The 54,923-nt window shown below is 69.8% G+C and carries 54 protein-coding genes and 5 pseudogenes (2 of these 59 only partly in view); 20 read left to right on the top strand and 39 right to left on the bottom strand.

Annotated features, from left to right (window positions below; translation table 11 throughout):
* The 4 genes and pseudogenes from ACHMXE_RS34100 to ACHMXE_RS34115 all read right to left on the bottom strand — a co-directional run.
* Positions 1-877 (bottom strand): annotated as a pseudogene (locus ACHMXE_RS34100) (aromatic ring-hydroxylating dioxygenase subunit alpha) (it extends 441 nt beyond the left edge of the window).
* A gap of 17 nt (positions 878-894) precedes the next feature.
* Positions 895-1,881, bottom strand: a complete 987-nt coding sequence (locus tag ACHMXE_RS34105) for a PDR/VanB family oxidoreductase (RefSeq protein WP_395348419.1) — start codon at positions 1,879-1,881, stop codon at positions 895-897.
* Positions 1,882-1,904: 23 nt separating this feature from the next.
* A complete protein-coding gene (locus tag ACHMXE_RS34110) occupies positions 1,905-3,398 on the bottom strand; it encodes an indolepyruvate oxidoreductase subunit beta family protein (protein WP_395348420.1) in 1,494 nt (497 codons plus the stop codon).
* Positions 3,399-3,406: 8 nt separating this feature from the next.
* The gene (locus ACHMXE_RS34115; RefSeq protein WP_395348421.1) at positions 3,407-5,578 is read right to left on the bottom strand and encodes a thiamine pyrophosphate-dependent enzyme; all 2,172 of its coding nucleotides are present in this window, start codon (positions 5,576-5,578) and stop codon (positions 3,407-3,409) included.
* Positions 5,579-5,776: 198 nt separating this feature from the next.
* Here ACHMXE_RS34115 and ACHMXE_RS34120 point away from each other — a divergent pair, with 198 nt between their 5' ends.
* Positions 5,777-6,262 (top strand): MarR family winged helix-turn-helix transcriptional regulator, encoded by a 486-nt coding sequence (locus ACHMXE_RS34120; RefSeq protein ID WP_203204941.1) that lies wholly within the window; start codon positions 5,777-5,779, stop codon positions 6,260-6,262.
* 9 nt (positions 6,263-6,271) lie between these two features.
* Here ACHMXE_RS34120 and ACHMXE_RS34125 read toward each other — a convergent pair whose 3' ends face one another.
* The 6 genes and pseudogenes from ACHMXE_RS34125 to orn all read right to left on the bottom strand — a co-directional run bounded on the left by ACHMXE_RS34125 (position 6,272) and on the right by orn (position 13,135).
* Complete coding sequence (locus ACHMXE_RS34125; protein WP_395348422.1) at positions 6,272-7,207, bottom strand: zinc-binding alcohol dehydrogenase family protein; 936 nt, start codon at positions 7,205-7,207, stop codon at positions 6,272-6,274.
* Positions 7,204-8,019 carry an alpha/beta fold hydrolase gene (locus tag ACHMXE_RS34130; RefSeq protein WP_395348423.1) on the bottom strand — a complete coding sequence of 272 codons (816 nt, stop codon included), beginning with the start codon at positions 8,017-8,019 and terminating at the stop codon, positions 7,204-7,206. The genes ACHMXE_RS34125 and ACHMXE_RS34130 overlap by 4 nt, the downstream gene beginning before the upstream one ends.
* Positions 8,016-9,014 (bottom strand): 3-hydroxybutyryl-CoA dehydrogenase, encoded by a 999-nt coding sequence (locus tag ACHMXE_RS34135; RefSeq protein ID WP_395348424.1) that lies wholly within the window; start codon positions 9,012-9,014, stop codon positions 8,016-8,018. Before ACHMXE_RS34135 ends, ACHMXE_RS34130 begins: the two co-directional genes overlap by 4 nt.
* A pseudogene (locus ACHMXE_RS34140) lies at positions 9,004-10,078 on the bottom strand (NAD/NADP octopine/nopaline dehydrogenase family protein). Before ACHMXE_RS34140 ends, ACHMXE_RS34135 begins: the two are co-directional and overlap by 11 nt.
* 202 nt (positions 10,079-10,280) lie before the next feature.
* Positions 10,281-12,209 carry a DEAD/DEAH box helicase gene (locus tag ACHMXE_RS34145; RefSeq protein WP_209541240.1) on the bottom strand — a complete coding sequence of 643 codons (1,929 nt, stop codon included), beginning with the start codon at positions 12,207-12,209 and terminating at the stop codon, positions 10,281-10,283.
* 329 nt (positions 12,210-12,538) lie between these two features.
* On the bottom strand, positions 12,539-13,135 hold the full coding sequence (gene orn, locus ACHMXE_RS34150; RefSeq protein ID WP_395348425.1) for an oligoribonuclease: 597 nt from the start codon (positions 13,133-13,135) through the stop codon (positions 12,539-12,541).
* Positions 13,136-13,194: 59 nt separating this feature from the next.
* Between orn and ACHMXE_RS34155 the strand changes: the two genes are divergently transcribed.
* Genes ACHMXE_RS34155 through rsgA form a run of 3 tightly spaced genes read left to right on the top strand, consistent with a single transcriptional unit; the run spans position 13,195 to position 15,836 of the window.
* Positions 13,195-14,463, top strand: a complete 1,269-nt coding sequence (locus ACHMXE_RS34155) for a M48 family metallopeptidase (RefSeq protein WP_203204934.1) — start codon at positions 13,195-13,197, stop codon at positions 14,461-14,463.
* A gap of 47 nt (positions 14,464-14,510) precedes the next feature.
* The gene (locus ACHMXE_RS34160) at positions 14,511-14,867 is read left to right on the top strand and encodes a 4a-hydroxytetrahydrobiopterin dehydratase (RefSeq protein ID WP_261208585.1); all 357 of its coding nucleotides are present in this window, start codon (positions 14,511-14,513) and stop codon (positions 14,865-14,867) included.
* A 15-nt stretch (positions 14,868-14,882) separates the two neighbouring features.
* Positions 14,883-15,836, top strand: coding sequence for a ribosome small subunit-dependent GTPase A (gene rsgA / locus ACHMXE_RS34165; RefSeq protein WP_296781577.1), 954 nt, complete (start codon positions 14,883-14,885; stop codon positions 15,834-15,836).
* On the opposite strand, the gene hisC is transcribed toward rsgA, so the two are convergent.
* From hisC to rpsP, 7 genes and pseudogenes are all read right to left on the bottom strand, one after another.
* The gene (gene hisC / locus ACHMXE_RS34170) at positions 15,830-16,939 is read right to left on the bottom strand and encodes a histidinol-phosphate transaminase (RefSeq protein WP_395348426.1); all 1,110 of its coding nucleotides are present in this window, start codon (positions 16,937-16,939) and stop codon (positions 15,830-15,832) included. The two genes, rsgA and hisC, sit on opposite strands and share 7 nt — an antisense overlap.
* A gap of 4 nt (positions 16,940-16,943) precedes the next feature.
* Entirely contained in the window at positions 16,944-17,945 is a 1,002-nt protein-coding gene (locus ACHMXE_RS34175) for a CobD/CbiB family protein (protein ID WP_203204931.1), read from the bottom strand.
* 83 nt (positions 17,946-18,028) lie between these two features.
* Positions 18,029-18,754: a CoA pyrophosphatase gene (locus ACHMXE_RS34180; RefSeq protein WP_395348427.1), complete on the bottom strand. Its 726-nt coding sequence runs from the start codon at positions 18,752-18,754 to the stop codon at positions 18,029-18,031.
* A 136-nt stretch (positions 18,755-18,890) separates the two neighbouring features.
* The gene (rplS, locus tag ACHMXE_RS34185; protein WP_203204929.1) at positions 18,891-19,271 is read right to left on the bottom strand and encodes a 50S ribosomal protein L19; all 381 of its coding nucleotides are present in this window, start codon (positions 19,269-19,271) and stop codon (positions 18,891-18,893) included.
* A 110-nt stretch (positions 19,272-19,381) separates the two neighbouring features.
* Positions 19,382-20,129: pseudogene (gene trmD, locus ACHMXE_RS34190) on the bottom strand (tRNA (guanosine(37)-N1)-methyltransferase TrmD).
* Between the two features lie 29 nt (positions 20,130-20,158).
* Entirely contained in the window at positions 20,159-20,713 is a 555-nt protein-coding gene (rimM, locus tag ACHMXE_RS34195; protein ID WP_203204927.1) for a ribosome maturation factor RimM, read from the bottom strand.
* A gap of 18 nt (positions 20,714-20,731) precedes the next feature.
* Entirely contained in the window at positions 20,732-20,995 is a 264-nt protein-coding gene (gene rpsP, locus ACHMXE_RS34200) for a 30S ribosomal protein S16 (RefSeq protein ID WP_057590647.1), read from the bottom strand.
* Here rpsP and ACHMXE_RS34205 point away from each other — a divergent pair.
* From ACHMXE_RS34205 to ACHMXE_RS34215, 3 genes are all read left to right on the top strand, one after another.
* A complete protein-coding gene (locus ACHMXE_RS34205; RefSeq protein WP_395348428.1) occupies positions 20,985-21,125 on the top strand; it encodes a hypothetical protein in 141 nt (46 codons plus the stop codon). The two genes, rpsP and ACHMXE_RS34205, sit on opposite strands and share 11 nt — an antisense overlap.
* A 76-nt stretch (positions 21,126-21,201) precedes the next feature.
* Positions 21,202-21,723, top strand: a complete 522-nt coding sequence (locus ACHMXE_RS34210; RefSeq protein ID WP_209541246.1) for a GNAT family N-acetyltransferase — start codon at positions 21,202-21,204, stop codon at positions 21,721-21,723.
* A 31-nt stretch (positions 21,724-21,754) separates the two neighbouring features.
* On the top strand, positions 21,755-22,201 hold the full coding sequence (locus ACHMXE_RS34215) for a TM2 domain-containing protein (RefSeq protein ID WP_203204925.1): 447 nt from the start codon (positions 21,755-21,757) through the stop codon (positions 22,199-22,201).
* 100 nt (positions 22,202-22,301) lie between these two features.
* On the opposite strand, the gene ACHMXE_RS34220 is transcribed toward ACHMXE_RS34215, so the two are convergent.
* The 6 genes from ACHMXE_RS34220 to hda all read right to left on the bottom strand — a co-directional run bounded on the left by ACHMXE_RS34220 (position 22,302) and on the right by hda (position 29,065).
* Positions 22,302-23,594, bottom strand: coding sequence for a porin (locus ACHMXE_RS34220; protein WP_203204924.1), 1,293 nt, complete (start codon positions 23,592-23,594; stop codon positions 22,302-22,304).
* A gap of 421 nt (positions 23,595-24,015) precedes the next feature.
* Positions 24,016-25,026, bottom strand: coding sequence for an inorganic phosphate transporter (locus tag ACHMXE_RS34225; protein ID WP_057590651.1), 1,011 nt, complete (start codon positions 25,024-25,026; stop codon positions 24,016-24,018).
* Positions 25,027-25,039: 13 nt separating this feature from the next.
* Positions 25,040-25,684, bottom strand: a complete 645-nt coding sequence (locus ACHMXE_RS34230; protein WP_057590652.1) for a DUF47 domain-containing protein — start codon at positions 25,682-25,684, stop codon at positions 25,040-25,042.
* 312 nt (positions 25,685-25,996) lie between these two features.
* Positions 25,997-26,752, bottom strand: coding sequence for a 2-amino-4-hydroxy-6-hydroxymethyldihydropteridine diphosphokinase (gene folK / locus ACHMXE_RS34235; protein WP_395348430.1), 756 nt, complete (start codon positions 26,750-26,752; stop codon positions 25,997-25,999).
* Positions 26,749-28,359, bottom strand: a complete 1,611-nt coding sequence (gene pcnB, locus ACHMXE_RS34240) for a polynucleotide adenylyltransferase PcnB (protein WP_395348431.1) — start codon at positions 28,357-28,359, stop codon at positions 26,749-26,751. The genes folK and pcnB overlap by 4 nt, the downstream gene beginning before the upstream one ends.
* Positions 28,360-28,378: 19 nt before the next feature.
* A complete protein-coding gene (hda, locus tag ACHMXE_RS34245) occupies positions 28,379-29,065 on the bottom strand; it encodes a DnaA regulatory inactivator Hda (protein WP_395352916.1) in 687 nt (228 codons plus the stop codon).
* A 143-nt stretch (positions 29,066-29,208) separates the two neighbouring features.
* On the opposite strand from hda, the gene purM reads away from it, so the two are divergent.
* From purM to ACHMXE_RS34270, 5 genes are all read left to right on the top strand, one after another.
* On the top strand, positions 29,209-30,249 hold the full coding sequence (gene purM / locus ACHMXE_RS34250; protein ID WP_395348432.1) for a phosphoribosylformylglycinamidine cyclo-ligase: 1,041 nt from the start codon (positions 29,209-29,211) through the stop codon (positions 30,247-30,249).
* A gap of 35 nt (positions 30,250-30,284) precedes the next feature.
* On the top strand, positions 30,285-31,355 hold the full coding sequence (locus tag ACHMXE_RS34255; RefSeq protein WP_203204922.1) for an AI-2E family transporter: 1,071 nt from the start codon (positions 30,285-30,287) through the stop codon (positions 31,353-31,355).
* Between the two features lie 128 nt (positions 31,356-31,483).
* The gene (locus ACHMXE_RS34260) at positions 31,484-32,041 is read left to right on the top strand and encodes an isochorismatase family protein (protein ID WP_395348433.1); all 558 of its coding nucleotides are present in this window, start codon (positions 31,484-31,486) and stop codon (positions 32,039-32,041) included.
* The gene (locus ACHMXE_RS34265) at positions 32,038-32,670 is read left to right on the top strand and encodes a DJ-1/PfpI family protein (RefSeq protein WP_395348434.1); all 633 of its coding nucleotides are present in this window, start codon (positions 32,038-32,040) and stop codon (positions 32,668-32,670) included. The genes ACHMXE_RS34260 and ACHMXE_RS34265 overlap by 4 nt, the downstream gene beginning before the upstream one ends.
* Complete coding sequence (locus ACHMXE_RS34270) at positions 32,649-33,659, top strand: GlxA family transcriptional regulator (RefSeq protein WP_395352918.1); 1,011 nt, start codon at positions 32,649-32,651, stop codon at positions 33,657-33,659. Before ACHMXE_RS34265 ends, ACHMXE_RS34270 begins: the two co-directional genes overlap by 22 nt.
* A 15-nt stretch (positions 33,660-33,674) precedes the next feature.
* On the opposite strand, the pseudogene ACHMXE_RS34275 reads toward ACHMXE_RS34270, so the two are convergent.
* From ACHMXE_RS34275 to murJ, 6 genes and pseudogenes are all read right to left on the bottom strand, one after another.
* Positions 33,675-34,892 (bottom strand): annotated as a pseudogene (locus tag ACHMXE_RS34275) (RNA polymerase sigma factor); the annotation flags it as partial.
* Between the two features lie 61 nt (positions 34,893-34,953).
* Positions 34,954-35,382, bottom strand: coding sequence for a YciI family protein (locus ACHMXE_RS34280; protein ID WP_395348435.1), 429 nt, complete (start codon positions 35,380-35,382; stop codon positions 34,954-34,956).
* 31 nt (positions 35,383-35,413) lie between these two features.
* Positions 35,414-35,845, bottom strand: a complete 432-nt coding sequence (locus ACHMXE_RS34285; RefSeq protein WP_203204916.1) for a YciI family protein — start codon at positions 35,843-35,845, stop codon at positions 35,414-35,416.
* A gap of 156 nt (positions 35,846-36,001) precedes the next feature.
* Entirely contained in the window at positions 36,002-36,427 is a 426-nt protein-coding gene (locus tag ACHMXE_RS34290; protein ID WP_395348436.1) for a bleomycin resistance protein, read from the bottom strand.
* The gene (locus ACHMXE_RS34295; RefSeq protein ID WP_203204914.1) at positions 36,427-37,281 is read right to left on the bottom strand and encodes a SirB1 family protein; all 855 of its coding nucleotides are present in this window, start codon (positions 37,279-37,281) and stop codon (positions 36,427-36,429) included. The genes ACHMXE_RS34290 and ACHMXE_RS34295 overlap by 1 nt, the downstream gene beginning before the upstream one ends.
* 88 nt (positions 37,282-37,369) lie before the next feature.
* Positions 37,370-38,923: a murein biosynthesis integral membrane protein MurJ gene (gene murJ / locus ACHMXE_RS34300; RefSeq protein WP_395348437.1), complete on the bottom strand. Its 1,554-nt coding sequence runs from the start codon at positions 38,921-38,923 to the stop codon at positions 37,370-37,372.
* 116 nt (positions 38,924-39,039) lie between these two features.
* Between murJ and rpsT the strand changes: the two genes are divergently transcribed.
* Positions 39,040-39,354: a 30S ribosomal protein S20 gene (gene rpsT, locus ACHMXE_RS34305; protein ID WP_057590666.1), complete on the top strand. Its 315-nt coding sequence runs from the start codon at positions 39,040-39,042 to the stop codon at positions 39,352-39,354.
* Positions 39,355-39,493: 139 nt separating this feature from the next.
* Here rpsT and ACHMXE_RS34310 read toward each other — a convergent pair whose 3' ends face one another.
* Complete coding sequence (locus ACHMXE_RS34310) at positions 39,494-39,859, bottom strand: DUF3579 domain-containing protein (RefSeq protein WP_057590667.1); 366 nt, start codon at positions 39,857-39,859, stop codon at positions 39,494-39,496.
* Between the two features lie 170 nt (positions 39,860-40,029).
* Between ACHMXE_RS34310 and ACHMXE_RS34315 the strand changes: the two genes are divergently transcribed.
* The 3 genes from ACHMXE_RS34315 to ACHMXE_RS34325 are packed head-to-tail and all read left to right on the top strand — an operon-like array spanning position 40,030 to position 42,532.
* Complete coding sequence (locus tag ACHMXE_RS34315; protein ID WP_395348438.1) at positions 40,030-41,238, top strand: aspartate aminotransferase family protein; 1,209 nt, start codon at positions 40,030-40,032, stop codon at positions 41,236-41,238.
* Positions 41,235-42,170 (top strand): ornithine carbamoyltransferase, encoded by a 936-nt coding sequence (argF, locus tag ACHMXE_RS34320; protein ID WP_395348439.1) that lies wholly within the window; start codon positions 41,235-41,237, stop codon positions 42,168-42,170. The genes ACHMXE_RS34315 and argF overlap by 4 nt, the downstream gene beginning before the upstream one ends.
* Before the next feature lie 44 nt (positions 42,171-42,214).
* The gene (locus ACHMXE_RS34325) at positions 42,215-42,532 is read left to right on the top strand and encodes a YkgJ family cysteine cluster protein (protein ID WP_203204912.1); all 318 of its coding nucleotides are present in this window, start codon (positions 42,215-42,217) and stop codon (positions 42,530-42,532) included.
* 3 nt (positions 42,533-42,535) lie between these two features.
* Here the strand turns inward: ACHMXE_RS34325 and ACHMXE_RS34330 are convergent, their stop codons facing one another.
* The gene (locus ACHMXE_RS34330; protein WP_093348845.1) at positions 42,536-43,012 is read right to left on the bottom strand and encodes an Lrp/AsnC family transcriptional regulator; all 477 of its coding nucleotides are present in this window, start codon (positions 43,010-43,012) and stop codon (positions 42,536-42,538) included.
* Positions 43,013-43,236: 224 nt separating this feature from the next.
* Between ACHMXE_RS34330 and kynB the strand changes: the two genes are divergently transcribed.
* From kynB to ACHMXE_RS34350, 4 genes are all read left to right on the top strand, one after another.
* Positions 43,237-43,875, top strand: coding sequence for an arylformamidase (gene kynB, locus ACHMXE_RS34335; protein WP_209541258.1), 639 nt, complete (start codon positions 43,237-43,239; stop codon positions 43,873-43,875).
* A gap of 13 nt (positions 43,876-43,888) precedes the next feature.
* Positions 43,889-45,169 (top strand): kynureninase, encoded by a 1,281-nt coding sequence (kynU, locus tag ACHMXE_RS34340; RefSeq protein ID WP_395348440.1) that lies wholly within the window; start codon positions 43,889-43,891, stop codon positions 45,167-45,169.
* A complete protein-coding gene (gene kynA / locus ACHMXE_RS34345) occupies positions 45,166-46,014 on the top strand; it encodes a tryptophan 2,3-dioxygenase (protein ID WP_203204909.1) in 849 nt (282 codons plus the stop codon). Before kynU ends, kynA begins: the two co-directional genes overlap by 4 nt.
* Positions 46,015-46,096: 82 nt before the next feature.
* Entirely contained in the window at positions 46,097-47,347 is a 1,251-nt protein-coding gene (locus ACHMXE_RS34350; RefSeq protein WP_395348441.1) for an SMI1/KNR4 family protein, read from the top strand.
* A gap of 15 nt (positions 47,348-47,362) precedes the next feature.
* Here ACHMXE_RS34350 and ACHMXE_RS34355 read toward each other — a convergent pair.
* From ACHMXE_RS34355 to efeU, 8 genes and pseudogenes are all read right to left on the bottom strand, one after another.
* Positions 47,363-48,547 (bottom strand): annotated as a pseudogene (locus ACHMXE_RS34355) (FAD-dependent monooxygenase).
* Positions 48,548-48,552: 5 nt separating this feature from the next.
* Positions 48,553-48,828, bottom strand: a complete 276-nt coding sequence (locus ACHMXE_RS34360; protein WP_395348442.1) for a DUF6587 family protein — start codon at positions 48,826-48,828, stop codon at positions 48,553-48,555.
* Positions 48,829-48,853: 25 nt separating this feature from the next.
* Entirely contained in the window at positions 48,854-50,749 is a 1,896-nt protein-coding gene (locus tag ACHMXE_RS34365; RefSeq protein ID WP_093349278.1) for a ferrous iron transporter B, read from the bottom strand.
* Positions 50,742-51,068: a FeoA family protein gene (locus tag ACHMXE_RS34370; RefSeq protein WP_203204905.1), complete on the bottom strand. Its 327-nt coding sequence runs from the start codon at positions 51,066-51,068 to the stop codon at positions 50,742-50,744. The genes ACHMXE_RS34365 and ACHMXE_RS34370 overlap by 8 nt, the downstream gene beginning before the upstream one ends.
* A gap of 149 nt (positions 51,069-51,217) precedes the next feature.
* Entirely contained in the window at positions 51,218-52,054 is an 837-nt protein-coding gene (gene efeO / locus ACHMXE_RS34375) for an iron uptake system protein EfeO (protein ID WP_395348444.1), read from the bottom strand.
* 53 nt (positions 52,055-52,107) lie between these two features.
* On the bottom strand, positions 52,108-53,115 hold the full coding sequence (locus ACHMXE_RS34380) for a Dyp-type peroxidase (protein WP_395352921.1): 1,008 nt from the start codon (positions 53,113-53,115) through the stop codon (positions 52,108-52,110).
* Between the two features lie 330 nt (positions 53,116-53,445).
* Complete coding sequence (gene efeO, locus ACHMXE_RS34385) at positions 53,446-54,636, bottom strand: iron uptake system protein EfeO (protein ID WP_395348445.1); 1,191 nt, start codon at positions 54,634-54,636, stop codon at positions 53,446-53,448.
* A 9-nt stretch (positions 54,637-54,645) separates the two neighbouring features.
* Positions 54,646-54,923 carry the final stretch of an iron uptake transporter permease EfeU gene (efeU, locus tag ACHMXE_RS34390; protein ID WP_395348446.1) on the bottom strand. Its footprint extends 556 nt past the window's final position, so 278 of the gene's 834 nt are visible here — the last part of the coding sequence; its start codon lies beyond the right edge, outside the window — the gene reads right to left on this strand; its stop codon occupies positions 54,646-54,648.

Here is a 54,923-nt window from a genome sequence, read left to right on the forward strand (position 1 = left end):
TCGCGTCGTCGTACGCGGGGATTGCCTTGTACTTGCTGTGGATGCTGAAGTTGACACCCGTGAAGCTGTGGCCGTTGTCGTAGGTGCGAACGCCCATGTCCTCGAAGAACTTGTAGTCCGACATGAAGGGCACGAACTGCTCGATCGCCATCGGCTTGGGCTCGTCGGCGGGCTTGCCGGCCCACATGGTCTTGGCGGTGCCGGCCGAGGACTCGTGCGCCACCATCGGGTGCATGGTGTCGTTGAGGTTCTCCACGAACATCTTCCAGTTGCACTGGTGCGTGAAGCGCAGGCAGCCGCCGGCGATCTCGAGCTCGCCCTCGGGCGAGCGGTCGGCCATGTTGTCGATCGAGCTCAGCGAGTCGCCGAAGTACTCCTCGAACGAGGGCCCGACGTCGTTGATCTTCACGAAGACGAAGCCGCGGTAGCTGCGCACGCCCGCCACCGGCACCAGCCCCTTGGAAGCCTCGCAGTCGTGCAGCTGCGTGCCCTCGTAGCCGTTCTTCAGCGGGATCGACAGCAGCGAGCCGTCGGTCTTGAAGGTCCAGGCGTGGTACGGGCAGCGGAAGAACTTGCCGGTGTTGCCGCAGGGCGCGCTCACCAGCCGCGAACCCTTGTGGGCGCAACGGTTCATCAGCACGCGCACGCTGCCGTCGGCATGGCGCACCACGATCAGCGGGCGGCCCGCGATCTCGTTGGTGATGTAGTCGCCGGGCTTGGGCAACTGGCTCTCGTGGCCGACGTAGTTCCAGGTGTTGGCGAAGAAGTGCTCCTGCTCGAGCGCGAAGATCTCCTCGCTGATGTAGAGGTCGCGGTGCACGCGGTCGGGCTGCACCAGCGCGCGGACCGCGTCGGGATTGCCTCGGTAGCTGGTCATGCGTGGACTCCTTGGGTTCAGAGGTCGAGCACCAGCCGCTGGCCCTTGGCGCGGGAGATGCAGATCTGGATCACGTTGCCCGCGGCCTTCTCGCGTGCCGTGAGCACGTAGTCGCGGTGGTCGATCTCGCCGTCGATCACGGGCACGGCGCACACGCCGCATTCGCCGCGCTTGCAATCGAACATCGGATCGCAGCCATGCTCGATCAGGCAGTCGAGGATGCTCTGGTCGGCCGGCACGGTGAAGCGCTGGCCCGACATGGCGAGCTCGACCTCGAAGGCATGGTCGCCCTCTTCCACCACCGGTGCGGTGAAGAGCTCGAAGTGCACGCGGTCGCTGTTCCAGCCGCGCGCCTGGGTCTGGGCCAGCACCGTGTCGAGCATCGGCTTGGGGCCGCAGACATAGAGCTGGTCGGCCGGGTCGCAGCGCGCGAGCAGCGCGCCCACGTCGAAGGGCGCGCCCTTCGACTCGTCGTCGTGCAGCAGCAGGTCGGTGCCCAGCAGCTCGCCGAGTTCGGGCAGGAAGGCCATCAGCGCGCGGCTGCGCCCCGCGTAGTGCAGTTCCACCGGCAGGCCCTGCGCGCGGCGGTGCGCGGCCATGCTCGCGAGCGGCGTGATGCCGATGCCGCCGGCCAGCAACACCGCCCGGCCCGCGCCGCCGTGCAGCGGGAAATCGTTCTTCGGTGGCTCGGCCTCGATGGTGTCGCCCTCGCGCAACCGCTCGTGCATGAAGCGCGAGCCACCGCGGCCCGCGGCCTCCTTGCGCACCGCGATCAGGTACTCGGCCGGCGCCTGCTGGCCGCCCGTAGCGAAGTCGATCAGCGAATAGTGGCGCCAGTCCGACTGGCCGTTGCCGAGGTCGACGCGCACGCGGATGTGGGCGCCGGCCTCGAAGCCCGGCAGCGCGGCGCCATCGTCGGCGCGCAGGCGGAACAGCCGGACCAGCGGATTGAGTTCGCGCGCCTCGGCGACGCGCAGGCGAAGGGTCGTGGGATCGGAGGCCATGGGGTTCGTCTCTTCTTCGTCGTTCAGGCCAGCGCGTGGCGCACCAGCGCCGCCTGCAGCTGGTGGCCGTGCTCGTCGGCCAGCGCGGCATTGCGCAGCTCGCGCAAGGTGGCCGGCGAGAGCGCATCGCCGGCGCGGCGCAGGGCCGCCATCACGGTGTCGTAGTTGCGCAGGCCGCGTTCGTGCGTGTCGCTGTAGCCCTTGACCAGCCGCTGGCACTGCGCCACTTCGATCGCAAGCTCGGTGTTGCGCGCGGCGGTGGCGGCGATCTCGGCCAGCCAGGCCTCGATGCGCCGGTTCTCGTCCGCATAGCGCAGCGTGGAACGGCGCCAGCGGCCCATGCCGGCCACGGTGGACAGCAGCAGATAGCCATGCAGCGAACTGGTCTGCACCACGCGGCCTTTCTGCGTGAAGCGCTCGACCAGGCCGCGCGCCCAGCCGGTGCGCATGAGCCAGCGGCCCAGGCCCGCGGGCAGGGTCTCGCAGATCTCCTGCAGCCGCGGATGCATGTACTCGTGGATCGCGAGCAGCTGGTCGGCCTGCACGCGCGACTCGTCGCGCACGCGGTCGAAGCGGGTCGCGCGGATCTTGAGCGAGGCCACGCGCGCCGTGTCTTCATAGGACATCCACAGCGCCAGGTGGCGCGCCGCGACCTCGAGCAGCGCCGGGCTGCCGAGCGACTGCAGCGCAGCGACGCGGTCGAGGTAGAGGCCCGCATAGGCCGGGTCCTGGTAATCGATGAGACGGCGCACGCCCTCGAGCAGAAGCGCCTGCTGCGCCGGCGCGAAATCCTTCTGCACCCGCTCGACCAACGCGCGCACCGCGGGATGGCGCGGCTGCGGCGGCGCGGCCGGCGGCAGGGCCGGCGCGGGCGCCTCGCCCTCCTCGGCCTGGGCACGCGCGAAGGCGGCACCGAAGGCGCGCAGGCTGGGCTTCACGCCGACGCCGCCGCGCTCGATGGTGGCCTCGAACTGGGCGCGGCCGAAGGGCAGCACGCCCGAGCCCGCGAGCGCGCCGAACAGCACGGCGCTGATCACGCTGCCCGCGTCTTCCGCGGCCTGCGCCATGTCGAAGCGGATGAAGCGGTGCGCGGCGCGCCCCGCATGCGCGAGCAGTTCGCGACTGTCGACGCGGCCGTCGCCCATCGCGCTCTTCTCGGCGATCGAATAGACGCGGTGCGTGGAAGCGATCAGCGTGGTGCGATCGGGCGTGACCAGCCCGCGCTGCACCGCGCGGCCGGCTTCCATCAGCTCGGAGGCGAGCACCAGGTCGACGTCGCCCGGCAGCGGCATCAGCGCCAGCACCGGCTGGCCACCGTCGGCGCGCGCGGCGGCCTCGGGGAACAGCTCCACGTAGTAGATGGTGGCACCGGTGCGCTGCGCCACGCCGGGCACGGAGGTGGTCTGGGCGACCCAGCCGTTGGCCTCGCCCATGTCGACGATCCAGTCGGCCAGCACGCCGCCGCCCTCGCCGCCCATGGCGAGGATCGCGATCTTGATCGGTTGTTGCGTGGTCATCGGCGCGCTCAGAACGAATAGGCCTCGCGCCGGCGCGCCGCGCCGCGCTGCAGCCAGCCGATGACGGCGCCGCGCACGCGCTCGCGCAGCCGGTCCCAGCCGGTGGGATTGCTGACGATGCGCGCCTTGTAGAACGAGGGGCAGAGCACGGCCGCGTGCGAGACGTCGCCGCAGTTGCCGCAGCCCACGCAGCTCTCGAGCACGGTGGCGACCGGGTCGGTGCGCAACGGATCGGGGTTGGTCTTGATCGAGAGCGACGGGCAGCCCGAGAGCCGGATGCAGGAGTGGTCGCCGGTGCAGGTGTCGGCATCGACGCCGAACTTCTCGCGCACCATGCGCTTGCCGTCGGCGATGGCCTTGCGCACCAGCGGCTTCTCGCGCCGCTGCTTGTTGAGCATGCATTCGGACTGCGCGATCAGGACCTTCGGGCCCTTCTCCTTGGTGGTCAGCGCTTCCCTGAGCGCGTCGCGCATGCCGGCCACGTCGTAGGTGCGGCGGATGGTGCGCACCCAGTTCACGCCCACGCCGCGCACCGCGCGCTCGATCGCGTGGCCGGTGCTGCGGGTGGCGTTGACGGCCTTCGACGACAGGATGTCCTGTCCGCCGGTGGCCGAGGTGTAGTTGTTGTCGACGACGATGGTGAGGTTGTCGCTCTGGTTGAACACCGCGTTGGCGACGCCGCTCGTGAGGCCGTTGTGCCAGAAGCCGCCGTCGCCCATCATCGCGATCGCGCGCTTGCCGCGCGGCGCGCCCATGGCGGCCGCGCCCGCGCCGCCGAGGCCGTAGCCCATGGTGGTGTTGCCGATGTGGAACGGCGGCAGGATCGAGAACAGGTGGCAGCCGATGTCGGCGCTCACATGGTGCGGACCGAGCTCGCGCTCGACCAGCTTCATCGCGCTGAAGATCGGGCGCTCGGGGCAGCCGGTGCAGAAGCCCGGCGGGCGCGCGTGCACGCTGTCGGCCAGCGGCGCGGCCGGCTCGCTCGGCAGTTCGATCAGCGGGATCACCTTGCGCACCGGGGCCGGCACGGGCGCGGCCGGTTGCGACGCGAGACGGCCGTAGCGCTCGCAGAAGACGCGCGCGCCCTGCAGCAGCTCGGCGGCCGTGTACTCGCCGGCCACCGGCAGCATGTCCTTGCCGTGCAGCGCAGTGGTCACGCCGCGCTGGCGCAGGATGGTCGCGATGTTCTGCTCGATGAAGTTGGGCTGGCCCTCCTCCACCATCAGCACCGCGCGCTTGCCTTCGCAGAAGCGCACCACCTCGCTGTCGATCACCGGGTAGGCGACGTTCATCACGTACAGCGGGATGCGGCTGTTGCCGTAGACGTCGGCCAGGCCCAGGCGCTCGAGCGCGCGCACCAGCGTGTTGTAGCTGCCGCCCTGCACCACGATGCCGATGTCGTCGGCGCCGTCGGCGAAGAACTCGTTGAGGCCGCGTTCCTCGATGAAGCGCACGGCCGCGGGCCAGCGCTCCTTCACCTTCTCCTGCTCGTGCACGAAGCTCGCGGGCGGCAGCACGATGCGGCTGACGTCGCGCCGCGGGTTCTCGGCCGCCTCCTGCACCGAGTAGGCGGCGCGGCGGTTGTCGGCGGCAATGAACTGGCCGTGCACGTGGCAGGCGCGGATGCGCAGCTGCAGCATCACGGGCGTGTGGCTGGCCTCGGAGAGTTTGAAGCCCTGCTTCACGGCCTCGACGATGCTCGGCAGGTTGGGCCGCGGATCGAGCAGCCAGATCTGCGACTTCATCGCGAAGGCGTGGCTGCGCTCCTGCATGATCGAGGAGCCTTCGCCGTAGTCCTCGCCCACGATCACCAGCGCGCCGCCGGTCACGCCGCCCGAGGCGAGGTTGGCCAGCGCATCGGAGGCGACGTTGGCGCCGACCGTGGCCTTGAAGGTCACGGCACCGCGCAACGGGTAGTTGACCGAGGCCGCGAGCGTGGCGGCGGCCGTGGCCTCGCTCGCGCTGTTCTCGAAACGGATGCCCTGGTCGGCGAGGATGTCCTGCGCATCGGCCAGCACGTCCATCAGGTGCGAGATCGGCGCGCCCTGGTAGCCCGCGACGTACGACACGCCCGATTCGAGCAGTGCCTTGGTGACGGCGAGGATGCCTTCGCCGCGGAACACTTCACCGGCGGACAGCCGCAGTTTCTTCACTTCTTCGACAAACGAACGCTCGGCCATGGCTTGCTCTTTTCCTCGATCGACGTCACCGTGTGGGCGGTGGCCCGTTCATGCATCACCTGCGATAAAGCGATGAATGCCTGGACGGGCCTTGGTACGTATACTGTTTAGAAATGAATCTATCCACAATCATGAATAACCCTAGACACGCAAGCCGCGTGCCACTTCCGGGTCGTTCGATGTGCATCGGGGGAACGCATGGGAAGCACTGAAAAGAAGCCGCAGCGCTTCGTCGACAACTACCTGCCCGCGCTGCTCGCGCAGGCCAGCCAACTGATCTCCTCGGAGTTCCACGAGGTGGCGCGGCAAGAGGGTTTCTCGGTGTCGGAGTGGCGCGTGATGGCCTCGCTGGCGGGCGGCGATGCGGTGAGCATCGGAAGGCTCGCGCAGATCACCGTGACCAAGCAGCCGACCGTGACGCGACTGCTCGATCGCATGGAGACGCAGGGCCAGGTCGAGCGCATTCCCCATGAGAGCGATCGCCGCATCACGCTGGTGCGCATCACCCGCAAGGGTGCGGCCAAGGTGGAGCATCTGATGCAGCTCGCGAGCGAGCACGAGCGACGCGTGCTCGAGCCCTTCGGCCTCACGCGCGCGGAGGAACTCAAGAACACGCTGCGGCTGATGATCCAGCTGCATGCGCATGCGCCGTCCGACGCGGCGCAGGAAGAGGACGACGCGTAGCGCTGAAGCTCAGTCCGCGACGAGCACCGCGCGGCCTCGACGGCCACGCTGCGCGATCCATTCAAGCGCCCGTGCCGCTTCGTCGAACGCGAAGCGTTGCACCGCGAGCCGCAAACGCCCGTCGCTCAATCGCTCGAGCAACCGAGGCACGGCCGCGCGGCCCTGCGCCTCGCGCCGGAACATGTTGAGCGGCAGCAGGCTCACGTCGCGCTGCATGAAGGCCGGCAGCGAGAGCGACAGGGTCTCGCCCGCCGTGTAGCCGATCAGCACCGCGCGGCCACCGGGCAGCACGCGGCCAAGCAGCGCAGCGAGCACGTCGCCGCCGACGGTGTCGATCAGCACCTCGGCCTCTTGCGACGGCGCTTCGATGCCGGATCGCCACTCGACGACGTCGACACCCGAAGGCAAGCCATGGTCGGCGGACGCATCGGCCACCACCGCGCAGACCTTCGCACCGATCTCGAGCGCGAGCTGCACCGCGAGCGAGCCGACCGCACCGCTCGCGCCCGTGACCATCACGCGTTCGCCTGCGCGCACGCGCGCCACTTCATGCAAGGCGACCCAGGCCGAGGTGCAGGGCGAGAAGAAGGCCGAGCCCAGTGCCATGTCGAGGCCCTCGGGCAGTTCGCCGAGCGCGGCATCGGGCGCGTCGGCGATCTCGCACCAGGTGCCATCGAACAGAGTGCCGAGGCCGCTGCCGCGCAGCCACACGCGCTGGCCCGGCGCGAAGCGTTCGCTGTGGATCACGATGCCCGCGCCCTCGACGCCGGGCGTGTAGGGCAAGGGCGGCGGGCGCAGGAAGCCGCCGCGCCACACGGTGCGATCGATGTGGCCGACGGTTGCGGCCTGCATGCGCACCAGGCTGCGGCCCGGCGCGGGCACGGGGTCGGGCCGCTCCTCGATGCGCGGCGGCTCGCCCCATTGCGCGATGCGCACGGCCTTCATGCGAGACCCGCGAGGAAGTCGTCCACGCAGCGCGCGAAGGCTTCGGGCAACTGGTCGGGCAGCGGCACCATGCCGCCTTCGATGTCGGCGATGCGCACGCTGGCCGCATGGCGCAGATGCCGAGCGAGTTCCTGCGCATGCGGCGAGGCGAACGGGTCCTCGGGCGCGCGCACGATCAGCACGGGCTGCGTGACGCGATCGATGCGCTCTTCCATGCGGTACGAGGCCACGGCACGATGGCCTTCCTCGAGCCGCCGGCCGACCTTGAGCGCATCGAGCACGAAGGCCTCGAGCAGCTCGGGCCGGTGGGGTGGATAGAAACCCTGCCGCTTGCCCCACAGCGCCGCGAGATGGCTGCCGTCTTCGCTGGGCTCGACCTCGTCGATCGGCGGACGCTCGGCGCGCGCACGGCGAAAGGCTTCGTCGGTGTAGGGCGTCGAGGACAGCACCAGCGCGCGCACGCGCTCGCCGAGCGCGGCCGCGAGTTCGATCGCGATCACGCCGCCCGTGTGATGGCCGACCACGTCGGTGCGTTCGATGCGCAGCGCATCGAGCAGCTCGGCCGCGACACGGGCCCAGTGCGCGATCGAGGCGGGCTCGCTGCCCGCGGCCGAATCGCCGAAGCCCACGGTGTCCATCGCGATCGCGCGATGCCGCGTCCCGAGCAGGGGCAGCACCGCTTCGTACTCGCGCCAGCTGCGCGGCGACTGGTGCAGCAGCAGCACCGGCGGCGCATCGATGTCGCCGCAGCTCGCGCAGTGCACCTGCCCGACCGACAGATCGGCGAAGGCGCGGCGGATGGTCGGCGTCATGGCAGCGTGCGTTCGGCCGCGGGCCGCCAGAGGCCCGCGTGGCGCAGCATGCCGAGCGTGCGCGAGAGCACGTCGCGGCGATAGGCGGCGGTGTCGGTGCCTTCGTAGGCATAGAAGCCGCTGCCGCTCTTGAGGCCGAGCCGCCCTTCTTCCACCATGCGGTCGACGATGGCCGGCGCGGTGTAGCGCCCCTTGTCGATCGAGGCCGACATCTCGCGGCTCGCGTGGTGCAGGATGTCGCAGCCGCCGAAGTCGATGAACTCGACCACGCCGAGTGCCGCGAAGCGCAGGCCCAGGCCGTGGCGCGTGGCCTTGTCGATCTCCTCGGCGGTGGCGGCGCCCTCCTCGATCATGCGCGCGGCCTCGTTCATGATCAGCGCCTGCAGCCGCGGCACGATGTACCCGGGCGTGGGCCCGCACACCACGGGCAGCTTGCCGATCGCTTCCATGATCTCGCGCGTGCGCGCCAGCACCGCGGGGTCGGTGCCCGGATGGCAGCTCAGTTCGACCACCGGGATCACGTAGGCCGGGTTGAGCCAGTGCATGTTGAGGAAGCGCTCGGGCCTGCGCACCAGCGCCGCGAGCTGCGTGACCAGGATGCTGCTGGTGGTCGAGGTCAGGATCGCCTCATCGCGGCAATGGGCGTTGATCTGTTCGAAGGCCTCGCGCTTGGCCTCGAGCGTTTCGGGCACGCCCTCGAACACCAGCTCGGCCTGCGCGAGCGCCGCCGGTGCCTGTTCCGCGCGCACGTACTGCACGCGCGCCGCGATGGCCTCGGCCTGCGCCGCATCGATCACGCCGAGTTGCGCCAGGCCCGCGAGGCTGGCCGCGATCTCCTGCCGTGCCTCGTCGTGCAGCCTGTTCCAGGCCTCCTCGCCGCGCACGCGCAGGTCGACCAGCGCGATGCGGTGGCCCGCGTAGGCGAAGGCGATCGCGATGCCGCGGCCCATGCGCCCCGCGCCGACCGCGGCGAAGCGGACCGGCTCATTCGCCATCGTGCAGCCTCTGGCGCAGCGCGTCGGCCGAAAGATCCGCGAGGCCCAGGGCCTCGAAGCTGCGCGGCCCCTGGCGCAGGTCGCGGCCGAGGAAGCCGCCGACGATCGCGAGCAGGCCGTGGGCGATCGGTGCGTCGACGCCCGCATGCCGCGCGGCCGAGGCGAGGAAGGCCAGGCCGAGCTCGGTGTCTTCCGTGATGTAGCGGTGGCCGTGCAGGTCGATGTTCTCGCGCCAGTCGCCCGACTTCACGAGCTGCTTGTGGGCGTCGCCGTACATCCAGCGATCGTTGTCGTAGTGGTCGGCCAGCGGATAGTGCGGGCCGCCGTGGCCGAAGGCCTCGCGCACCGCGATGCGCTCGCGGTCGAGCTGGTCGGTCACGGCGCGCACCGCGGGCTGCGTGCCTTCGTTGTGGATGTCCCAGCGCTCGAAGTGCTGCAGCGGCGCGGCATTCATCACCATCAGCGGCGGATGGATGACGGGGCCGGCATTCATCAGCGCGCCCGAGAGCGCGTCGCCGCAGCCGTGCACGCTCGGGTAGGCCACGCGGATGGTGTCGATCGCCTGCGCGGCCTTGCGCGCCGGATAGACGCCGGTGGGCAGGCGGATCGCGCGGATCGTGACGTTGACCTCGCGCTCGCCATGCTTGCGCGCGAGGTAGGGCAAGGTGCCGGTCTCGGCCCAGGCCACGTCGGCGCGATTGCCGGCCTCGCGCACGGTGCGCGCCATCACGTAGCTGCCGAAGGTGCCGGGCGGCAGGAACACCACCTGGCCGTCGACCAGGTGCGGCGCCATGGCGCGCGCGATGAAGTCCTGCGCGATGGCCGGGGTCGGCAGCACGATGAGTTCCGCATCGCGCAGCGCGGCGCCGATGTCGGCGGTGGGCAGCGCAATGGGCACCTCGCGCACGCCCGCGCGCGTCCTTGAGCACGATGCTGCCGCTGTCGATGACCGGCTGCAGCGCGGCCGCGTCGCGGCGCCACAGCCGCACTTCATGCCCGGCTTCGGACAGATCGGCGGCGGCCGCATAGGCCCCATGGCCGCCACCCAGGATCGCGATTTTCATGGTCGAAGGGTCGAAAAGCTGAGGTTGATGAACCGGCCACCGACGATGCGGAACCGGAATGCAGGACTGCACGCGTCCAATACATTACTTTTCATCAATTCAGACGTCAACCAAAATCGGCGCCTTCGACTGCTCGCAAACCCCCAATGCAAAAAGCCCGCGTTCCGGAGAACGCGGGCTTTGCGAGCAACTCGAGGGCCGATCAGCGGCTGGGCTTGAAGGCGCGCTTCTGCGCGTCGCGCGGCACGAACACCTTGCCGGGGCCGCCGGCGTGGCCCGGGCCCTTGCGAGGCGCGAAGCCGTCGTTGCGCGGCGCGAAGCCGCCTTCGTTGCGCGGACCGCCGCTGCGGGCGCCGAAGCCTTCGTTGCGGCTGCCGCCGGCATTGCCGCGCGGTGCGCTGTCGCCCCAGCCCGGCTTGCGGCCGAAGCCGGCCGACTCGTCACGGTCGCGGCCGCCGCCGAAACCGGCGTTCTGGCCACCGCCGAAGCCGCCGCGCGGCGCACCGCCGGCCGGGCCGCGTGCATTGCGGTCGTTGAAGCCGCTGGCGTTGGCGTAGCCGTTGCCACCGCCATTGCCGCCGCGGTAGCCACCGCCGCCATTGCCCTGGCGACGATCGCCACCACGGCCACGGCCGCCGAAGTCGCCCTGCGGGCGCGATTGCGGCATGCGCTGCTGCGGTTCCATGCCGGGGATCACCTCGGCCTTGAACTGCTGGCGGCTGTACTGCTCGATGTCCATGATGCGGCGGCGGTCGCGGAACTCGGCGAAGGTGATCGCCAGGCCGTCGCGGCCGGCACGGCCGGTGCGGCCGATGCGGTGGGTGTAGTCCTCGGCCTTCATCGGCAGGCCGAAGTTGAAGACGTGGGTGATGGTCGGCACGTCGATGCCGCGCGCGGCCACGTCGGTCGCCACCAGGATCTGCACCTGGCCCTGGCGCAGCGCCATCAGGCGGCGGTTGCGCAGGCCCTGGCTCAGCGCGCCGTGCAGCGCCACGGCGCTGAAGCCGTCCTGCTGCAGGTCGTTGGCGAGGCCGTCGCATTCGACCTGGGTGCTGGCGAACACGATCGCCTGGTTGATGCTGGTGTCGCGCAGCCAGTGGTCGAGCAGCTTGCGCTTGTGGGCGGCGTTGTCGGCCCAGAACAGCGACTGCTTGATGTTGGCGTGCTTTTCCTGCGGGCTGTCGATGGTCACGCGCTGCGGCTCGCGCATCACGCGCTGGGCCAGCTGCTGGATGCGCGGCGCGAAGGTGGCGCTGAACATCATGGTCTGCTGGCGCTCGATGGTGAGCTGGTTGACTTCGGCCAGGTCGTCGGCGAAGCCCAGGTCGAGCATGCGGTCGGCCTCGTCGACCACCAGGAACTTGACCTTGTCGAGCTTGATCTGCATCGAGCGCTGCAGGTCGAGCAGGCGGCCCGGCGTGGCGACCACGAGGTCGGCGTTCTGCAGGCGCGCGATCTGCAGCTGGTAGGGCATGCCGCCCACCACGTTGGCGATGCGCAGGCCACGGCAGTGGCGCACCAGTTCGATGGCGTCGTGCGCGACCTGCTGCGCGAGTTCGCGCGTCGGGCACAGCACCAGGGCGCCGGGGGTGGCGGCCTTGAAATTGCGGTTGCTGGTCGGGTTGACGCGCTTGGGCCGCTTCGGCGGCGCTTCGCCGCGTTCGGCGGCTTCGGCCGCGAGGCGGTCGAATTCGGCGCGCTCGGCGGCGGCGGCTTCGGCCTGGCGGCGGATCAGCGTGTGCAGCACGGGCAGCAGGAAGGCCGCGGTCTTGCCGCTGCCGGTCTGGCTCGAGACCATCAGGTCGACGAAACGGGCCGATTCGTCGCCGCGGGCCAGCGGGATCACCTTTTCCTGCACGGTCGTGGGCTGGTGGAAGCCCAGGTCCTCGACGGCGGCGATCAGTTCGGGTGCGAGGCCCAGCGGAATGAATCCGTTGGGACCGCGCGGTGCCTCGGGTGCGTCGGACGTCTGCGCGTCCTGATCGGCGACCTCGAGGACTTCGTTGGCCTCGGTGCTGGCGGCGTCGAGCGCCTCGAGCACGGGCACTTCGGAGGTGACAGCGGAAAATTCGTTGTTGTGAATCGATTGCACAGGCGCGAGCTCGCCCTGCGCTTCAAAAGCGTCGGTCATGAATGTCAAATTTCAAACGCGAGCGCAGCCGTGGGCGGCGCCCCGTTGGTGGTTAAAAACATCAACCATCCAACGACATTCAGCTTCCGGTTCTGAAACCCGAGGCTGCGGCCCTTTTTGATCGATCCATGCGATCGGGCGCGGTGTGCAAGATAGGGAGATGCGGGATATGCCGGCGGGGAACCGATTCTGCTCATGCACGCGCCACTCTTTTGGAGAATGGCCGGGCACCCCGGTCAGCGAAGCCCACGATTATGACATGCATCGGGGTTTTTACCTAATCCCCGAATGCAATGGGATTTTTGGCCGTTGTTTCGGCCCACCAGAGCTCAGTCGGTCAGGCGCAGGAAGGTCTCGCGGTAGTGCGCCAGTTCCTCGATCGACTCGTGCACGTCTGCCAGCGCCGTGTGGGCCTGCTGCTTCTTGAAGCTGGTGAAGGCCGAGGGCTTCCAGCGCTTGGCGAGTTCCTTGAGCGTGCTGACGTCGAGGTTGCGGTAGTGGAAGTAGGCCTCGAGCTTGGGCATGTACTTCACGAGGAAGCGCCGGTCCTGGCCGATGGTGTTGCCGCACATCGGCGAGCCGCTCCTGGGCACGTAGCGCGCGATGAATTCGATCAGCTGCTGCTCGGCCGTGGCTTCGTCGACGGTGGAGGTCTTGACCTTGTCGATCAGGCCGCTGCGGCCGTGCGTGCCCTTGTTCCAGGCATCCATGCCGTCGAGCACGGCGTCGCTCTGGTGGATGACCAGCACCGGGCCGTCGATGCGCGGCGTGAGGTCGGGGCCGGTGATGACCACGGCGATCTCGAGCAGGCGTTCCTTCTCGGGATCGAGCCCGCTCATCTCGCAATCGAGCCAGACCAGGTTCTGGTCGCTTTTCTTCAGGGTGGGGAGCGCTGCGGCGGGCGTGGAGGCGGAGGATTCGGGCATCGCGGGATTGTCGCCGATGGCCCTGGGGCCTTGGATGCGAGGACTAAACTCCGCCCCCTATGTCCTATTCGCTCCTCTTCACCATCGCCTTTGCCGCCGCGCTGGTGGCCGGCCTGCTCGTGAAGTTCTGGCTGGCCTCGCGGCAGGTGCGGCACGTGGCGCGGCATCGCGGCGAGGTGCCCGAGGCCTTCGCGCAGACGATCAGCCTCTCGGCGCACCAGAAGGCGGCCGACTACACGGTGGCCAAGGCGCGCTTCGGACTGATCGAGATGGCCTGGGGCACGGCGCTGCTGCTGGGCTGGACCCTGCTCGGTGGCCTCGACCTGCTCAACAAGGTGCTGCTGGCCTGGCTCGGCGGCGGCATGGTGCAGCAGCTGGTGCTGCTGGCGGCCTTCGCGGCCATCGGCGGCCTGCTCGAACTCCCGTTCACGCTGTGGCAGACCTTCAGGCTCGAGGAACGCTTCGGCTTCAACAAGATGACCTGGGGCCTCTGGCTGCGCGACACGGCGGTCTCGACGCTGGTCGGCGCGGCCATCGGGCTGCCGATCGCGGCGCTGATCCTGTGGATCATGGGCGCGACCGGCACGCTGTGGTGGCTCTGGGCCTGGGCCGCGTGGATGGGCTTCAACCTGCTGCTGATGCTGGTCTATCCGATGTTCATCGCGCCGATCTTCAACAAGTTCCAGCCGCTGGACGATCCGACGCTGAAGAACCGCGTCACCGCGCTCATGAGCCGCTGCGGCTTCCGCGCCAAGGGCCTGTTCGTGATGGACGGCAGCCGGCGCAGCGCGCATGCCAATGCCTACTTCACCGGCTTCGGCGCCAGCAAGCGCGTGGTGTTCTACGACACCCTGCTGCGCCAGCTCAATGCCGACGAGGTCGAGGCGGTGCTCGCGCACGAGCTCGGCCACTTCAAGCACCGCCACATCGTCAAGCGGCTGGTCGCGATGTTCGCGCTGAGCCTCGCGGGCTTCGCGCTGCTGGGCTGGGTCTCGACCCAGGCCTGGTTCTACACCGGCCTGGGCGTGCAGCCCAACATGTCGATGGCCGCGCCCAACAGCGCGCTGGCGCTGCTGCTGTTCATGCTCGCGGTGCCGGTGTTCGGCTTCTTCGTCGCGCCGCTGTCGGCGCGGCTGTCGCGCAAGCACGAGTTCGAGGCCGATGCCTACGCCATCGCGCAGACCAGCGGCGCCGACCTCTCGGCCGCGCTGCTCAAGCTCTACCAGGACAACGCCTCCACGCTCACGCCCGATCCGGTGTTCGTCAAGTTCTACTACTCCCACCCGCCCGCCTCCGAGCGCCTCGCGCGCATGCTGGCGACCGCCTGAGCACCATCTCTTTTCCATCTCCCTCGCCCCCTTTCGAAAGCAGCGCCATGAGCACCGCCAGCATGTTGAAGATCAAGGACTGGAAGTCCATCCCCCGCAAGGCGCTGAGCGCGACCGAGATCGTCTCGGCGCTGGCGCGGCTCGAAGGCTGGAAGCTCAGCGGCGACGGCGCGAACGTCGCGATCGAGAAGACCTACAGCTTCACGAACTACTTCGAGACCATCGCCTTCGTGAATGCGCTGGCGATGGTGGCCCATACGCAGGACCACCACCCCGACCTGTCGGTGCACTACAACCGCTGCGTGGTGCGCTTCAACACGCACGACGTCGGTGGCATCTCGGTCACCGACTTCGATTGCGCACGCCAGGCCGACGCGCTGCTGGCGGCCGCGCCCACGGCATGACCGGAGCGATCGCCTTTGGCTAAGCCGGGCCGCGAGCGCCAGCAGGGCCGCGCCTCGGCCGACGCGCTGAACGACGGCCTCGTGGTGGCCAGCCACGGCCGCCACTGCCTGGTCGAGACGCCCGAAGGCGAACGACGCATCTGCCATCCGCGCGGCAAGAAGAGCCAGGCCGTGGTCGGCGACCGCGTGCGCTGGCAGGCCAGCGAGGACGAGGGCACGATCGAGCAGGTGGTGCCGCGGCGCAACCTGTTCTACCGCCAGGACGACATCCGCACCAAGTCCTTCGCGGCCAATCTCGACCATGTGCTGATCCTGATCGCGGCCGAGCCCGAGTTCTCCGAACACCAGCTCGCGCGCGCCCTGATCGCGGCCGAGGCCGAGCGCATCACGCCGATCATCGCGCTCAACAAGAGCGACCTGGTCGAGCCCTTCGAGCGCGCCTGGCGCAAGCTCGCGCCCTACCGGCGCATGCACCACGGCGTGCTGCCGCTCTCGCTCAAGGCCTCGGGCGAGGTCGACCATGCCTCGCTCACGCAGCGCCTCGCGGGCAAGACCACGCTGGTGCTCGGCCCCTCGGGCGCGGGCAAGAGCACGCTGATCAACCTGCTGGTGCCGGGCGCCACCGCGCTCACCGGCGAGATCTCGCAGGCGCTCAATTCGGGCAAGCACACCACCACCAGCACCACCTGGTACTGGGTCGACGCGGCGCGCAGCACCGCGCTGATCGACTCGCCGGGCTTCCAGGAATTCGGCCTCAACCACATCGCGCCGATGCAGCTCGCGGGCCTGATGCCCGACATCGCCGAGCACGCGGGCGAGTGCAAGTTCTACAACTGCACCCACCTGCACGAGCCGGGCTGCGGCGTGATCGCGCATGTGGAATCGGCGGCCAACGACGGGCCGATCAGCGCCTCGCGCTACAAGATCTACGGCGACCTGTTCGCGGAGCTCAGCGAGACGCGCTACTGAGCCTGCAGGATCTCGCGCAGCCGCTCCACCAGCACGCTGCACTGCGCGCGCGTGCCGATGCTGATGCGCAGGTACTGCGCGATGCGCGGCTGGCGGAAGTGCCGCACCAGCACCGAGCGCTCGCGCAGCGCGGCGGCCAGTTCGGCGGCGTCGCGCGAGGGATGCCGCGCGAACACGAAATTGGTCTGCGAGGGCAGCACCTCGAAGCCCAGGTCCTCGAGCTGCAGCACCAGTCCCTCGCGGGTGTCGACCACGTCGTCGCGCGTCTTGCGGAACCAGTCCTCGTCGTCCAGCGCCGCCACGGCGCCGGCGCTCGCGAGCCGGTCGAGCGGGTAGGAGTTGAAGCTGTCCTTCACGCGCACCAGCGCATCGACCAGATGCGCCTGGCCGCAGGCGAAGCCCACGCGCAGGCCGGCCAGCGAACGCGACTTCGAGAGCGTCTGCACCACCAGCAGGTTGGAATGGTGCGGAATCAGCGAGAGCGCGCTGTCGGCGCCGAAGTCGACGTAGGCCTCGTCCACCAGCACCACGCGCTCGGGGCAGGCGCGCAGCAGTTCTTCGATGCGCGCCAGCGGCAGGCCGATGCCGGTGGGGGCGTTCGGATTCGCAATGACCACGCCCGCGCAGCCTTCTCGCGCGCGATCGGCCATGGCATCGATGTCGATGCGCAGACCTTCGTCGACCGGCAGCTGCTCGCAGGCGATGCCGTAGAGCTGCGCATAGACGCGGTAGAAGCTGTAGCTGATGTCGGGCATCAACAGCGGCTCGTTCTGCTGGAAGAAGGCGAAGAAGGCGTGGGCCAGCACCTCGTCGGAACCGTTGCCCGCGAAGACCTGCTCGACCGCGAGCCCGTGGCGGCGCGCGACGGCTTCACGCAATGCGAGCGAGGCGGGGTCGGGGTAGAGCTCGAGGCCGTTCTCGGCCGCCTCGCGGATCGCCTGGATGGCGCGCGGCGATGGCGGATACGGGTTCTCGTTGGTGTTGAGCTTCACGAGGTCCCGGATGCGCGGCTGCTCGCCGGGCACGTAGGGCTCGAGGTCCGCGATGCGCGGGCTCCAGAACGAAGGCGCGCGCTTCGCCGCCGGATCGGTCAGATCGGCCATGGACTCAGCCCAGCAGCCGCGCGAGCGTCAGCAGCGCGAGCAGCACCATCCACATCACGACCGAGCGCCAGACCAGGCCCACCACGCTGCGCAGGTGGCCGGGCTCGGGCTCGCGGCCCGGCGTGCTGCCGCTGTCGGTGCGCCGGGTGTCGGCGAAGGATTCGCCGGCCTGCGCGCGCGGCAGCGGATCGACGCTGGGAATCGGTCGCAGCCGGCCGCCGCCCAGGCGCACGTTGACCGCGCCCGAGGTGGCCGCGAGGATCACGCCGTCGTTCTCGCTCGGAAAGCGGCGCGCATCGTTGCGCCAGCAATCGATGGCTTCCTCGAAGCTGCCCACCACCGCGAAGCCCAGCGCCGTGATGCGCGCGGGCAGCCAGTCGATCGCATGCCAGGCGCCCTCGGCGGCCTGCTGCACCGATTCGCTCGAGGGCTGCACGGCCGCGCCATTCTTGTGCAGCCAGTAGCGCGCGACGAATTCGCTCATGCGGTAGAAAACAGCGCCGGCCGGCCCCAGGCCGACCGCGGCGAGCACCGAGAACCAGGCCAGCACGCCGAACACGTGGCGATGCGCGGCGATCACCGAATGCTCGATCACGTGGCGCACGATCTCGCTGCGCGGCAGTTCGGCGGCGTCCACGCCCTGCCAGTGCGCGAGCAGCGAGCGCGCGAGCGGCTCGTCGCCTTCGTCGAGGGCGTCGCGGATGTCGGTGAAGTGATGGCTGAACTGGCGAAAGCCCAGGGTGACGTAGAGCACCGCGATGCTCCAGAGCACCGCGAACGGCAGCCCCAGCGTGAGCACCAGCAGCCAGTGGATGCCGAGCGCGAGCAGCGTGGGCACGAAGACCGCGAGGCCCCAGGCGATCCATCCATGGTGCGGTTTGCCCGCGTCGAAGTTGCGGCTGGTCCAGCGCGTCCACGCGAGCACGCCGCCATACACGGGGTTGTGCGGGGCCAGCGGCCGCACCTGCTCGATCAGCAACGCACACAGGATGGCGAAGAAGCTCATCCAGAGATGATAGCGAGACAGCCCCGTCGTTCGGGGCTTGCGGGCCTATGAGACGGGCAGAAGTCGCCCTTTCTTCAGGCGGCTCAGGCGCTCAGGAAGCGGTAGAGATTGCGCAGCATGCCGGCCGTGGCGCCCCAGACGAAGCGCTCCTCGGTGCCGTCCTGGTAGGGCATCGAGTACCAGTGGCGCTGCGTGCCGTCGCCCGCGGGCACGGCGTGGCGGCGATGGTTGGCCGGGTCCATGAGCCAGCCCAGCGGGACCTCGAAGGCCTGCGCGACCTCGTAGGGATTGATCGTGAGTTCGAAGCCGGGCTCGACCAGCGACACCACCGGCGTGACGATGAACGAGGTCACCGTGGTGTAGGTCGGCAGGCTGCCGAGCACCTCGATGTAGCTGGCCGACAGGCCGACCTCCTCCCAGGCCTCGCGCAGCGCGGCGGCCGCGATGTTGGCGTCTTCGGGATCGACGCGGCCGCCCGGGAACGCGACCTGGCCGGAATGGGTCGACAGGTTCGCGGTGCGCTCGGTGAGCAGCACGGTCGGCCCCTGCGGGCGCTGCACGATCGGCACCAGCACGGCGGCCTGCGCGGGCTCGCGGCCGGTCATGCGCGGCTCGCGGCGCAGCTCGGGCGCCCAGGCCGGCGGCGAGGCGAAGCGCGCGCGCAGGGCCTGCGCCGTCAGCTGTTCCAGTGCCACGGCCGGCAGCCCGTCGGCCGTGCCGCCGCCCACCACCGGGACCTTGCGCGGGTCGAATGGCGGCAGCATCGTGGGCACGACGGCATTGACGGGTTCGGAGGTGGCGGAGGACATGGACGGGGCGGCGCTGGAGGCGGTCAAGTGATCGATCGTGAGGCGAAGGGTGGATGGACGGAAGGAAAACGGAGGCAAGAACGCAAAAAGCCGCCAGAGCGGCGGCTTTTTCGCAACAGGCAAGCCTGCGGGCAGCTTACGCGGCCGAGGCGTTCGACGACTTGCCCGGCAGCTTTTCCTTGATGCGAGCCGAACGGCCGCTGCGGTCGCGCAGGTAGTACAGCTTGGCGCGGCGCACGTCGCCGCGGCGCTTGACTTCGATGTTGGCGATCAGCGGGCTGTAGGTCTGGAAGGTACGTTCCACGCCTTCGCCGCTGGAGATCTTGCGCACGGTGAAGCCGCTGTTGAGGCCACGGTTGCGCTTGGCGATCACCACGCCTTCGTAGGCCTGCACGCGCTTGCGGGTGCCTTCGACGACGTTCACGCTGACGATGACCGTGTCACCGGGCATGAAATCGGGGATGGTCTTGCCGAGACGGGAAATTTCTTCCTGCTCGAGGGTCTGGATGAGGTTCATGATTTCCTGATATCGATCGTGTCCGCGCTGCACAAAAGGCGTCGTTGGCGCAGTCATGCGGGATGACTTCGCACCGGACGCGGCCGGCCAGAGGATCGGGGAGCCCGCGATTATAGCTTTTTTTTGAGCACCGCCTCATCGGCGGCGTTCAGGCGGCCGGCAGCGCGGGCCGCGTCTATCAATTCGGGGCGTTCCCGGGCGGTGATCGCCAGCCGCTGGTCGCGGCGCCAGCGCTCGATCTGCGCATGGTGGCCCGACATCAGCGGCGCCGGCACGCCCTGCCCATTCCACTGCTCGGGCCGCGTGTAGTGCGGGCAGTCGAGCAGGCCGTCGAGCGCGGGATTGAAGCTGTCCTGCACATGGCTGGCCTCGTCGCCGAGCACGCCGGGCTGCAGCCGCGCCACCGCGTCGAGCAGCGCCATCGCGGGGATCTCGCCGCCCGACAGCACGAAGTCGCCGAGGCTGACCTGGTGCGTGACGTGCGCGTCGATGAAGCGCTGGTCGATGCCCTCGTAGCGGCCGCAGACCAGCACCGCGCCCTCGCTGGCCGACCAGCGCTCGACCGCCTCGTGGCGCAGCGCCTCGCCGATCGGCGAGAACAGCACCACCGGCGCCGGCGTGCCCGCGCGCGGCCTGCGCCGCGGCCAGGCAGGCCGACAGCGGCTCGGCCATCATCACCATGCCGGGGCCGCCGCCGAACGGGCGATCGTCCACGCGCTTGTAGTTGCCGGGTGCGTAGTCGCGCGGATTCCACAGCACCACCTCGACCTGCTTCGATTCGTAGGCGCGGCGCGTCACGCCGCTGGCCATGAAGGGCGCGAACAGTTCGGGAAACAGCGTGAGGATGTCGAAGCGCATGCGCGCGGACCGCGGCGGCGGGGCCGGGGTCAGTAGTCGGGCTGCCAGTCGACCGTGATGCGCCGGCCCGCGAGATCGACGCCGTCGACGAAGGCCGAGACGAAGGGCACCATGCGCTCGACGGCCTTGCCGTCCTGCTCGGCCGCGATCACCAGCGTGGTCTGCGGGCCGGAGGCGAGCAGCTCGCGCACCGTGCCGAGCACGATGCCCTCGCGGTTCACGACCTCGAGGCCGATCAGGTCGACCCAGTAGTACTCGTCGTCCCCGGTGCTCGGGAAGCTCGAGCGCGGCACGAACACCCGCGCACCACGCAGCGCCTCGGCCGCGTTGCGGTCGGGCACGTCACGCGACGAGGCGACGATGCAGTCGGAGTGTTCCTTGGCTTCGCTGATCGCGAGCCGGAAGGCGGTGGTCGCCGAAGCCCCGGGGGCCTGCAGGAACCAGCGCTTGGAAGAAAAAAGCGCCTCGGGTTGGGCGCTGTGGGGCAGGACCTTGAACCAGCCCTTGATGCCCCAGGCATCGGCGATGCGTCCTACTTCGATCGCATCCGCCGGCAATTCGGCGGCTTCGAGCGCGGGCAGCATCGCCGGTGGCCGCGCTGCTTAGGCGGCAGCCTTGGGAGCGGCAGCGGCGGCTTGACGGATCAGGCGCGCGACGGTGGGCGACGGCTGGGCGCCGACGCTCTTCCAGTACGTCAGGCGGTCCTGAGCGATGCGGATGCTTTCCTCGTTTTCCTTGGCGGTCGGGTTGTAGAAACCCAGGCGCTCGATGAAACGGCCATCGCGGCGAACGCGCTTGTCCGACACGACGATGTTGAAGAACGGACGGCCTTTGGCACCGCCACGGGAGAGTCGAATGACGACCATGATTTATCCTTCGGGTGGGTCGCAGGCCTTCGTGTTTGAAGATGAAAACCTGCTCACGATGTTCTTCCAGCGTCGAGACACGCGACATGGCCACCCGGCCAGCGACACGCTGAAAAGCCCACGATTATAGCCCGCACCGCGTTCCGGCCGAGAATTCCTGCCTGCCCTGGCTCATTTCCGGCATTTCCGCCTCCCAATTTCCCCTCATGACAACGATCCGCCCCAGCCGCGAAGACGACATTCCGGCGATCGCCGCCATCTACGCGCACCACGTGCTGCACGGCACCGGCACCTTCGAGACCGAACCGCCCTCGCCCACCGAGATGGCCGCCCGGCGCGCCGACGTGCTGGGCAAGGGGCTGCCCTACTTGGTCGCCGAACGCGACGGCGAACTGCTCGGCTTCGCCTACTGCAACTGGTTCAAGCCGCGCCCGGCCTACCGCTACTCGGCCGAGGACTCGATCTACCTGGCGGAGGCCGCGCGCGGCCAGGGCCTGGGCGCGCGGCTGCTGGCCGCCCTCGCCGAGGCGGCCGAGGCCGCGGGCGTGCGCAAGCTGATCGCGGTGATCGGCGACTCGGCCAATGCCGGCTCGATCGGCGTGCACCGCGGCCAGGGCTTCACCCAGGTCGGCGTGCTCAAGGACTGCGGCTGGAAGTTCGGCCAGTGGCGCGATGTCGTGCTGATGGAAAAGAGCATCGGCGAAGGCAGCAACACCCGTCCCGAATGAACGAAGCAACGAAAGCAGGATCGAGCACCGCATGAAAAGCAAGACGACCACGGCCTGGCTGGCCTTCCTGGGCGGCCCGCTGGGCCTGCACCGCTTCTACCTGCGCGGACTCGGCGACTGGCTCGGCTGGCTGCTGCCGATCCCGACCGCGCTGGGCCTCTACGGCGTCGAGCGCGTGCGCATGTACGGCGTCGACGACGGCTGGAGCTGGGTGCTGATCCCCTGCCTCGGCTTCACCATCGCCGGCTGCGCGCTCACGGCCATCGTCTACGGCCTGATGACGCCCGAGAAGTGGAACGCGCGCTACAACGCCGGCGCCGCCCTCGACGCGGAACCGGGGCGCACGAGCTGGGCCACCATCGGCGCGGTGGTGCTGGCACTGTTCTTCGGCAGCACGATCCTCATGGCGAGCATCGTGTTCAGTTTTCAGCGCTACTTCGAGCACCAGGTCGAAGAGGGCCGGAAGATTTCCCAGTAGATCCGGGAGGAGGTACCCGGCGCCGACACCGGGTACCAACCAAAAAAACCACCCGACCAGAGCCGGGTGGCAAACCTTGGAGACAAAAAAGACGCGGAAATCAGAAGCTGTGACGCAGACCGAAGTCGTAGCCCGTCGACGAGCGCGGTGCCCAGCCGGCGGTGGCCAGGTAGGCCGGAGCGCCACCGGTGGTCACGCGACCGAAGACGGTCGGGTTGTTCTGACCGTCCTTGATGCGCACGCGAGCGAGCGTGGCATACAGCGCGGTGCGCTTCGACAGGTTGTGCACGTAGCCGATCGCGAACTGGTTGGCCTTGGTCGACAGCTCGGGGTTGCCGAACAGCGCGAGGGCCGGGTTCACGACGGGGTTCTGGCCCGCCTTGTACTTCAGGTAGCCGTACGAAGCCTTGATCTGGCCCGGGCCCACCGGCACGCTGACGCCGAGCAGGAAGCCGTCGTACTTGTCGGTCACGCTGTTGACGTAGTTCAGAGCACCCAGGGTGGTGACGTTGTCGAACTTGTTGCGGGCCGACGAGTATTCGCCGAACAGCTTCGCCGCGCCGAGGTCGTAGCTCGCGCCGAGGTTGAAGGTGTTGATGCGGTTCTTGAACGCTTGCGCGGCCAGTGCCGGGGTCAGGACCGTGGTCGCGGTCAGCGGCGTCGAGTCCTTGTTGTCCGAGCCGTACGACACAGCCACGTCGAGCGGGCCGTTGGCATAGCCGACGCGACCGCCGAAGTACGAACCGCGCTTGGACGGCGACTCGATCACGTTCTCGTCGAACTTCACGTTCTCGTGCAGCGCGTACTGGAACTGGCCGTAGAAACCACCGAGGTTCGGCGGCAGGAAGTAGCCGATGCTGTTGCTGGCGCGCGCGTAGTTGTCGCTGGCCGACGCGCCGTTGGGAGCGGTGCCGCCCTTGCGCGACAGCGAGTCGCCGACGCGGCTGATCAGGCTCGTGCCCACGCCACGCAGACCGAAGGGATCGAACACGTTGTCGTTCCAGTAGGTGGGCGTGTAGTCGCGGCCGAGGCGGATTTCGCCGAAGCCACCCGACAGGCTCACGGTGGAGCGACGGTCGAACGCGGCGACGCCGGTCTTGCCGTCGTCGTTGGTGATGCCCGATTCGAGCCAGAAGCTCGCTGCCAGGCCACCGCCCAGATCTTCGGTGCCGCGGAAACCGAGGCGGCTGGAGCTGCTGCTGCCGTTCGCCAGGGCCGTCTGGCTCTGCTTGCGCGAGGCGCCGAACAGCAGCGGGTTCGTGCCGCGGTACTCGCTCTTGGTCGAGTAGTTGCTCACGCTCGCATCGACCACGCCGAACAGCGTCACCGACGATTGAGCAGCCGCTCCGCCGGCCGCCAGCACGGCGGCCAATGCCACCAGGGATTTTTTCATTTCAGCTTCCTCTTTCTTAAGCACAACAAGCGTCCTGGGCGGTCCTTGAAGAGACCACCCCGGAACGGGGGGACACCGGGGATTCCGCGGCGGCTTGCCGCGGTTTCTCGCGCGCATCGGATCGCGTTTCATGCGGCGCCGGCGTGGGACCGGCTCCGAGCGACCTTGCACGCGATGCATCTGCAATCGGGTGCAGCGATGGTCTCGTCCGAGGGTGAAGAGTCCGTGACAACCCTTAGAGCCCGTCGATGGCATCGGGACTCTTTGGCGCGATAACAACAGGCTCAGAAAGTTGTGCTGAAAGGCACTGCGATGCGCTGCGATCGCACGGCATCGGACAGCCGCGGTCGAGCGATGGCGAAGGAGGGACGACGGTGCGCGCAGTCGATGCGACTTCGAACTGCGCGCCGAGGAACGAGGCTCAGAAGATCTGCCAGCTCACCCAGTAGGCGATCGCCGCCACGAACGCCGACGCGGGAATCGTGAAGATCCACGCCCACACGATGTTGCCCGCCACGCCCCAGCGGACCGCGCTCGCGCGCTGCGCCGAGCCCACGCCGACGATGGCGCCGGTGATGGTGTGGGTGGTCGACACGGGAATGCCCAGCGCGGTGGCCAGGAACAGCGTGAGCGCACCGCCGGTCTCGGCGCAGAAGCCGCCCACGGGCTTGAGCTTGGTGATCTTCTGGCCCATGGTCTTGACGATGCGCCAGCCGCCGAACATGGTGCCCAGCGCGATCGCGGCGTAGCAGCTCACGATGACCCAGGTCGGCGGTTCGGCCTCGCCGGCCGAGGCGTAGCCGGTGGCGATCAAGAGCATCCAGATGATGCCGATGGTCTTCTGCGCGTCGTTGCCGCCGTGGCCCAGGCTGTAGGCGCCGGCCGAGACCAGCTGCAGCCGCCGGAACCAGCGGTCGATGCGCGAGGGCGTGGCGCGGCGGAAGGTCCAGGCCACGATCACCATCATCAGCGAGCCGAGCAGGAAGCCCAGCACCGGCGAGACGAAGATGAAAGCCACGGTCTTCCAGATGCCCGAGGCCACGAGGCCGCTGGTGCCGGTCTTGGCGATCACGGCGCCGACGATGCCGCCGATCAGCGCATGCGAGGAACTGCTGGGGATGCCGTAGTACCAGGTGACGAGGTTCCAGCTGATGGCGCCGATCAGCGCGCCGAACACCACGTGCACGTCGACCACGCCGGGCTGGGCGATGCCCTTGCCCACGGTTGCCGCCACGCTCAGGTGGAAGACGAAGATCGCGATCAGGTTGAAGAAGGCGGCGAACACCACGGCCTGGCCGGGCCGCAGCACGCCCGTGGACACCACGGTCGCGATCGAGTTGGCGGCATCGTGGAAGCCGTTCATGAAGTCGAACAGGATCGCGAGCGCGACCAGCACCATCACCACCCAGAGGGCGACCTGCACCGTTGCCATCGGTCGTGCCCGCTCAGGAGTTCTCGAGGACGATGCCCTCGATCACGTTGGCCACGTCCTCGCACTTGTCGGTGATCGTCTCGAGCAGCTCGTAGATCGCCTTGAGCTTGATGACCTCGCGCACGTCGGGCTCCTCGCGGAACAGCTTGCTCATGGCGCTGCGCATCACGCGGTCGGCGTCGGACTCGAGGCGGTCGATCTCCTCGCAGGTCTTCAGGGTGGCCTCGGCCACGGCCGGGTCGGCGATCTTGCCGAGGTACTTCACGGCGTCCTTGAGGCGGTCGCAGCACTTCACGCTCAGCGTGGTGAGGCGCACGATCTCGTCGGTCATGTGGCGCACGTCGTACAGCGCCATGGTCTCGGCCGAGTCCTGGATCAGGTCGGCCACGTCGTCCATGGTGTTGATGAGCTTGTGGATCTGCTCGCGGTCGATCGGCGTGATGAAGGTCTTGTGGATCAGCCGGTTGACGTCGTGCGTGACGCGGTCGGCCGCGCGCTCGGCGTTGTCGACGTCGCGGTTGTACTGCTCGCGCAGGTGCACGTCGTTGTAGTTGGTGACGAGTTGCTCGAAGGCCCGGGCCGCCTCGACGATGCGCTCGGCGTGCTGGTTGAACATCTCGAAGAAATTGCCCTCGCGGGGCAGCAGCTTGCCGAACATGGCGACTCCTGGAGGACGCCAATCACAACTTGATGACGCCTTGATGAAAAAACCCGCGAAGTTTAAACGGGCGGATCGTGCGATCCGGACCTTGGGGGGTTGATCTTTTCGTTGTATATGCGCGAGGCACGGCGGCCGCGGCCGCATTCCGGCCCGAAAAAGAACTCAGGCCGCGCGCTTGAGCACGGGCAGCTGCCGGCCGCCGCAGATGCCGCCGAGCCGCAGCGCCACGACCCGCGCCACGACCAGCGCGATGGCGGCGTGGAAGGCCCGGCGACGCGGCAGGCCCGCCCCCCTCCCCCGGTGGTTCGCTCAGGCGCTGGCGTCTGTGTCGCGCAGCCGCTCGATGACCTGCTTCGACACGCGCGCCAGCGCGGCGCGCGGCACCTTGTCGGGCGCGATCTCGGCCAGCGGCTTGAGCACGAAGGCGCGCTCGCGCATGCGCGGATGCGGCAGCGTGAGCGCGGGCGTGTCCTTGACCGTGTTGCCGTGCGTCAGCAGGTCGAGGTCGAGCGTGCGCGGCGCGTTCGGGAACGAGCGCTCGCGGCCGGCCTCGAGCTCGAGCAGCTGCAGGTCGGCCAGCAACGCCTCGGCCGTGAGGCCGGTACGCACCGCGACCACGGCGTTGATGAAGTCGGGGCCGGTGGCGTCGACCGGCGCGCTGCGATAGAGCGAGGAACTGGCCGTCACGGTGGTGCGCTCGATCGCGCCGATGGCGAGCATCGCGGCGCGCACGGCCGCGGCGGCATCGCCGAGGTTGGCGCCGATCGCGATGAAGGCCTGGACCGTGGGGTACTCGTCGCGCGACCGGCTCGGAGGACGGGCAGGACCCGAGCCGCCCGAGCGGCCGGCCGGCTTGCGCCCCGGCGCGGCACCCTTGCGGGCCGGACCGGCGGCGTTGGAACCACGGGCGGGACCGGCGGAACTGGCGCCACGGCCCGGCGCGCGGCCGGGCTTGCCATCGCCATCGCGGGCATCGCGCGGTGGCTGGCGACGACCGTCGCCGCCCCCCGCGGGCTTGCGAGCCGGCGCGGCCTTGCCGCCCGGCGGGCGCTTGGCGGTACTCATTCGGATGCGGCTGGCGCGCCGCCCTCACCACCGGTGCGCGGCTTGCGGCGGCGCCGGCGCTTGCGCGGCGCGGCCATCTCGCCATCGGGCGGCACGGCGCCACCGGCCTCGCCGTCGGCCGTCTCGTCGTCCGCGCGCTCGTCGCCGCGCGCGGCGGTGCTCCTGGCGACCACCGGCTCGGCCGCGGGCGCGGTGTTGCGCACCCGCACGCGCTGGCGCGTCTTCTGTTCGTCGCGCACCTGGTCCAGCAGGTCCTGGCGCCGCGTGTCGTCCGAGGTGCTGAACTCCTGCCACCACTCGGCGATGGCCTCGCTGACCTCGCCCACGTCGGCGCGCAGGCGCATGAAGTCGAAGGCGGCGCGGAAGCGCGCCTGCTCGACCAGGCTGTAGGGCGTGGAGCCGGTGCGCTTGTCGAAGCGCGGCTGCATCATCCAGATCTCGCGCATGTCGGCGGCCAGCTTGCCGCGGCCCGAGACGTCGCCGATGCGCGCGTTGAACACGTCGTCGATCGCGTCCTGCAGCGCCGGGAACGGCGGCTGCGCGCGCTGGCCGTTGCGGCCTTCCTGGCGCTGGGCCCAGCCGTCGCGCACGTCGGCCCACAGCACGCAGGCCAGCAGGAAGCTCGGCGCCACCGGCTTGCCCTCGCCGACGCGGCGGTCGGTGTCCTGCAGCGCGGCCTTCACGAACGGCAGGTCGGCGCGCTCCACCACCACGTCGAGCAGCGGGTAGATGCCCTTGGCGAGCCCCAGCTTGCGCAGCTGCTCGACGGTGGCGATCGCATGGCCGGTCTGCAGCAGCTTGAGCATCTCGTCGAACAGGCGGCTCTGCGGCACGTCGGCCAGCAGCTTGCTCGACTCGACCAGCGGCGCGCCGGTCTTGGGCTCGAGCTTGAAGCCCAGGGCCGCGAGCTTGGCCGAGAAGCGGATGGCGCGGATGATGCGCACCGGGTCCTCGCGGTAGCGCACGGCCGGGTCGCCGATCATGCGCAGCACCAGCTTCTGGGCATCGCGGATGCCGTGGTGGTAGTCGATCACCACCTGCCGCGCCGGGTCGTAGTACATCGCGTTGACGGTGAAGTCGCGGCGCGCGGCGTCTTCCTCCTGCGGGCCCCAGACGTTGTCGCGCAGCACGCGGCCGCTGGCGTCCACGGCATGGGTCATGCCCGCGAGCTCGCCCTTGCTGGTGCGCTCGTTGCCGCTGACCTGGCCGGCCGCGGCCGCATCCATGTAGGCGCGGAAGGTCGAGACCTCGATCACCTCGTGCTCGCGGCCGCGCCCGTACACCACGTGCACGATGCGAAAGCGCCGCCCGATGATGAAGGCGCGCCGGAACAGCCCCTTGACCTGCTCGGGCGTGGCGTTGGTCGCCACGTCGAAGTCCTTGGGCCGCAGGCCCAGCAGCAGGTCGCGCACCGCGCCGCCCACCACGTAGGCCTCGAAACCGGCCTGCTGCAGGGTGGTGACCACGTTCTTCGCGCGTTCGTCGACCAGGGCCGGATCGATCCGGTGAACCTCCGCCGGCACTTCCTCGCGCTTGCCGAAGCGGCTCTTTCCCTGTGCGCCGCCGGCGGATTTGCCGAGCAGCTTGTCGATGAATTTCTTGATCATTGGTTGAGAAGGGTTCTTCTTATTCGTTTTCGAGCATGGAGCGGATCAACGGAATGGTGATCGCGCGTTGCGTCTGCAGCGCATAGCCGTCGAGCTGCGTGAGCAGCTCCATCAGGCTACCGAGGTCGCGGCTGAAGCGGTGCAGCATGTAGTCGAGGACATCGTCGGACAGCATCACGCCGCGCGCATCGGCGGCCTGGCGCAGCACGGCGCGTCGTTCGCTCTCGCCGAGCACCTGCAGGTGGAACACGTGGCCCCAGCCGAGGCGGGTGCGCAGGTCCTCGCGCAGCGGCAGGTCGGCCGGCGGCAGCGCGCCCGCGGCCACCACGCCACGCTGCAGGCTCTGCGCGTTGACGAACCAGTTGAAGGCCGCGTGCTGCTGCACGGCGGTGTAGACGTGCACGTCGTCGAGCAGCACGGCGACCCAGCGCTCGTCGAACTCGGGCGGCTCCAGCAGGCCGGCGTGCAGCCAGCCCACGCTGGCGCCCTGCTCGCGCAGCGCCACGCGCACCGATTCGAGCAGGTGGGTCTTGCCGCTGCCGCTTTCGCCCCACAGGTAGGTGGGCACGGGCGAGTGGAGCGCCGGACTGCCGGCGCCGCCCACCCACAGTTGCAGGTGCCGCAGCGCCGCCTCGTTCGGGCCGGCAAAGAAGGCGTCGAAGCTGGGGCCCGTCGCGATGCCGATATCGAGCGCGAGCTGTTTCATCCCGGGAAGGTTCATGGAGGGGGCGGTCAACGCCCGTAAAATCGTCCGGAATTCTATCGGCCCGGCCGTTTCGCCCTTTGACCCTCCCCCCGGGGTGCCATCGCGGCCGGTGCGCTTTCCATTCCTCTCGCCTCCAACCAGCCATGACCTCCCCTCTGCCCACTCCGCTCAGCTACAAGGACGCCGGCGTCGACATCGATGCCGGCGACGCGCTGGTCGACCGCATCAAGCCGCTCGCGAAGAAAACCATGCGCGAAGGCGTGCTGGCCGGCATCGGCGGTTTCGGCGCCCTGTTCGAGGTGCCCAAGCGCTACAAGGAGCCGGTGCTGGTGAGCGGCACCGACGGCGTGGGCACCAAGCTCAAGCTGGCCTTCGAATGGAACATGCACGACACGGTCGGCATCGACCTGGTGGCCATGAGCGTCAACGACGTGCTGGTGCAGGGCGCCGAGCCGCTGTTCTTCCTCGACTACTTCGCCTGCGGCAAGCTCGACGTCGACACCGCCGCGGCGGTGGTGGGCGGCATCGCGCGCGGCTGCGAGCTCTCGGGCTGCGCGCTGATCGGCGGCGAAACCGCCGAAATGCCCGGCATGTACCCGGCCGGCGAGTACGACCTGGCGGGCTTCGCGGTCGGCGCGGTCGAGAAATCGAAGATCCTGACCGGCCGGAACGTCAAGCCCGGCGACGTGGTGCTGGGGCTGGCCTCGGCCGGCGTGCATTCCAACGGTTTCAGCCTGGTGCGCAAGGTGATCGAGCGCGCCGGCGCCGACCTGCCCGCCACGCTCGACGGCAAGCCCTTCCGCGAGGCCGTGATGGAGCCCACCCACCTCTACGTGAAGCCGGTGCTCGAGGCGCTCGGCAAGCACCCGATCAAGGCGCTGGCCCACATCACCGGCGGCGGCCTGCTCGAGAACATCCCGCGCGTGCTGCCCGAAGGCACGGCCGCCCACCTGAAGAAGGGCAGCTGGCCACAGACCGAGCTGTTCGCCTGGCTGCAGAAGGTGGCCGGCATCGACGACATCGAGATGAACCGCACCTTCAACAACGGCATCGGCATGGTGGTGGTGATCGACGCGGCCGAGGCCGCCGCCTGCGCCGCCACGCTGCGCGCCGCCGGCGAGACGGTGCACGAGATCGGCGTCATCGTCGAGCGCGGCCAGGGCGCGGCCGTGGTCGTCGCCTGAACGAACCGGGTTTCGACGCGCGAGCGCCCTCCCGGATGACCAAGCCCCTGCCCACCGCCCCCATCGCTCCCGTGCCGCCACGCAGCGCCCCGCGCAACGTGGTGATCGCCAGCTACCTGCTGATGCTCGCGGGCCTGATGCTCGTGATGTGGCAGCACCTGCTGCCGGGCCTGCTGTGCGCCTGCATCGGCTTCCTGGCCACGCGCTTCTTCGCGCGGCTGATCGGGCGCGGCCTGGCGCGCGTCGCGCCGCTGCGCGCGCGCGGCGACGGCATCGCGCGCGTGGTGGCGGTCACGCTGGTGCTGCTGGCGCCGATCGCGCTTATCACGCTGGGGCTCTCGCAGGCGCGGGAATACATCATCGACGCGCCCGACCAGTACCGCGAACTGCTCGACTACACGGCGCGCACGGTGCTCGAGCTGCGGCTGAAGCTGCCGCCCGAGATCGCGGTCTACCTGCCCGAGGGCGCGGCCGAGATCCAGCGCATGGTGGCGAACTACATGCGCGCCCAGGCCGGCATGCTGGCGCTCACCGGCCGGGCCTGGCTCGGGGCACTGCTGTTCGCCTACGTGGGGCTGATCATCGGCGGGCTGGCCGCGGTGGCGCATGCGCGCGGACCGCGCCGGCCGCTGTCGGAGGAACTGCACCAGCGCATCACGATGTTCGGCCAGGCCTTCGGCCAGATCGTCGCGGCGCAGTTCTGGATCGCCGCCTTCAACACGCTGCTGACCGCCATCTTCCTGCTGGTGCTGATGCCGCTGTGGGGCCCGCACCTGCCCTACACGCCCGCGCTGATCACCCTGACCTTCGTCGCCGGGCTGGTGCCGATCGTGGGCAACCTGGTGTGCAACGCGGTCATCACGCTGGTGGCGCTGTCGGTGTCGCCGGTGACGGCCGCGGCCTGCCTGGCGTTCCTGATCCTGATCCACAAGGCCGAGTACGTGATCAACGCCAAGGTGGTGGGCAGCCGCACGCAGATGAGCGTGTGGGAACTGCTGGCGGTGATGTTCGTGGCCGAGGCGGTGTTCGGCCCGGCCGGGCTGGTGGCGGCGCCGCTGTTCTACGCCTACCTCAAGAAAGAGCTGCAGGCCGGCGGCCTGGTCTGAGGCGGCGGCGCCTTGCGCGCCGGGCGATGTCCTGATCTGATCGATTCTGGTCCGCTCCCGAGCGGCCGGCTCGGCTCGATCGCTGAAGAATCGGGGGCATCATCCACTTTGCCCCCTCGGAATCCGCCATGAAAACCTGTCTGATTGTGATCGACGCCCAGGAATCGTTCCGCCAGCGCCCGTACTGGGACGAAAGCCTCGCGGCGCCCTACCTCGCGGCGCAGAACGCGCTGATCGCCGGCGCGGCCGAGGCCGGCCTGCCGATCGTGCGCGTCTACCACGTCGACGGACCGAGCACCGCCGCCAACCCCTTCGCGGTCGAATCGGGCTTCGTGCGGCCGATCGAGGGCCTGGCCGGCTTCGAGGCCGCCGGCACCTTCACGAAGCATCGCCACAGCGCGCTGGTCAACAGCGGGCTCGACATCTGGCTCACCCAGCAGGGCATCGGCCGGCTGATCGTGAGCGGCATCCGCACCGAGCAGTGCTGCGAGACCACAACGCGCCACGCCTCCGACCTGGGCTGGGAGGTCGACTACGTGACCGACGCCACGCTGACCTTCGACATGGTGCAGCCCGACGGCACGCCGCTCTCGGCCGCCGACATCAAGGCCCGCACCGGGACCGTGCTGGCGGGGCGCTTCGCGACCATCTGCAACGTGGCGCAGGCGCTGGAGCGCGCGGCATGAGTTCTTCATCGGGCGCCGCGCTGCGCGTGCTGATCCTGGCCTTCGACGGCATCGAGGCCCTGGACTTCGCGGGCCCGTTCGAGGTGTTCACCACCGCGAGTCGCGTGCACCGGCGGCTGCGGCCGGACGAGCCGGCGCCCTTCGAGGTCGCGGCCGTGGCCGAGGGCGCGCCCGCGCGGCCGGTGCACGCGCGCGCCGGGCTGCAGCTGCTGGCCGCGCACGACCTGGCCGACGCGCCGCAGGCCGACCTGCTGCTCGTGCCCGGCGGCGTGGTCGACGCGCCGCTCGCGAGCGCCGCCACGCTGCAGTGGATCGCACGGCAGGCCGCGGGTGCGCGGCTGGTGGCCTCGGTCTGCACCGGCGTCTTCCTGCTCGCGGCCAGCGGCGTGGTCACCGACCAGGCCGTCACCACGCACTGGGAGGACCTGGCCGATCTGCGCGAACGCTTCCCCGCGCTCGAGGTGCGCGAGGGCGTGCGCTGGGTCGACGGCGGCCGGATCCTGAGCTCGGCCGGCATCAGCGCCGGCATCGACATGAGCCTGCATCTGGTCGAGCGCCTGGCCGGCCGCGAACTGGCCGAGCGCACCGCGCGCCAGATGGACTACGCATGGACGCACAACCCACCCTGATCCGCGTCGTCTTCGTGCTGCTGCCCGACAGCCTGGTGCTCGACTGGGCCGGGCCGGCCGAGGCGCTGCGCATCGCCAACCAGCGGCTGCGCGCCACCGGGGCGGCGCCGCGCTTCGCGATCGAGTTCGCGAGCCCGCGGCCCGACACGGTCGGCTCGGTCGGCATCGCGCTGACCGGGCTGGCGCCGCTGCCGGACCTGCCCGGCGCCGATGGCTCCGACGGCGCCGCCTGGGTGGTGCTGGTCGGCATGCCGGGCGACACGATCCCGATCGACACGCCCGAAACCCAGGACCTGCTGCACTGGCTGCGCGGCCTGCGGCTGGAGGCGGGCCGGCTCGAGCTGCTGACCATCTGCGCCGGCAGCGTGCTGGCCGCGCATGCCGGCGCGCTGGCCGGGCGGCGCGCCACCACGCACCACCATCACCTCGACGAGCTGCGCGCCGTGGAGCCGCGCTGCGAGGTGGTGGGCAACCGGGTGTTCGTGCTCGACCCGCCGGTCTACAGCAGCGCCGGCGTCACCACCGGCATCGACCTGGTGCTGCACCGCATCGCCGACACCTGCGGCGAGGCGCTGGCGGCGCAGGTCGCGCAGACCATGGTGGTGGCGCTGCGGCGCGGCCCGCACGACCCGGAGCTCTCGCCCTTCCTGGCCTACCGCAACCACCTGCACGCGGCGCTGCACCGGGTGCAGGACGCGGTCAGCGAACGGCCGCAGGCCGACTGGAACGTGCCGCGCATGGCCGAGGTGGCCCACACCTCGGCGCGGCATCTCACGCGGCTGTTCGTCGAGCATGCGGGCGTGGCGCCGCTGGCCTACCTGCGCCGGCTGCGGCTGGCGGCCGCGCAACTGGCGCTGGCCTCGGGCGCCAGCGTGACGCGGGCAGCCGAGCTGTCGGGCTTCGGTTCCGACACCCAGTTGCGCCGCGCCTGGCACCAGTTCGGGCTGCCGGGTTCGCCGTCGGACGCGGCTGGGCTGGCGCGCGGCTGAGTCAGCCGAGGCAGGCGCGTGCGCGCGCGCGGCCAGCAGCGCCTTCTCGCGGCCGTTGCGCGTCAGGCCGGCCGCGCGCTCGAACTCGCGCCGCGCCTCGTCGAGCCGGCCCAGCTTGAACAGCAGGTCGCCGCGCACCGTCGGCAGCAGGTGGTAGCCCTGCAGCGCGGGCTCGGCCACCAGCGCGTCGGCCACCTCGAGCCCCGCGGCCGGACCGAAGGCCATCGACAGCGCGACCGCGCGGTTGAGCTCGACGATCGGCGACGGCGCGAGCTGGGCCAGCGCGTCGTAGAGCGCGGCGATGCGGCCCCAGTCGGTCTGCTCGGCCGTGCGCGCCCGCGCATGGCAGGCGGCGATGGCGGCCTGCAGCGCATAGGGGCCGAGCGCGCCGCCGAGCGCCTCGGCACGCGCCAGCGCGGCCAGGCCGCGGCGGATCAGCACGTGGTCCCAGCGCGCGCGGTTCTGTTCGAGCAGCAGCACCGGCTCGCCCGAAGGCCCGACGCGCGCGGCGGTGCGCGAGGCCTGGATCTCCATCAGCGCGACCAGCCCGTGCACCTCCGACGCCGCGGGCATCAGCTCGGCCACGATGCGGCCCAGGCGCAGCGCCTCCTCGCACAGCGCGGGACGCATCCAGTCGTCGCCCGCGGTGGCGGCATAGCCCTCGTTGAAGATCAGGTAGAGCACCTCGAGCACCGAGGCCAGCCGCGGCTCGAACTCGGCGCGGCGCGGCACCTCGAAGGGCACGCGCGCCTCGGCCAGGGTGCGCTTGGCGCGCACGATGCGCTGCGCGACGGTGGGCTCGGTGACCAGGAAGGCGCGCGCGATCTCGTCGGTGGCGAGGCCGCCGAGCAGGCGCAGCGTGAGCGCCACGCGCGCCTCGGTCGACAGCACCGGGTGGCAGGCGGTGAAGACCAGCCGCAGCAGGTCGTCGCCGATGTCGTCGTCGAGCGCGGTGTCGACCGCTTCGGCGAAATCGGCCTGCGCGATCTCGTGCCGCGCATCGAGCTCGCGGCCGATCTCGCCGGCCTTGTGCTCGGCCAGCTGCAGGTGACGCAGGCGGTCGAGCGCGCGGCGCTTGGCCACGGCGGTGAGCCAGGCCGCGGGGTTGTCGGGCACGCCCGATTCGCTCCACTGCTCGAGCGCCGAGACCAGCGCGTCCTGGGCCAGCTCCTCGGCCAGGCCCACGTCGCGCACCATGCGCGCGACGGTGGCGATGATCCTGGCCGACTCCATGCGCCACACCGCCTCGACGGTGCGATGGATCGCGGCGGTGCCCGGGTTCTGGCTCACCGGCTCAGTTGGCGGGCTTCTTGAGGGTCTGCATCGAGGGAAAGGCCTCGGCGGTCAGCGCCTGCACCTCGGCCGGATAGTCCTCGACCTCCTGGATCTGGCGCACCTCGATGACCTCGTTCTCGCCGCCCGGGCAGCGCGTGGCCCATTCGATGGCGGCGGCGCGCGAGGGCACGTCGATGATCCAGAAGCCACCGAGCACCTCCTTGGCCTCGGCGAAGGGACCGTCGACCACCGTGGGCTTGCGGCCCGGGAAGCTCACGCGCGCGCCCATCGAGGGCGGGTGCAGGCCGTCGCAGCTGATCAGGATGCCGGCCTCCTGCATCGATGCGTTGTAGGCCATCATGGCCGACACCGCGTCGACGTCGTCGGGGATGGTGCCGGGCGCGGCGGTCTCGTAGCCGTAGGGGATCATCAGCAGCATGAATCGCATGGCGGTTCTCCTGGGGGTTCGCGCGCGGCGCTCAATGGCCGCCCTGGGTGCGGGCCTCGGTCTCGGCGCGCAGGCGGTCTTCCTGCGCGAGCAGCTCGGGCGTCATCGAATCGCCGAAGTCGGCGGCCTCGAAGACCTGGCGGATCTCGATCTCGCCCTCCTGGAACGGGCTGCGCTTGATCCACTCGATGGCCTCCTCCTTCGACTTGACCTGGAACAGCCAGAAGCCGGCCAGCAGCTCCTTGGTTTCGGCGAACGGACCGTCGATCACGGTGCGCTTGGTCGGGCCCTCGCAGCGCACGCGCACGCCCTTCGAACTGGGATGCAGGCCCTCGCCGGCCAGCAGCACGCCGGCCTTCACCAATTCCTCGTTGTACTTGCCCATCGCGGTGAGGATCTCGGTGCTGGGCATCACGCCGGCTTCGGAATCCGCATTGGCCTTGACCAGAATCATGAATCGCATGTCGTTGCTCCTAGAGGGGTTGGAAGTAAATCGGGAACGGCGTCGAAGTCTCGAATCTGCCTGCTCCTGTTGACACGTCGAGCGACGACCGGCCGGATCGACAGGAATCGGCCGGTCCAGTTGTAAAAAAGCGTTTCAACTCCGGCGAGGCGGCCGCTACGGGCGGCCGCAGAAGCGCAGCACATGCCCGTCGGGCTCGCGAATCGCGAACTCGCGGGTGCCCCAGGGCTGCGACACCGGCGCCTCGATGACCGTGACGCCGCGCTTGAGGTAGGCGGCATGCAGGCCGTCGATGTCGTGCCCGACCTGGATCACGAACTCGCCGCGCCAGGGCCGCGGCTCGCGCGTGCCGGTCTGCCACAGGCGCAGAAAGATCGGCTGGCCGGTGCCGGCCGGCAGTTGCTTGACGCGGCCGTAGCTCGGCGGCTCGCCCGCGATGAAGTCGAGCTCGAAGCCCAGCACCTCGCAGAACCAGCGCGCGGCGCGGCCGACGTCGGCCACCGGCAGCACCGGCTCCATGCCATGGAAGCCGTGCACGGCGCCGAGGGCGGGCGCGCCGGTGGGGCCCGCCCGGGTGGCCATCAGCTGGCCGCGCGCCGCAGCGCGGCCACGCGCTCCGCGATGGCGTCGATGTCGAGCGCGTCCTCGGCATGGGCCAGGTAGGCCTCGAGGTCGCGCACCGCGGCGGCCGTGCTGCCCTGCTCGGCATGGGCGATGCCGCGGTCGCGGTACTCGCCCCAGGCCTCGGGCAGCAGCGCGATGATGCGGTCGAGCACGCAGATCAGGCGCTGCCAGTCCTCCTGCGCGCGGTGCACTTCCTTCAGGTTGCGCAGCATGCGGCCGATGATCTCGCGCGAACTCGCGGGCTGCAGGTACAGGCCCAGCGGCACGTCGAATTCGCCGACCAGGCCGTTGCCGCGCTTGTAGGGCTCGAGCCGCTCGCTGAGTTCCTCGCGCGAGAGCGACTTGCCGGTGAAGGGATCGATCACCACCTGCCCCTTGGGCAGCGTCACCTTGAGCATGAAGTGCCCCGGGAAACCGATGCCGCGCGCCTGCAGCCCCAGGCCCTGCGCCAGCTCCATCCACAGCACCGCGAGCGAGATCGGGATGCCGCGGCGCGTGCGCAGCACCGCGTTGAGGTAGCTGTTGTCGGGGTCGTAGTAGTCGTTGACGTTGCCGCCGAAGTTCAGGTCGTTGAAGAAGAACTGGTTGAGCGCGCGCAGCCGCGCGAGCGGCGCGGCGTCGGCCGGCAGGCGGCGCTTGAGGCGGGCCAGCAGCTGGTCGACATCGCCGAGCACCTGCTGGACGTCGAGGTCGGGGTATTCGTCCTGCGCGATGCTGGCGGCGGCCTCGAGCAGCGGGAACTGCTCGTCGCTCTGCACGAGCGACTCGAAATACTCGAGTGCGGTGGGGACCTGGAAGCTGAACGTCGTCATGTGGCTTTGTAGAGGAGCGGGGCCGGGAGCGTCAAGGCGGGGGACATGCGGATTGCCAAGGCGGTCCGCGCTGCCGATCGTCGGGGGCTCAGCGGCGCATGAAGCTGCGCAGCCGCACGCCGGCGGCGGCCAGCACCGCGAAATAGAGCAGCGCGGCACCGCTCACCAGCATCGCCAGCAGGCCGATGCGCCAGAAGCGCTGCTCGCGCAGGCCGATCCAGTCGAAATGCCCCGAGGCCCACGCCAGCAGCGCGGCCAGCACCAGCGACCCCGCGAGCACCTGCAGCGCGAAGCGGCCCCAGCCGGGCTCGGGCTTGTAGCTGCCGCGGCGGATCAGGCCGACCAGCAGCCAGCTCGCGTTGACCAGTGCGCCGATGCCGATGGTCAGGGTCAGCGCCGCATGCTGCAGCACCGGCACCAGGAACAGGTTGAGCACCTGGGTCAGGATCAGCACGCCGACCGCGATCAGCATCGGCGTGCGCGTGTCGTGCTTGGCGTAGTAGCCGGGCGCGAGCACCTTGATGGCCACGATGCCGACCAGGCCGACGCCGTAGCCCATCAGCGCGACGGTGGTGCGGCGCACGTCCTCGCCGCCGTAGGCGCCGTTGTGGAACAGCACTGCCACCAGCGGCTGCGAGAACAGCAGCAGCGCCACCGCGCACGGCGCCGCGAGCAGCAGCACCAGGCGCAGGCCCCAGTCGAGCAGCGACGAATAGCGCGCGTCGTCCTTGGCCGCGCGCGCGCCGGCCAGCTGCGGCATCAGCACCACGCCCAGCGCCACGCCGAGCATGGCGGTCGGAAATTCCATCAGCCGGTCGGCATTGGTGACCCAGGTCACGCTGCCGGTGGCCAGGTGCGAGGCGATCTGCGTGTTGATCAGCAGCGAGATCTGCGCCACGCTCACCCCGAGCAGCGCGGGCAGCATGAGGCGCGCGATCTTGCGCGTGTCGGGATCCGACCACGCCGTGCGCAGCGCCTTGAAGCTCGCGCCGATGCGCGGCAGCAGCCCCAGCTTGCGCAGCGCGGGCAGTTGCAGCGCCAGCTGCAGCACGCCGCCCACCATCACGCCCACGCACTGGGCATAGATCGGCTCGATGCCCCAGCGCCGGAACAGCGGCGCGCCGAACAGGATCGACAGGATCAGCGCGATGTTGAGCAGCACCGGCGAGGCCGCCGGCACCGCGAACTTGCGCCAGGTGTTGAGGATGCCGCCGGCCAGCGCCACCAGCGACATGAAGCCGATGTAGGGGAACATCCAGCGCGTCATGACCACCGCGGCATCGAAGCCCGCGAGGCCGCTGGCCATGGCCCAGACCAGCCACGGCGCGCCGACCACGCCGGCCACGCACACCACCACCAGCATCCAGGTCAGCAGCGTGGCGACATGGTCGACCAGTTCCTTGGCGCCGGCATCGCCGCGCTCGGTGCGCGTGGCCGCCAGCACCGGCACGAAGGCCTGGCTGAACGCGCCCTCGCCGAACACCCGGCGGAACAGGTTCGGAATGCGGAAGGCGACGTTGAAGGCATCGGTCAGCGCGCTGACGCCGAACACCGAGGCGAACAGCACGTCGCGCACGAGGCCAGTGATGCGCGAGGCGAGGGTCAGCAGGGAGACGGTGGAGGCGGATTTGAGCAGCGACACGGGGCGAGTGTAGGCCCCGCAAAGCGCATGAAATGGCGGTTCTGGCCAGATTTCGCCGCCCGGCCTATAATGGAGGGCTTTGCTGCATCATCCTCAGACACTGAGAGAACACTACCATGGCATCTACCAAGCCCAAGAAGAAGAACCCGCGCCTGGCGTCGGGCCGCAAGCGCGTCCGCCAGGACACCAAGCTGAACGCAGCGAACACCTCGCTGCGCTCGAAGTACCGCACCGCCGTCAAGAACGTCGAAAAGGCTGTCCTGGCCGGCGACAAGACCAAGGCGACCGAGCTGTTCGCCAAGGCCCAGAGCATCGTCGACACGGTCGCCGACAAGGGCATCTTCCACAAGAACAAGGCTGCTCGCGACAAGAGCCGCCTGTCGGCCAAGGTCAAGGCCCTGGCCCTCGCGCCTGAAAAGGCCGCCGCCTGACACCTGTCAGGCAAGCCCGGGACCGGTTCGCGCCGGTCCGCCGTTTGATCGGGGTGCGCTGCAGCAAAGTGAAAAACCGCCTTCGGGCGGTTTTTTCATGGGCGAACGGTTTGTCGAAAAAGGAAAAGCGGTCGACCGCTCAGGGCTTCTTGACCGGCGTCGGCGGGGTCCGCTGGAGCCCGTCCTTGTGCTGGTGGTCCGGATCGGGCACCAGGCAGGCCTCGGCCACCTGCAGGTCGTTGTCGCGCGCGAAGTTCACGCAGAAGTCCCAGGCCATGGGTTCGGCCTCGCGCAGCGCGCTGTTCACCACCACGCATTTCACGCCATTGATGGTGGTCGGCACGCACCACGGCGAGTAGCTCAGGTGGCTGCCCGGATACGCCCCGCCGGGCCGGAAGGAGCACATCACGCCGGCCAGCCGCTCGGCCCAGTCGCTCGGGCGAAAGGTGCGGCCGTCGTGGGTGATGCCTTGGATGAAGATCTCGGTGGCGGTGGGGGAAATCATCGTTTGGGAAGAGGCGACCGCACGCCGTAGCGAGCTGTTGCGGTGCAACAAGGATTCTATCCGCGCCCTCCCGCCTTCCACCCGCCGCAGGGCATTGCTGTGATGCGGAATCCTCAACGCCAGCGTCAAACTCGCCGCCTAGAATCCGCCTTCCCTTACTGGAGAACCGAATGAGCGCTACCGTCGAGCCCACCTCGCCCCACGTCATGAACACCTACGGCCGCCTTCCGATCGCGCTGTCGCACGGTCAGGGTTGCCGAGTCTGGGACACGAACGGCCGCGCCTACCTCGACGGCCTCGGCGGCATCGCCGTCAACACGCTGGGCCACAACCATCCCGAGCTGGTGCCCGCGCTGCAGGACCAGGTCAGCAAGCTGATCCACAGCTCCAACTACTACCACGTGCCCGGCCAGGAGAAGCTCGCCACCAAGCTGACCGAGCTCTCGGGCCTGACCAACGCCTTCTTCTGCTGCACCGGCCTCGAAGCCAACGAAGCCGCGCTCAAGCTGGCGCGCAAGTTCGGCCACGACAAGGGCATCGAGCGCCCCGAGATCGTGGTCTACGAAGCCGCCTTCCACGGCCGCAGCATCGCCACCCTGTCGGCTACCGGCAATCCCAAGGTGCAGAAGGGCTTCGGCCCGCTGGTCGAGGGCTTCATCCGCGTGCCGCTCAACGACATCGAGGCCCTGAAGAAGGCCACCGAGGGCAACCCCAACGTGGTCGCCGTGTTCTTCGAGACCATCCAGGGCGAAGGCGGCATCCACCCGATGCGCATCGAGTACCTGAAGCAGGTGCGCGCGCTGTGCGACGAGCGCGACTGGCTGATGATGATCGACGAGGTGCAGTGCGGCATGGGCCGCACCGGCAAGTGGTTCGCGCACCAGTGGGCTGGCATCAAGCCCGACGTCATGCCGCTGGCCAAGGGCCTGGGCTCGGGCGTGCCGATCGGCGCCGTGGTGGCCGGCCCCAAGGCCGCCAACATCTTCGGCCCCGGCAACCATGGCACCACCTTCGGCGGCAACCCGCTCGCCATGCGCGCCGGCATCGAGACCATCCGCATCATGGAAGAGCAGAAGCTGCTCGAGAACGCCGCCAACGTCGGCGCCCACCTGAAGGCCGCGCTCGAGCGCGAACTCGGCGGCCTGCCCGGCGTGAAGGAAGTGCGCGGCCAGGGCCTGATGCTGGGCATCGAGCTCGACCGTCCCTGCGGCGCGATCCTCAACCGCGCCTGCGACGCCGGCCTGCTGCTGAGCGTGACCGCCGACAGCGTGATCCGCCTGGTGCCGCCGCTGATCCTGAGCATCGCCGAGGCCGACGAGATCGTCGCCATCCTCGCGCCGATCGTGAAGACCTTCCTCTCGGAGCCCGCCCCCAAATGACGAGTGCCAGCGCGACGCCAGCCATCCGCCACTACCTGCAGTTCTCGGACTTCACGGGCGACGAGTACGCCTACCTGTTCGACCGCATGGCGGTCATCAAGAAGAAGTTCAAGACCTACGAGAAGCACCAGCCGCTGACCGATCGCACGCTGGCCATGATCTTCGAGAAGGCCAGCACGCGCACCCGCGTGAGCTTCGAGGCCGGCATGTACCAGCTCGGCGGCAGCGTGGTGCACCTGACCACGGGCGACAGCCAGCTCGGCCGCGCCGAGCCGATCGAGGACAGCGCCAAGGTCATCAGCCGCATGGTCGACCTGGTGATGATCCGCACCTACGAGCAGACCAAGATCGACGCCTTCGCCGCGCATTCGCGCGTGCCGGTCATCAATGGCCTGACCAACGAGTTCCACCCCTGCCAGATCCTCGCGGACATCTTCACCTACATCGAGCACCGCGGCTCGATCCAGGGCAAGACCGTGGCCTGGGTGGGCGACGGCAACAACATGGCCAACACCTGGCTGCAGGCGGCCGAAATCCTCGGCTTCACCGTGCACGTGAGCACGCCCAGCGGCTACGAGGTCGACCAGTCGATCGCCGGCATCCGCTCGGGCGACAGCTACAAGGTCTACAAGGACCCGATGGAAGCCTGCCGCGGCGCCGACCTCGTGACCACCGACGTCTGGACCAGCATGGGCTACGAGGCCGAGAACGAGGCGCGCCGCAAGGCCTTCGCCGACTGGTGCGTGGACGAGGACATGATGCGCGTGGCCCAGCCCGATGCGCTGTTCATGCACTGCCTGCCCGCGCACCGCGGCGAGGAAGTGCAGGCCGAGGTCATCGACGGCCCGCAGTCGGTGGTCTGGGACGAGGCCGAGAACCGCCTGCATGCGCAGAAGGCGCTGATGGAGTTCCTGCTGCTCGGCAGGCTCTGAGCGCCCTCCGCCCTCTTCTTCCGCTTCCGCAGCACCGCCCCGCCATGAACGCCTGCCAGCAATGCGGCGCCTGCTGCGCCAGCTACCGCGTCGACTTCAGCGTGCACGAGCTCGACGACAACGGCGGCCGGGTGCCTTCGGGCCTGGCCGTCGAGGTCAACGACGCGCTGTGCCGCATGCGCGGCACCGACCACACACCCGCGCGCTGCGCGGCCCTCACCGGCAAGATCGGCCAGTCGGTGGCTTGCGGCATCTACGAGTGGCGGCCCAATCCCTGCCACGAACTGCAGGCCGGCAGCGACGCATGCCAGCGCGCGCGGCTGCGCCACGGGCTCGGCGCGCTGCCCGACACCCTGCACTGAACCTCAGGCCGCCGGCACCGGCAGGCCGCCCACGCGGCCCTTGAATTCCTGCAGCGAGAAATAGGTCTGCACGTGGCGCACGCCCGGCAAGCGGTGCAGCTTGCGCTGCAGCAGCTCCGAATAGGCGTCGAGGTCCTTCGCCACCACCACCAGGATGAAGTCCTCGGGCCCCGAGATGCCGTGGAACATCACCACCTCGGGGATGGCGCAGACCGCGTCCTCGAAGGCGCGCGAGGAGATCTCGGTCTGGTGGTCGATGCCCACCATCACGAAGGCCATCACGCCGAAGCCCAGCGCACGCCGGTTCAGGCCCGCGTGGTAGCCGCCGATCACGCCATCGTCCTCGAGCTTCTTCACGCGCCGCCAGCACGGCGACTGCGACAGGTGCGCCATCTGCGCGAGCTCGCCCGAGGTCAGGCGGGCGTTGTCCTGCAGCGCGCGCAGCAGCTGGAGGTCGGTGCGATCGAGGTCGGCTTGCATGATTTTTTCCAGATTCGGTCGTTTGAGAATGGATTATCCAATTTCATTCGAACCCATGGATAACTTCTCGACTTATGGCCGCTCTTGCGAATAGCATCCGGCACCGCGCAACGGCTTGTGGCAAGCCGGCATCCGGCCCACACTGGCTGCCTCGGCCCACCGGCATTGTTGCCACCCGGACCCCACCCTTCGTGACACCGCTTCGTGACACCGATTCAGCCACCATGACCGCACCACGCCGACTCTGGGACATCTCCGCCCCCGTGCACGCGGGCAGCCCGGTGTTCCCGGGCGACACGCCCTATACGCAACAGTGGTGCGCCACCATCGGGCCCGGCTGCCCGGTCAACGTGAGCGCGATCACGATGTCGCCGCACGTGGGCTCGCACGCCGATGCGCCGCTGCACTACGACCCCGAGGGCGCGACCATCGGCGACGTCTCGCTCGACGCCTTCATCGGCCCTTGCCGCGTGATCCACGCCATCGGCCGCGGCCCGCTGATCGAGTGGGCGCACATCGCCCACGCGGTCACGAGCCAGCTGCCGCCGCGCGTGCTGGTGCGCACCTATGCCGCCATGCCGGTCGATCGCTGGGACGGCCAGCTCGCCGCCTATGCGCCCTCCACGGTCGAGCGCCTCGCGGCCATGGGCGTGAAGCTCATCGGCATCGACACCGCGAGCATCGACCCGGCCGACAGCAAGACGCTCGACAGCCACCAGGCGATCCGCCGCCGCGGCCTGCGCGTGCTCGAGAACCTCGTGCTCGACGAAGTGCCCGAGGGCGACTACGAACTCATCGCGCTGCCGCTCAAGCTGGTGAGCGCCGATGCCTCCCCCGTTCGCGCCGTGCTGCGCGAACTCTGATCCGCCAAGACCCATGACGACCACCCTCGAAGACTGCCGCGCGCTCGACGCGCAAGACCCGCTGCGCGCCCTGCGCGACCAGTTCACCCTGCCCGAAGGCGTGATCTACCTCGACGGCAACTCGCTCGGCGTGTTGCCCAAGGCCGCGCCCGCGCGCATCGCCGAAGTGGTGGCCAAGGAATGGGGCGAAGGCCTGATCCGCTCGTGGAACACCGCGAGCTGGTTCGACCTGCCGCAGCGCCTGGGCGACAAGGTGGCGCGCCTGGTCGGCGCCGCGCCCCGCGAGGTGGTGTGCACCGACAGCACCTCGGTCAACCTCTACAAGGTGCTGTTCGCCGCGCTCTCGCAGCAGAAGGACAGCGGCCGCAAGCTCGTGGTGAGCGAGCGCAGCAACTTCCCGACCGACCTCTACATCGCCGAGTCGCTGTGCCGCGAGCGCGGCTTCACGCTCCAGCTGATCGAGGCCGACGAGCTGCCCGGCGCGCTGACCGACGAGGTCGCGGTGCTGATGCTCACGCACGTCAACTACCGCACTGGCGCCATGCACGACATGAAGGCCATCACCGCCGCCGCGCACGAGGCCGGCGCGCTCGCGGTCTGGGACCTGGCCCACAGCGCGGGCGCGGTGCCGGTGGCGCTCAACGAGGCCGAGGCCGACTACGCCATCGGCTGCGGCTACAAGTACCTCAACGGCGGCCCCGGCGCGCCGGCCTTCGCCTGGGTGCACGCGCGCCATGCCGGCCGCTTCGAGCAGCCGCTGTCGGGCTGGTGGGGCCATGCCGCGCCGTTCGAGTTCACGCCGCACTACCGGCCCGCGCCCGGCGTGGCGCGCTACCTCTGCGGCACGCAGCCGATCGTCTCGCTGTCGGCGCTCGAATGCGGCCTCGACACCGTGCTCGCGGCCGAGCCCTTCGACGGCGAGCGCGGCGGCATGGGCGCACTGCGCGCCAAGTCGCTCGCGCTCACCGACCTGTTCATCGCGCTGGTCGAGGAGCGCTGCGCGGGCCACGGCCTGTCGCTGGTCACGCCGCGCGAGCATGCGCGCCGCGGCTCGCAGGTGTGCCTGAGCCGCGACGAAGGCGCCTATGCGATCGTGCAGGCGCTGATCGCGCGCAACGTGATCGGCGACTTCCGCGCCGGCGACACGCAGATGCCCGACATCCTGCGCTTCGGCTTCACGCCGCTGTACCTGGGCTTCGAGGACGTCTGGAATTCCGTCGAACAGCTCGTGCAGGTGCTCGAGACCGGCGAGTGGCGACGCCCCGAATTCAACCGCAAGAACGCAGTGACATGAGCACCGAAAAGCGCCCCGAAGAGATCGTCCACGAGGAGAAGGCGCAGCTGGATTTCAGCGCGTCGATGAGCTACGGCGACTACCTGCATCTCGACGAGATCCTCAACGCCCAGCATCCGCTCTCGCCCGCGCACGACGAGATGCTGTTCATCGTGCAGCACCAGACCAGCGAACTCTGGATGAAGCTGATGCTGCACGAGCTGCGCGCCGCCACCGCCTGCATCGCGAACGAGCAGTTGCCCGATGCCTTCAAGATGCTGGCGCGCGTGAGCCGCATCATGGAACAGCTGGTCGGTGCCTGGACCGTGCTGTCGACCATGACGCCGCCCGAGTACACCGCGATGCGCCCCTACCTCGCGAACTCCAGCGGCTTCCAGAGCGCGCAGTACCGCTGCATCGAGTTCGCGCTCGGCAACAAGAACCCCGCCATGCTCAAGCCGCATGCGCACCGACCCGACCTGCTGGCCCAGGTCGACGCCGCCTGGCGCTCGCCCTCGCTCTACGACGAGTCGCTGCGCCTGCTCGCGCGCCACGGCCTGGACGTGCCCGCCGACCGCCTCGAGCGCGACTGGACCCAGCCCTACGAGGCCAGCGACGGCGTCGAGGCCGCCTGGCTGCAGGTCTACCGCGAGCCGCATCGGCACTGGGACCTCTACCAGCTCGGCGAGAAGCTCACCGACATCGAGGATGCCTTCCGCCTCTGGCGCTTCCGCCACGTCACCACCGTCGAACGCGTGATCGGCTTCAAGCGCGGCACCGGCGGCACGGGCGGCGTGAGCTACCTGCGCAAGATGCTCGACGTGGTGCTGTTCCCCGAGATCTGGAAACTGCGCACCGACCTGTAGCGGCGTCGGCGGCACCCCCGGGTGCCACCCCTTGCCCCTCCCGCCCAGCGCGCTACATTTTGGGAACCACGGAGGCGCCGCCATGAACGACATCCAGTTTTCGGCCGATGAACTCGACACCCTGCGCGAACACGGCGTGGCGCTGTTCGCGGATCGGGTGATCTTCGATGCGCAGCCGCCGATGCCGGCGCACCGCATCTCGGCGATCCAGGCGATGTGCGCGGGCCCGCTGCCCGAACCGCTGCTCGCGCTGTGGCGGCTCACGGCGGGCGGACGCCTCGACTACGACCTCGCGCTCGAGATGAACGGCAACATCGAGAACATCAGCTGGTCGGAGCTGTTCTGGGACGGCAGCGACGGCTACCGCGACCTGCAGGGCTGGATCGAGCACGAGCAGGAACTCGCCGAGGAAGGCGCGCAGACCCACGGCCTGCGCTGGCGCGGCAAGCTCGCGCACCTGCCCTTCGGCGGTTTCGAATACTGCGACCGCATCTACACGGTGGTCGAGCCCGGCGCCGAGCACGGGCAGGTCGTGGCCTGGAAGCAGGGCCTGCCGCCGGCCTGGACCCATGCGCTGCACGAAGACGGCCTCAGCGTGGTCGCGAACGACCTGTTCGGCGCCTTCGCCGCGCTGCACCTCGACGAGGATCCGCTCGCGCCCACGGGCGACTGCTACTCGGGCCACGCGCTGCTGGCCTATGTCGACGACCGCCACCAGGCGCACGGGCTGGACATCGACCTGATGGACAAGCTGGTCACCTTCTACTGCCGCGCGGTGGTCGACTGGCGCACGCCGCTGGCCGAGGGCAGCCTGCGCCGCCAGCCCGCGGTGGCGCGCACGGCGCTGCGCCATGCGATCGCGGTCGACGACGCGGCGCTGGTGGTCGAGCTCGCGGCCGCGGGCGTGCGCTTCGAAGGGCCGCTGCAGGGCAGCGCACTGGCCACCGACATGGCGGTGAGCCGCAGCGCCTACGCGGCCGCGGCCGCGCTGGTGCGCGCGGGCGCGCCGGTCTCGGCCGAGGTGCTCGCGAACATCGACGGGCAGATCGCGCCCGAACTCACGACCGCGCTGCTGGCCAATGGCGCGGAGCCCAACATGACGGCCGTGGTCGCCTGCGTGGCCTGCGGCGCGCCCGCGAGCGCGCGGCTGATCGCCGAGGCCTGCGCGCGCAATGGCATCGACGTGCCGGCCGCCTTCATCGTCGACCGCGATGCGCTGCTGGCCGAGCTCGAGGGCACGCTGATCCAGGTGCGCAGCGGCTCGATGGGGCACTACCTCGGGCCCGAGGGGCTGGCCGAGCGCATCGAACACCTGCAGTCGTTCAGGCTCTAGAGACCCTTCGCAGCGCTAGCCGCCGTACAGCCAGGGCTGGTCGAGCAAGCGCTCGCCGAGCGTGCGCATCGCGAGGTCGCGGCCCAGCCGCACCGGGCCGGCTGGCATGGAAGATCTGCCCGTTGCGCCGCGCCTTCGCCTGCACCCGCGCATTGCGCTGCCAGCGCGCGGCCGCGTAGCGCGCGAAGGCGGCGGGCACGGCGGCCGCGCCGGCATCGCCGAGCGCTTCCGACAGCGCCATCGCGTCCTCGATCGCCATGCCCGCGCCCTGCGCGAGGTACGGCACCATCGGATGCGCGGCATCGCCACCAGCGCCAGGCGCTCATGCGCCATCTCGGCGGCCGAGACCATTGGCGGGCGATCGCTGAGGGTCCAGGCGCGCCAGCCGGGCATGGCCTCGAGCAACGCCTGCAGCGAGGCGCCCGTGCGGCCCGTGGCCGCCTGCAGCGCCGCGAGGCTGCTGGCCTGGTCCCAGTCGTGCGCATTGCCGGCCGGTGCCGATTCGGCGATGACCACCACGTTGAGCCATTCGCCGGCACGCACCGGATAGGCCACCGCATGCAGTTGCGGCCCGAGCCACACGTCGACCCCGCCGCGACGCAGCGCGGGCGGCAGCGCGTCCTGCCGCGCGAGCGCGCGCCAGGCGGTGTGGCCGGTGATGCGCGGCGGCTTGTCGGCCGAGGCCGTGTCGAGCCGCCTCCGCACCACGCTCCAGAGGCCGTCGGCACCGACCACCGCCTCGCCCTCCCAGGCGCGCGCGTCGCTGCTCGACACGCACACGAGCTCGTCGCTGAGCTCCACGCGCTCGATCTGCGCGCCGGTCACGAGCGCGCCGGTGCCGCGCGCGCGCACGGCCTCGAGCAGCAGCCCATGCAGGTCGGCGCGGTGGATGCAGAGGTAGGGTGCGCCGTAGCGCTGGCGCATGGCGGCGCCGAGCGCGAGCCGGCCGATCTCGACACCGCTGCCGGCGCTGCGCACCACCAGCGCTTCGGGCTGCGCGGCGACCTGGGCGAGCGAGCTTTCGAGGCCGAGTCCTGCGAGCCGCCGCGTGACGTTGGGGCCGAGCTGCACGCCGGCGCCGATGTCGCCGAAGGCGGCGGCCTGCTCGAACACGTCGGCGCGATGACCACCGCCGGCCAGCGCCAATGCGGTGGCCAGTCCCCCGATGCCGCCGCCGGCGACGAGGATGTGCGCGGGCATCGGCCTCAGCGCGCGGAAGACGAAGAGGCGGAGGAGGAAGCCGGGGCCTGGGGGGATTTGGGACCGCAGCTGTTGCAGCTGTCGCACGAGCCGCAGCCCGAGGTCTTGGCGAGCGAGGCCGCCAGTTGCGCGGCGCGCTCGGCATCGACGAGGCCGGCGCGCTGCGTGCCGGTGGCGACCTTGCGCGCGGCGCTGCGCCGCCAGCCCGCGGGCATCCAGCGCCACACCGCGTAGAACGCGGCACTCGCGACGATCAATCCGACGATGAGTTCTTGTGCCATGGAAACCAGCCTTTCAGGGACGGTTTTAACCCGCTCCGAGAGCCACCGCAACGTGGTAGGTGATGAAGCAGGCGATGTAGGCCAGCGCGAACAGGTAGCCCGCCATGATCCACACGTACTTCCACTGGCCGGTCTCGCGCTTGACCGTGGCCAGGGTCGAGATGCATTGCGGCGCGAACACGTACCAGACCAAGAGCGACAGCGCGGTCGCCAGCGACCAGCTGCCGGCGATCAGCGGCTCGAGCGCGCCGGCCACGTCGTCGCCGGTGGCCGAGAGCGCGTAGACCGTGCCCAGCGCGCCCACCGCGACCTCGCGCGCGGCCATGCCCGGCACCAGCGCGATCGAGATCTGCCAGTTGAAGCCGATGGGCGCGAAGATGTGCTCGAGGCCGCGACCGATCATGCCGGCCAGGCTGTACTGGATCGCCGGTCCGGTCGCGCCCTCGGGCGGCGACGGGAAGGTCGAGAGGAACCACAGCAGGATGGTCAGCGTGAGAATGATCGTGCCCACGCGCTGGATGAAGATCCATGCGCGCTCGTACAGGCCCAGCAGCAGGTTGCGCGGATTGGGCCAGCGGTAGGCCGGCAGTTCCATCATCAGCGAGGAGCGCTGCGTGTTGTCGCGGAAGCGCTTCATGACCCAGGCCACCAGCATCGCCGAGACGATGCCGAAGACGTAGAGCGCGAACAGCACCACGCCCTGCAGGTTGAACACGCCGGCCACGGTGCGCGCCGGGATGAAGGCCGCGATCAGCAGCGCATAGACCGGCAGCCGCGCCGAGCAGGTCATCAACGGCGCGATCATGATGGTGGTGATGCGGTCGCGCCAGTTGCTGATGGTGCGCGTGGCCATCACGCCCGGGATGGCGCAGGCGAAGCTCGACAGCAGCGGGATGAACGAGCGGCCCGACAGTCCCACGGTGCCCATCACGCGGTCGAGCAGGAAGGCCGCGCGCGGCAGGTAGCCGGAATCCTCGAGCGCCAGGATGAACAGGAACAGGATCAGGATCTGCGGCAGGAAGACGATCACGCCGCCCACGCCCGCGATCACGCCGTCGACCAGCAGGCTCTGCAGCATGCCCTCGGGCATGTGGGCCTTGAGCAGCTCGCCCAGGCCCTCGGTGGCGGCCTTGATGGCGTCCATCGGCACGTTGGCCCAGCTGAACACGGCCTGGAACATCAGGAACATGGTGACCGCCAGCACCAGCATGCCCCAGACCGGATGCATCACGATGCGGTCGATGCGGTCGCTGGTGACTAGGCTGCTCGCGGGCTCCTTCACCGCCAGGCCGAGGATGCGGCGCACCTCGCGCTGGGTGGCGAGCACGTCGTCGAGGCCGGGCGCATGCCAGGGCTGCGGCGTGGCCGCGGCCACGGGGGTGTCGAGCACGGCCAGCAATTCCTTGGCGCCGCCGGACTGCACGCCGACGGTCTCGATCACCGGCAGGCCGAGTTCGCGCGACAGCACCGCCGTGTCGACCGCGATGCCCTGCTTGCGCGCCATGTCGGTCATGTTGAGCGCGACCACCATCGGCAGGCCGAGCTTCTTGGCGTCGAGCACCAGGCGCAGATTCAGGCGCAGGTTGGTGGCGTCGGTCACGCAGACCAGCAGGTCGGGCAGCGCTTCCTGGCTCTGGCCGGTGACGACGTCGCGCGTGACGGCCTCGTCGGCCGACAGCGCGTTGAGGCTGTAGGCACCGGGCAGGTCGAGCACGAACACGCGCCGGCCCGCGGGCGTGCGCAAGCTGCCTTCCTTGCGCTCGACGGTCACGCCCGCGTAGTTGGCGACCTTCTGGCGGCTGCCGGTCAGCAGGTTGAACAGCGCGGTCTTGCCGCAGTTGGGATTGCCCAGCAGCGCGATGCGGTTGGGCTGGCCGGTGGCGGCGAAACCGCCCGGGCCCTGGATCACGGCTTCAACCATGGCGCGCACCTCCGGCCACCTCGGCGCCCGGCGCCACGTGGATCAGCGCGGCCTCGTGGCGGCGCAGCGCGAAGGTGGTGTGGCCCAGCCGCACCGCGATCGGCTCGCGGCCCGGCATGCCGCTGGCGACGATGCGCACCGACTCTCCCGGCACGAAGCCGATCTCGGTCAGGCGCAGCACCAGCTCGCGATCCTCCGCGCCCTCGGGGCGGGCGACGTCGAGCACGGTGGCCCACTGGTGATCGGGAAGCTGGTCGAGACGCAGGCCCGCGGCGGCCGCCGCAGTGGCCGCCTGGGCGGCGATGTTGTTGGTTTGCACGGTGGGAGTGCGCTCGGAACCCCGGGAGCGCCAGTTAGCAAAACCAGGATGCTATCAATTCTCAATCGCGAAAACCTGACCAAGACCCCACAAACGCGCCGACCGCGCCGGCCGCCGGGCCGTTTCGCCCGCCCCGGCGCAGCCCGGGATCAGTTCAGGCCGAGCATGCCGCGCAGCTTCGACAGGTCCTCGGCCAGCGTGTTGACCCGCCCGGCCAGCAGCTTGCGGTCGCGCTCGCTGAGCTTCGAATAGGTCTCGAAGCCGCCGTCGGGCGTGCGGTACTTCGCGAGCGTGTCGAACACCACCTTGAAGTTGGCGTCGGTCTTGTCCGAGAAGGCCTTGTTCTCCTTCGCCACCAGCGGGCGCAGCAGCTCGACGATCTTGAAGGCGCCCTCGAAGTTGGACTGGAAGTCCCACAGGTCGGTGTGGCTGTAGCGGTTCTCCTCGCCCGAGATCTTGGTCGCCGCGACCTCCTCCATCAGCACGGCGGCGCCGCCCACCACCTTCTCGGGCGGGAAGGTCAGCGCGCCCAGGCGCTTCTGCAGCTCGAGCACGTCGGCCAGCAGCTTGTCGGCCACGGGGTTCAGTTCCTTGGTGCTCTTCTGCACCCACAGGCCGTACTCGATGCGGTGGAAGCCGCCGAAGGCCGGGTCCTTCTCGGCCTTCTCGTGGTCGTCGGCGCGCGAGTCGATCGACTTGTCGAGGTCGTTGAACAGCTCGGCCACCGGCTCGATGCGCTCGTAGCTCGTGCGCGTCGGCGCGTACAGCTTCTTCGCCTTCTCGATGTCGCCGGCCTTCACCGCGGCGGTGAAGGCACGGGTGTCCGCGGCCAGCTTGCGCACGTTCTCGGCGACGTAGATCTTGTAGTCGGAGATCGGGCCGACCAGCTCGAGCGGCGACACGGCGGCCTGCGCGCCGGCGGCGTAGAGGCCGGCGATGCCCGCGAGGAAGGTGGCGAGGAAGCGACGGCGAAACTGCACGGTCATGGATCTCCTTGGGTTATGACGGTGGTGAAAGAACTGGGTGATGCGCGGCGCGCTCAGGCCGCCAGCAGGCCGCGCCCGAGCCAGTCGGCCTCGTCGCGCACGCCCGGCAGCGTGAAGAAGAAGCCGCCGCCGATGGGCTTGATGTATTCCTCGAGCGGCTCGCCGTCGAGGCGCGTCTGCACCGCGATGAAACCGTCCTCGAGGTTGGCCTGGTAGCAGATGAACAAGAGGCCCATCTCGAGCTGGCCCGACTTGGTGACGCCGTTCGAATAGTTGAACGGCCGCCGCAGCATGAGGTTCTTGTCCGAAGCCCTGGTGCGCGGATTGGCCAGCCGGATGTGCGCGTCGAGCGGCGTCGTCTTGCCCTCGGGGTCCTTCGCGTAGTCGGGCACGTCGTGCTCGGTCCCGCCGCCGTCCATCGGCGCGCCCGTGGGCTTGAGTCGGCCCATGATCGCTTCCTGCTCCTGCAGCGGCGTGCGGTCCCAGCGCTCGACGAAGTTGCGGATGATGCGCACCGCCTGGTAGCTGCCGCCCACGGCCCAGGCCGGCTCGTCGCCGCCAGATGGCACCCAGACGATGCGGTCCATCAGCGTGTCGTCGGCCGAATCGGGATTGGCCGAGCCATCGCGAAAACCCAGGAAATTGCGCGCGCTCTCGGCCGGCTTGCCGGGCACGGCCGGGATCGGCGGCACCGTGCCCTCCTGCTTCCAGTGCAGCACCAGCAGGTCGGGCGTGTTCTTGATGATGTCGCGCAGCGCGTGGATGTTGGTGTCGGGCGTGTTGGCGCAGAACTGGATCGACAGGTCGCCATGGCACAGCGCGGCATCGAGCGCGTCGTTCGGATGGCGCTGCATCTGGTTCAGCCGCCTGGGCTTCTTCGACGCGAGGCCGAAGCGCTCGTCGAACAGCGAGGTGCCGACCGAGACGGTGACGGTGAGCCCGTCGGGCTGCACCACCGGCCCGAGGATGCCCGAGCCCGCGGGCGGCAGCTTGGGATCGGGATCGGTCTGCGGGCCGCCCTGCGTGAGGAAGGCGATGCGCTCGGTCAGCGTGCGGAACAGGGCGCTCGAGGTCGGCGCGGTTCTCGGCCAGCACGAAGAAGGAGGCGATCATGCCGGCCGTCGGCCGCGGCGTGACGATGCCGGCCTGATGCCGGCCGCGGAAGGGCACGCGGTCCTGTGTATGGGTGCTCTGCGGTGCGTCGGTGACCTGGGCGCCGGCATCGGGCCGTTGGGCGGGCCCGAGGGCGCGGCGGCATGCGCGGCCGCGGCCAGTCCGGCGAAGGCGGCCCCGGCCGCGCCGAGCATGCGGCGGCGGTGCGGGAGGCGGGTGGCCCGTCGGTGGGGAGGGATTCGTTCTTCGTGGTCATGGGAGATCGGTCGGCGGCAGCCTCATTCCAGGCCGAGCGCGGCATTCACCTTGGCCAGTTCCTCGGCCAGCGCGCGCACGGGTTCGGCCAGGGCCTTGCGCTGCGCCTCGTCGAGCGGCGCGGGCTTGAAGCCCTCGCCTTCCCGGTAGGGCGCGAGCGCGGCGTCGAAGGCGGCGAAGCGTTCGTCCAGGCTCTTCTGCAGCGCGGGCGCGGCCTTCACCAGCAGCGGCTGCAGCAGGTCGGCGATCTTCTTCGTGCCTTCGTAGCTGCCCTGCAGGTTCGCGAGTTCGGCATGGCCGTAGTGGTCCTCGCCGCCCGCGGGCAGGTTGTCGGCCACGCGGCGCAGCAGCTTCGAGGCCGAGCTCGCGAGCCGCTCGGGTGGCATGTTCAGGCCGCGCAGCCGCTCCTTGAGCACGCCGATGTCGGCGATCAGTTGCGCCACCACGGGGGCCAGGGGCTTCAGGTCGTTCTGGCCGTACAGCGCGTACTCGATGCGGTGGAAGCCCGTGAAGCCGGCATCGGCCTCGCGCTTCTCGAAGTAGTCGGCGCGCGCGTTGATGCGCGTGTCGAGGTCGGCGAACAGCTCGGCCATCGGCTCGATGCGCTTGTAGGCCTGGTGCGCGGGCGCATAGAGCGCCCTCGCCTGCTGCAGGTCGCCGGCCTGGACCGCGTCGGCCAGTGCGCGCACCGCGTCCTCGAGCGTGCCGGCCTCCAGGCGCAGGAAGGTCTGGTACTCGGCCAGCGCGCCCACGTAGTTGACGAGCGAGGGCCGCGCCGCCTCGGCCTCGGAGGCAGCCGAGGGCGTCACGCGCAGCTTGCCGCGCGGGTTGCTCAGCAGGCCGCAGGTGATCGCGAAATCGCCGGGCTGCAGTTTCACCGTCATGGTCTGCGAGAAGCCTGGCGCGATGTTCTCGCGCTCCTCCACCACCATCACGCCGTCGAGGATCTCCCACTCGAGCGCGCGGTTCGACTGGTTGACGATGGTGAAGGTGGTGCGCCCGGCCGGCACCGTGATCTCGTTGGGCTCGCAGACATTGCCGCGGATCGTGACGGTGACCGCGTTGTCGGCGGCCTTCGGCGGCGCCTGGCGCGCATGGTTGGAGGCATACCAGAAGGCCGCGAGGCCGGCGAGCGCCAGCAGGGCCGACACGGCGACCGCCACGCGCATCAGGTGGGAGGAAGGTGCCTTGGGTTCGGGAGAGGAAGAGGACATCGAGGGGTTTCAGCCGGCCGCAGCCGCGCGCGGCGCCGGCACGGCCGGACGCAGGAAGAAGAACAGGGCGACGGCCAGGAAGGCCAGGTAGACGACGACCTCGCCCACCACGGGCGCGGCCTGGTAGCCGAGCAGGCCCGACAGCACGGCGCCCAGCGGGCTGTCCATCGGCAGGGTCTCGCTCATGTCGAAGACCACCGTCTGCAGGTGGTTCCAGATGCCGCCCTCGTGCAGCTTGCGCAGCACGCCGGCCAGCAGGCCCGCGGCCACCAGCAGGATGAACAGGC

It is taken from the genome of Variovorax sp. UC122_21 (assembly GCF_044056785.1).
GTDB lineage: Bacteria > Pseudomonadota > Gammaproteobacteria > Burkholderiales > Burkholderiaceae_C > Variovorax.

Coding starts and splice junctions, on each gene's coding strand:
- ACHMXE_RS34265 (WP_395348434.1), top strand. CDS start 32,038: ATGAGTTCTTCATCGGGCGCCGCGCTGCGCGTGCTGATCCTGGCCTTC.
- ACHMXE_RS34230 (WP_057590652.1), bottom strand. CDS start 25,684: ATGTTCGGCAAGCTGCTGCCCCGCGAGGGCAATTTCTTCGAGATGTTC.
- orn (WP_395348425.1), bottom strand. CDS start 13,135: ATGCCCGAATCCTCCGCCTCCACGCCCGCCGCAGCGCTCCCCACCCTG.
- ACHMXE_RS34330 (WP_093348845.1), bottom strand. CDS start 43,012: ATGCAAGCCGACCTCGATCGCACCGACCTCCAGCTGCTGCGCGCGCTG.
- ACHMXE_RS34180 (WP_395348427.1), bottom strand. CDS start 18,754: ATGTCCTCCGCCACCTCCGAACCCGTCAATGCCGTCGTGCCCACGATG.
- ACHMXE_RS34145 (WP_209541240.1), bottom strand. CDS start 12,209: ATGACCGACGCTTTTGAAGCGCAGGGCGAGCTCGCGCCTGTGCAATCG.
- rpsP (WP_057590647.1), bottom strand. CDS start 20,995: ATGGTCGTCATTCGACTCTCCCGTGGCGGTGCCAAAGGCCGTCCGTTC.
- ACHMXE_RS34175 (WP_203204931.1), bottom strand. CDS start 17,945: ATGAGCTTCTTCGCCATCCTGTGTGCGTTGCTGATCGAGCAGGTGCGG.
- argF (WP_395348439.1), top strand. CDS start 41,235: ATGACGAGTGCCAGCGCGACGCCAGCCATCCGCCACTACCTGCAGTTC.
- ACHMXE_RS34155 (WP_203204934.1), top strand. CDS start 13,195: ATGTCCTATTCGCTCCTCTTCACCATCGCCTTTGCCGCCGCGCTGGTG.
- rpsT (WP_057590666.1), top strand. CDS start 39,040: ATGGCATCTACCAAGCCCAAGAAGAAGAACCCGCGCCTGGCGTCGGGC.
- kynB (WP_209541258.1), top strand. CDS start 43,237: ATGACCGCACCACGCCGACTCTGGGACATCTCCGCCCCCGTGCACGCG.
- kynA (WP_203204909.1), top strand. CDS start 45,166: ATGAGCACCGAAAAGCGCCCCGAAGAGATCGTCCACGAGGAGAAGGCG.
- rimM (WP_203204927.1), bottom strand. CDS start 20,713: ATGCTGCCCGCGCTCGAAGCCGCCGAATTGCCGGCGGATGCGATCGAA.
- ACHMXE_RS34120 (WP_203204941.1), top strand. CDS start 5,777: ATGGGAAGCACTGAAAAGAAGCCGCAGCGCTTCGTCGACAACTACCTG.
- ACHMXE_RS34220 (WP_203204924.1), bottom strand. CDS start 23,594: ATGAAAAAATCCCTGGTGGCATTGGCCGCCGTGCTGGCGGCCGGCGGA.
- ACHMXE_RS34365 (WP_093349278.1), bottom strand. CDS start 50,749: ATGGTTGAAGCCGTGATCCAGGGCCCGGGCGGTTTCGCCGCCACCGGC.
- efeO (WP_395348444.1), bottom strand. CDS start 52,054: ATGACCGTGCAGTTTCGCCGTCGCTTCCTCGCCACCTTCCTCGCGGGC.
- ACHMXE_RS34310 (WP_057590667.1), bottom strand. CDS start 39,859: ATGATTTCCCCCACCGCCACCGAGATCTTCATCCAAGGCATCACCCAC.
- ACHMXE_RS34325 (WP_203204912.1), top strand. CDS start 42,215: ATGAACGCCTGCCAGCAATGCGGCGCCTGCTGCGCCAGCTACCGCGTC.
- ACHMXE_RS34135 (WP_395348424.1), bottom strand. CDS start 9,014: ATGGCGAATGAGCCGGTCCGCTTCGCCGCGGTCGGCGCGGGGCGCATG.
- hda (WP_395352916.1), bottom strand. CDS start 29,065: ATGAAACAGCTCGCGCTCGATATCGGCATCGCGACGGGCCCCAGCTTC.
- ACHMXE_RS34215 (WP_203204925.1), top strand. CDS start 21,755: ATGAAAAGCAAGACGACCACGGCCTGGCTGGCCTTCCTGGGCGGCCCG.
- ACHMXE_RS34255 (WP_203204922.1), top strand. CDS start 30,285: ATGACCAAGCCCCTGCCCACCGCCCCCATCGCTCCCGTGCCGCCACGC.
- ACHMXE_RS34280 (WP_395348435.1), bottom strand. CDS start 35,382: ATGCGATTCATGCTGCTGATGATCCCCTACGGCTACGAGACCGCCGCG.
- ACHMXE_RS34290 (WP_395348436.1), bottom strand. CDS start 36,427: ATGGCCACCCGGGCGGGCCCCACCGGCGCGCCCGCCCTCGGCGCCGTG.
- ACHMXE_RS34260 (WP_395348433.1), top strand. CDS start 31,484: ATGAAAACCTGTCTGATTGTGATCGACGCCCAGGAATCGTTCCGCCAG.
- ACHMXE_RS34110 (WP_395348420.1), bottom strand. CDS start 3,398: ATGACCACGCAACAACCGATCAAGATCGCGATCCTCGCCATGGGCGGC.
- folK (WP_395348430.1), bottom strand. CDS start 26,752: ATGAGTACCGCCAAGCGCCCGCCGGGCGGCAAGGCCGCGCCGGCTCGC.
- ACHMXE_RS34115 (WP_395348421.1), bottom strand. CDS start 5,578: ATGGCCGAGCGTTCGTTTGTCGAAGAAGTGAAGAAACTGCGGCTGTCC.
- ACHMXE_RS34160 (WP_261208585.1), top strand. CDS start 14,511: ATGAGCACCGCCAGCATGTTGAAGATCAAGGACTGGAAGTCCATCCCC.
- pcnB (WP_395348431.1), bottom strand. CDS start 28,359: ATGATCAAGAAATTCATCGACAAGCTGCTCGGCAAATCCGCCGGCGGC.
- ACHMXE_RS34125 (WP_395348422.1), bottom strand. CDS start 7,207: ATGAAGGCCGTGCGCATCGCGCAATGGGGCGAGCCGCCGCGCATCGAG.
- kynU (WP_395348440.1), top strand. CDS start 43,889: ATGACGACCACCCTCGAAGACTGCCGCGCGCTCGACGCGCAAGACCCG.
- rplS (WP_203204929.1), bottom strand. CDS start 19,271: ATGAACCTCATCCAGACCCTCGAGCAGGAAGAAATTTCCCGTCTCGGC.
- ACHMXE_RS34315 (WP_395348438.1), top strand. CDS start 40,030: ATGAGCGCTACCGTCGAGCCCACCTCGCCCCACGTCATGAACACCTAC.
- ACHMXE_RS34295 (WP_203204914.1), bottom strand. CDS start 37,281: ATGACGACGTTCAGCTTCCAGGTCCCCACCGCACTCGAGTATTTCGAG.
- ACHMXE_RS34360 (WP_395348442.1), bottom strand. CDS start 48,828: ATGGCACAAGAACTCATCGTCGGATTGATCGTCGCGAGTGCCGCGTTC.
- ACHMXE_RS34130 (WP_395348423.1), bottom strand. CDS start 8,019: ATGACGCCGACCATCCGCCGCGCCTTCGCCGATCTGTCGGTCGGGCAG.
- purM (WP_395348432.1), top strand. CDS start 29,209: ATGACCTCCCCTCTGCCCACTCCGCTCAGCTACAAGGACGCCGGCGTC.
- ACHMXE_RS34285 (WP_203204916.1), bottom strand. CDS start 35,845: ATGCGATTCATGATTCTGGTCAAGGCCAATGCGGATTCCGAAGCCGGC.
- ACHMXE_RS34350 (WP_395348441.1), top strand. CDS start 46,097: ATGAACGACATCCAGTTTTCGGCCGATGAACTCGACACCCTGCGCGAA.
- ACHMXE_RS34270 (WP_395352918.1), top strand. CDS start 32,649: ATGGACGCACAACCCACCCTGATCCGCGTCGTCTTCGTGCTGCTGCCC.
- ACHMXE_RS34205 (WP_395348428.1), top strand. CDS start 20,985: ATGACGACCATGATTTATCCTTCGGGTGGGTCGCAGGCCTTCGTGTTT.
- ACHMXE_RS34210 (WP_209541246.1), top strand. CDS start 21,202: ATGACAACGATCCGCCCCAGCCGCGAAGACGACATTCCGGCGATCGCC.
- hisC (WP_395348426.1), bottom strand. CDS start 16,939: ATGGCCGATCTGACCGATCCGGCGGCGAAGCGCGCGCCTTCGTTCTGG.
- ACHMXE_RS34105 (WP_395348419.1), bottom strand. CDS start 1,881: ATGGCCTCCGATCCCACGACCCTTCGCCTGCGCGTCGCCGAGGCGCGC.
- efeO (WP_395348445.1), bottom strand. CDS start 54,636: ATGTCCTCTTCCTCTCCCGAACCCAAGGCACCTTCCTCCCACCTGATG.
- ACHMXE_RS34225 (WP_057590651.1), bottom strand. CDS start 25,026: ATGGCAACGGTGCAGGTCGCCCTCTGGGTGGTGATGGTGCTGGTCGCG.